We start from the raw sequence: 57,671 nt of genomic DNA, 5'->3' as shown, positions 1-57,671 counted from the left end.
GAAAATATGAAGGAGGATTGCGGCAGCCATGTTGATTAGCTATAGACCAAGACGTATTTTACGTATGTGGATCGTTTATTTTCTCTTAATATCTATGGCATTTGCGGAAAGCGTTATCCAAATCCGGCCGGTGCACGGAGAAGAAGCGTTGTTTACCGACACGGCTTCCTCATACGCGAAGATGGAAATTGACTATTTGGCCAAAGCGGGGATTTTATCCGGCTATGAAGACGGTACGTTCGCGCCGAAGAAACCGTTAACGCGCGGGGAAATGGCAAAGGTACTGGCCATCCTGCTCGATTTGCCGGAAAAACCCGGCGCGGCGGAGCGCTTTACCGATATAGAACAGGATAGCTGGTATCGCGGTTATGCGGGAGCGCTTTTCGAGGCAGGCATTACAACAGGGACTTCCGATTCCACCTTTTCACCAAACGCTTATGTGACGAGAGAAGAGTTGATTGTCTTTTTTATCCGTGCTTTCGGCTGGGAGGAAGCAGCTTTAACATCGCTCGTTAAGGAAGCTTCATGGGCGGATGGAGGGCTTATTGCCGACTGGGCGAAGCCATCTATCGATCTTGCTTGCCGCATCGGATTTGTGGGCGGTATCGAGAATGCCGACGGTTCTTTGAGTTTTAACCCGAAGGGGAATGCGGAACGTCAGGCGTTGGCGAGGCTATCCTATCAATTTGTAACAAACCATAGCCGATTTATGGAGCAAATGGAACGGATCGAATCGGAGCAAAAGGCCGGAAAGAGCTCGACGCCAAGCGGCGTCACTGTCACGCCGAGTCCGACGCCGAGCGGCGACCCGTCCACGCCGAGCCCAACGCCGAGCGGCAGTCCGTCCACGTCGAGTCCGACGCCGAGCAGGGGCCCGTCCACGCCGAGCCCGACGCCAAGCGGTAGCCCGGCTACCTCGAACCCGACGCCGAGCAGCGGCACTGCCACGCCGAGCCCAACGCCGAGCGGCAGTCCGTCCACGACGAGCCCGACGCCGAGCGGGGGCCCGTCTACACCTAGCCCGACGAGCGCTCTGGAAATTGTTCGGAATAACGAGCCGAATGCTGTGATCGTCATTGCCGAAGGTGCGGATGCCAGAACGGTTGACGCCGCCGACACGCTCGCTGAATATGTGATGAAGGCAACCGGCGCCGCTTTGCCGATCGCGTTCGATAACCAGTTGAGCAGCATAAACGGTCAACAGGAGTATGTGCGTATTTTTGTCGGAGAAAGCAGCTTGCAGACGGATTACGTTCTCGATGATTTGCTTGCGGGTATGGATGGGGAAGGGTTCATTATTTATCCTTATGCCGATGAGATTGCCATTACAGGACCGACTTCCTTGGGGACGCAATTCGGTGTATACGACTTTCTTGAGCGCTTTGTCGGCGTTCGCTGGCTGATGCCGGGACCGGACGGCGAAGATGTGCCGCAGCATGCAAGCTTGCTTGTCCCCCGGCAAGAGATAAGGGAGGAGCCGGCGTTTATTTCCCGGCAATTTTTCGAGTACCACACCCCCGACTGGGATGACTGGCAAGAACGTAATCGGATCCATGAGCGAATTCAATTTCATCATAACATGAACAATTTGTTCGACCCTGCGGTTTACTGGGCCGATAATCCGGATTTTTACCCTGGAGGAACGGTCCCGGAATCTTGGTACGATTGGCAGCCTTGTTTCTCCAATCCCGACACGATTACTGCGGCGGTTGCATCCATTAACGCTTATTTTGACGCTAACCCGCTTAGCGAATCCTATTCGCTCGGCATCAACGACAGCTCGAATTTCTGCGAGGCGCGGCCGGATCATCCTTTGTATACCGGAGCCACGAACTCGATCGGCCAGCCCGATATGTCAAATATTTATTATCCTTGGGTGAATGCGGTAGTAGAAGGCGTGCTGGCGGAGCATCCGGACAAGTATTTCGGTTTGCTAGCTTATGGAAGCGTCTATGACGTTCCGACGAATCTGCAATTAAACGATCATGTGATCCCTTATATTACGGACGATCGTATGTCTTGGGGCGATCCCGCAACGGAGACGATCGGCAAGCAGCACACGGAGGCGTGGAAATTAAAAGCCGCCAAGCTGGGCTGGTACGATTATTTATACGGATCTCCGTATGCTTTGCCCCGCGTGTATAACGAGAGGATGGCCGAAAACTATCGGTACGCGCTGGATAACCACGTCGTCGCTCAGGTTGCCGAGTTGTTTCCCAATTTCGGTGAGGGACCCAAGCCGTGGCTGTCTGCAAGGCTGCAATGGAACCCTGAGCAGGATGAGGAGCAGCTGCTGAACGAATGGTACGATCGCGCCGTCGGAGCGGAGGCCGCTACCTATTTGAAGCAATATTACGAGATATGGGAGCAATTTTGGTCTGAGCGTATTTTTCAAACCGACTGGTTCAATAGACAGAGAGGCAACTTCCTAAGATTCGATCTGGCCGATTATTTGGAAGCCGTCACGGACGACGATTTAACGGAAAGCAGAAGCTTGATGGAGCTTGTCGTCAAAAAAGCCGGAACCGCAGCGCAGAAGAAACGCGCCGAACTGTTGATGAAGACGTTCGAATATTACGAAGCGTCGGCTCTAAGCTATGCCAAGCAAGGAGCGGTAGCCGCGCCGGCGGATTCAGCCGAAGCGCTTTCCATGCTGGAGCGGACGATTGTCAGTCTGGAATCAGCAGAATTCCGCTTGAATTATCTGCAAGAATATAATGGAGATCCGGTTCTCGGCCAATCGATCGGGCTTTCGAATCAGTGGTTCGGCTTGACGAGCGGCAAGTTCGCCGCGTTGACGGACTGGATTGCCCAAGAGCCGGACGGCGGGGCTGTCCGCAGCAAATTAATCGAGCTGACAGGAACCCATGCAAGCCAGTGGATCCGCGACTACGCGCGGTTCTTGTACGCAGCAGGAACGAACGAGCGGCAGCTCGTATCCAACCCGTCGTTTGAATATGCGTCGAACGGCAGCGAGAAAGCGGCGCCTCCTTGGGTATATTGGGGGACGGCGGAGCGATCCGCCGATGTGGCGAGGACAGGGCAGTACAGCCTGAAAGCGAGCGATTTGAACCCGGGAGGAGTGTTTCAGAATTTAGTATTAGGCCCGGGAAAATATGGCGTCATTTCACACTTTTATAGTCCTCCGGGCACGCAGACGAGCAGTTGGGGACGAGTTGGCGTCACTTATTATGACAGCAACGGAACGGCACTCGAAAGCAGGTACTCCGAAGGGCCGCGGATAGAAAATTATGCGGGAAGCTGGGCGGCGATCGAAATGATCGTCGAGGTCCCTTCGCAAGTGAACGGAATCGCTGTAGATCATGCAAGTGTCGGCCCGTTATTCTGGCAATTGCAGCCGCAAACGGCCGTATACATTGATGATGTGGCGGTTTACAAGCTTGATACTCCTATTCGGACAGACAAAGTCGTTTCGGTTCAAGCCGAACAAGGTCAAGTGAAAGCCGTGCTTTCGGGAATATCGGGGGCTTCCGTTTCAGCGGACGATTTTGAAATCCGCCTGTCCCTGGATCAGCGATTGGAAACGATGGTTACAGCGAGCGCCTATACCTGGGATGCAGGCAATCTGACCGTCACTTTCACGGTGCCTGAGCTGGAAGGCATGAATCATCTTCAAAGCGCGGTATACATGGTTTCTTATCAAAATACCGCATTTGCGCAGGCTGCGCCGATGATCGTGCCGGCTTTGCAGGCAGGACCGCAGCTGCTTGTCAACGGATCGTTCGAGGCCGGAGCTGACGGCGCTCCGGGCTTGGCTCCTCCATGGAGCTACGGCAATGAGATGGCGCGCACGGATGCGGCTTTCCGGACGGGAGCAAACAGTTTATCGTTGACCGGCGCCAATCCGGTGGGGCCTAGCCAAGCCGCCGACATCGCACCGGGGAAATATGTCGCGAGGTACTCTTTTTACACGCCTGAAGGAACGAATACGGGGAGCTGGACTAGGGCAGGCATCTCCATCCTGGATGCGCAAGGGAATGCGATATCCAGCCAGTACTCCGATGCGGTGTATGTAGGCGAAAATGCGGGCGGCTGGAAGCTTGTAGAATTCGTTTTCGATATTATGCCGGAATATAACGGGGCTGCGCCAAGAAGTTTGCGCATTACACCTACGTTCTGGGCAATCGGGGATGGAGTAACCGTTTATTTGGACGATGTCGAGTTGAACAGGTTGAGCCAGTTGGTCCCGCAAGTGGAATCTGTCTTTATCGAGGATGGAACGGTTAAGGCGAAGATGACAAAAGCGCCGGCTGCGATACCTGGGGCGAATGACTTTTTGGTCCATCGCTCCATTGATCAAAACCCTGAGGCGGCCGTCGCTCCGAACAGCTATTCCTGGGATGCGGCGAGTTTGACGGCGTCATTCGTCATACCAGAAGCAGAACGAGCGTTAACCGTGCAAACCGTCGTATACAGCGTCTCCTATCAAAATTCGGCTTTTGTACAGTCTGCCCCGATGATCGTGCCGGCTTTACAGGCTGGGCCTCAGCTGTTAATCAACGGATCGTTTGAAAGCGGAGCGGACGGCGCTCCGGGTTCGGCGCCCCCATGGAGCTATGGAGCTGAGATGGAACGTACGGCTGCGGCCTTCCGGACAGGTTCAGCTAGTTTATCCTTGACGGGAGACAATCCTGTGGGACCAAGTCAAACTGTCGACGTAACGCCGGGGAAATATGCCGCACGATACTATTTTTACACGCCTGCAGGAACGACAACCGGGAGCTGGACACGGGCAGGCATCGTTTTTCTGGATGCGCAGGGCAATGCTTTATCGTGGCAATACTCCGATGGGGTGTATGTCGGGGAAAATGCAGGCGGCTGGAAGCAGGTGCAGTTCGTTTTCGACATTTTGCCGGACTATAACGGAGTTGCTCCGAGCAGCGTGCGCATTACGCCTACCTTCTGGGCAATCGGGAATGAGGTAACGGTTTATATGGACGATGTCGAGCTTGCCAAGTACGAGTGAGACATCTAAAAAGCGGGTCGACGGATGGTTTCCGTCGGCTCGTTTTTGTGTATAGAGGCGGGGATCGATAGGTAATCGAGAAACCTATTGCTATTGAGCTCCCTCGGTGTTGTCCGAATACGCCCACTTGGAGCAAGGAATCGAGGTTCCCCTTACGCTGTAGTCCGAAATTCCCTGCTTGGAAAAGGGTTTCACCGGTGTGCCGAGCCAAATAGCCGTTGTAAACAGGTTTTTTCGGACTGCAGGCGCCGTAGGGTACCCGGATTCGATTCTAAATGGGTCAAATCGGACTGCAGCTTCCGCGCGCGGCGTTTCGCTGCATAAAGACGAGTTGTCGTCCGCATCCGCTTCCTGCGCGGTGTGAAAAGTTTGGAGGCAGCCGGCGGCTTCATAGAGAAATTCGGAAAAGACGCTGCGTAGACATTTTTGCGAAAAATGCCTAAGTACGGGTTGCGCCTTCATCTTACCCTGCAGCCAGCTGCGGCATGAACGTTTATCCTCATAAGATAACTAATGTATAGGAAGTGATTATTCCCGTGCAAGAGGCATGAAAAAAAGATATAATGATCTATATGTGATTACGTGCGGCTATAGGCCGTATTGCAACTTGAAGGCGTTTTCGACAGGGGGAAACCAATGCTATGAATAGAAGGTCATTTATTAAAATGCTGCTTTCCATGCTGGCTGCCGGAACAGCCGCATTTTACGGCGTATTTAAGTGGTTCGGACCCGGAAGCGAGCAGCATCAGACGGTAGGGCCGCCGACAGGAGAGCCGTCCGCATCGCCGTCGCCTTCAGCTTCTCCGTCGCCGGAGCCGAAGGGAGAAGCGAATGATACCGAGCCGAAGTTGTCGTTCATGATTTTAAGCGATTTGCATATCAACAGCGGCATTTCGGAGCCGAGCGACAAGCTGCGCAAAGCGCTCGACGACGTCCAAAGCTTCGAGCCCAAGATCGAGACGCTGCTTATTACAGGCGACGTTACGGACGCAGGCACCGATGCGGATTATCGCGAATACAACAAGGTAATGAAGTCGTATAAAAATTTGCCGCCGGTTCACGCCAACATGGGCAATCACGATTATTACACGATCTGGATCGACAAGGACGGGCAGTGGAATAAGGACGCGATGCCGAACGGCAAGACGGACGAGCAGACTCGCCAAACGTTCATGAAGCAATTCGGTATCGACAAGGTATACCATGACTTTACCGTAAACGGCTACCACTTCATCATGCTATCGCAAGAGACGTACGTGCAGGAGAAGCCGGAGGTCGGCGAAGGCGCCTGGTATTCCGACGAACAGATGAACTGGTTCAGGGAGCAGCTGGCGAAGCACAAGGACGACTCGAAGCCTGTGTTCGTCATGATTCATCAACCGCTGCCGGCTATCGGCCAGGACGGCGGCAGCCACCGATTGATCCGCGCCAAGGAGTTCCGCGAAATTTTGAAGCCGTATAAGAACGTATTCGTATTCTCGGGTCATCAGCATCAGGACTTCCGCAACGGAAACCCTCACTATGTGGAGGAGACGTTCCACTGGTTTATGAACGCATCGGTCGGGCGGACGCTAAACCGCAGCTACCAGCAGGAGAAGAAAGCGACCTCGCAGGGGCTGTTCGTGCAGGTGCATGGCGACAAAGTCGTGCTGCGCGGCCGCGAGTTTATGGACGGCTCGTTCATTAAAGAAGCGGATTGGACGGTAAAGCTAAAATCTGCTAAAGTATAGGCGAAAAGGGACGGCATGCGAAAAAGGTGTAGAGGTAAGTGCGTAAAAGGAGCTTATACGGCTTCGGAGCGGATTATTGGCTTCCAGCCTTCCATTGAACTCTCGTTCCGGGATCGGATTTTAAGGTTGAACGAGAGTTCAAAAGGCGGCCCGTAAACTTTCCAGCGAATAATCCGCCCTTCGCCGAATCGCTCTTGAACAGCAACTACCGACTTCACCTTTTTCGCATGCCGATAAGAAAGGAATAAAAGGATGACCACTAAGTTAAACCAAGAGCTGCAAACCGAAGTCGCCAAACGGCGGACGTTTGCGATCATCTCTCACCCGGATGCGGGTAAAACGACGCTGACCGAGAAGCTGCTGCTGTTCGGCGGCGCGATCCGGCTGGCAGGTTCGGTTAAAGCAAGGAAAGCGAGCAAGCATGCCACCTCCGACTGGATGGAAATCGAGAAGCAAAGAGGGATCTCGGTTACATCGAGCGTCATGCAATTCGATTATGAAGGACATCGCATCAATATTTTGGATACCCCGGGTCACCAGGACTTTTCCGAGGATACGTACCGGACGCTCACGGCCGCGGATAGCGCGGTTATGCTTATAGACTCGGCCAAAGGCGTCGAGGCGCAAACGAAGAAACTGTTTCAGGTTTGCCGCAAGCGTGGCATTCCGATTTTTACGTTCATCAACAAGATGGACCGCGAGGGACAAAGCCCTTACGACCTGCTGGAAGAGCTCGAGCAGGTGCTTGGCATCCGTTCGTACCCGATGAACTGGCCGATCGGCTCGGGACGCGACTTCCGCGGCGTGTACGACAGGGAGAAAACACGGCTTGAGCTGTTCAAGGGCGAGGAGCATACGCATATTAGCGTACGCGACGTAAGCGGCCCCGAGGATCCGCTCGTGAAGGAAATTGCCGGCGAGTTCCTCCACCAGAAGCTGTGCGAGGACTTGGAGCTGCTTGACGTGGCTGGCGATCCGTTCGATATGGAGAAGGTGCTTAACGGCGAGTTGACGCCGGTTTTTTTCGGCAGCGGGATCAATAACTTCGGGGTACAGACGTTCCTCGACAACTTCCTGGAGCTGGCGCCGATTCCGGAGCCGCGTAACAGTACTTCTGGGAGCATCGAACCGACGGAGGAAAACTTCTCGGGCTTCGTGTTCAAAATTCAAGCGAACATGAATCCGGCACACCGGGACCGCATCGCGTTTCTGCGCATCGTTTCGGGCAAATTCGAGCGCGGCATGAGCGTGCGCCATGTACGTGCGGGCAAAGAGATCAAGCTGGCGCAGCCGCAGCAGTTTCTGGCTCAGGACCGCGACATTGTCGACACGGCGTACCCCGGCGACATTATCGGCTTGTTTGACCCGGGCATTTTCCGGATCGGCGACTCGCTCAGCCAGAAGGGCGACATCATGTTCGACGAGCTGCCGACATTCTCGCCGGAGTTATTTTCCAAAGTAACCGTCAAAAACGCGCTCAAGCATAAGCAGTATCAGAAAGGCATCGATCAGCTGACCGAGGAAGGCACCGTCCAGGTGTTTACGACGATCGGCTTCGAGGATACGATTCTCGGCGTCGTCGGTCAGCTCCAGTTCGAGGTGCTCGAGTACCGGATGAAAGCCGAATACGGCGTCGACATTCAACTGCAGCGAATGAGCTTCCAGTTCGCCCGCTGGATCGTCGGCGACAATATCGATGCCGGCAAATTCCGCATCAACTCGCAGCTCGTCAAAGACAAGAAGGGCAACTTCGTCGCCCTGTTCGAGAACGAGTATGCGCTTCGCACCGCGATGGACAAATTGCCGGACGTCAAATTTTTGGAGACGGCGCCTTAAGCGGCGCTGTCTTTTTTTCGAGGCGCATCTTCATTGGCCTAAATTTCATACACTCATGTAAAGACGGCAGTTTTATAACTATGCCGTCTTTTGTTTTTGGCTATGTTAAATTCTAATGTTGATATTTGACCATAAGAAAACCGCCTTGGTGAAAAGGCGGTTTATTAAGCTTTCGTCCCCCATTAGTGGAATGAGCGGTATAGCTTAATTTATTAAAACTTACGTTTATGATAGGGGATACCATCACCATCTTCACAATAGGATTTGAGACTATAAAGGAAAATAGCCCAGTTGTAGTTACAGGAGCGATAAAATGGCGTTACTTCTTTCCAGTTCATATGACGCAAAGTAATAAAAGATTTCCCGTTCTTCTCTTGAATATCAAAGGAAATAATCGTACCAATCCATTCCGGATCTGAATCTATACACTGCCAAACGACTTTTTGATTAGTGATCAATTCCTCTATTCTCATCTTAGTTATGTCATTGCTGCCAAATCGAAATTCATTAATAAAGCCAATCTGATTATTAATAATGAGTTCATTGGTCCATATTTCCGACAGTCCTTCAGCGGTGGTTAAAGTTTCATACACCTTCGACGCTGGAACATGTACGGTTTGCAAGTGCTCGATATTTGCCATGCCTTACTCCCTTCTAACTGCAATAATTCATGTTTGATGCTTATGATAACATATGATGAATATAATAGTTTCTTGTGGATTGCTATGTTGCAGTTTACGGCGTACTTCCCAAGTCGTACAAAATCTTGAGAAGCCAAGACCAATTTTTCGGTCTTGGCTTTATGTCTGTTATATTTCAGGCATACAAGTAAAGAGCCCATTATAGTGCCATCCGGAATAATTGACAAAGGATCTGCGCATGAAAGTAACCTTGACATCCCCTCAGCTGCTCTGCGGCGGACAAAGAAAAAAACGTTTACAGCCATGTTCGGCGGAGGGTAAGATTACCCTATATATGCCCGTCCCGCTAAGGGTGTCATTGGAGGAACTATGCGAAAAGATTGGTTTTACCGGCTTTTATTTTCGTATCTACCCATCGTTTTTATGATTGGCTTGAGCCTGCTGCTGCTTTCCTATTTAACATTAAACGAGATGTCCAAGCGGTCGGCGGTCAAGGCGAGCGATTATCTTGCGCAAACGGTGATTCAGGCAATTGATGAAGCCCTGCAAGTCATCGACGATTCGATGTATCGCGAAATTGAATCCAATGAAACGATACATCAATTTTTTCAACCGCTGCCCCCTGTGCAAAGACAACACTCGGATTACCAAACGGTTGCCGCCCTCAAGAAAATTATGACCGAAAATGAGTTGATCGATTCGGTTTATCTGTATAGGGTGAGCGATCAAATGGTATTGACCCAGTCCACATTAATTGGAATAGACGGTTTCGGAGATAAGGAATTTATTGGACGGATGATCGGAACACTGAAGCCGTTCGTTTGGGAAGGGCGCAGATCGTACAGCGAACATCCAAGTGAGGAAAGGAAAAACGTGATCAGTCTGGCCAAATTTGTGAACCTTACAAATCGAAGTCTGCTGGTTGTAAATGTGAGCCCGGAACGACTGAATAAGCTTATTCAACGAATGTCCAAGTCCGAATTAAATTTCATCGAGCTGGTCAACAGTGACAACAGCGTGATCGCTTCCAATTATTTGGCTGAACATGCTTCAACAAACGGTTCTCCCGGCACCCCGCAATCGGGAAAATTATTATCGAAAGCAACCTCCGAATATACCGGCTGGTCGGTTCGAAGCGGGGTTTACAAAAACGGCATCTTGGAGTGGGTTTCCTCTTTGTTTTATCTATGGGTTGCCTTCGGTTTCATCGTTATAGCCCTCGCGGTTATCTGGCTTGTTTATGTCACGAGACGGAACTACCGGCCGATTCAAACGATTGCCAACCGGATCGCGGACTATTCCAGGCAGAAGAGGCAGGAGCTCAAGCAGGACAACGGAACGGACGAGTTCAATTACATCGCATCGGCGATCGAAGAATTGTTGGATCGTTCCAGCGTGCTGCAGGAAGAGAACGATGAGAATCTTGTCTACCGGAAACGGCAAACCTTCCTTAATTTGCTGGACGGACATACGATCGGACGAGGGAAAAGCTGGACAGACGAAATGGAGCGGTTCGGCATGAGCGCTTCGGTCGGCGCTATCCTCGTTGCCGTCGTGGAAATCGATCGTTTCACGGATTTTACGAACCGGTATAACCGCGGGGACCAGCAGCTCCTTAAGTTCGTTCTGAGCAGCGTAAACCGGGAGCTCGCCGATTCGGAAAAAATTCAGGCTTGGTCCGAGTGGCTTAATCCGCGGCAGATGGCTATACTTTACGTGATGGAAAACCCGGCGGGAGCCGAGACGGAAATAAGGCTTTTATGCGAGAAGCTTCGGGCGTGGGTGGAGCATAATCAATCGTTCACGATTACGATCGGCATTGGGGCCTGCGAGAAAGGGATGGAATACGTTCAGAAGTCTTACGCGAGCGCTGTTAACGCATTGACGTATAAGTCCTCCCTCGGCACGAATCGTCTGATAGGATCTGACAATTTGGAGTCCGTTCCGCAAGTTGAAATGTTCAAGCAGTTGCAAAATATACGAGCTATCTGCCAGGCATTCCGTTTCGGCGAAGGCGTTTGGGAAAATCATTTTCGCGGATTGATCGGCAATTTCAGAGGGCAGCTGTTCTCTCTGGAGGATTTGCGCAGCATGCTGAACTATCTTGTTTTTCATCTGCACAAGGAAATCATCGAATTGCCTGCGGAATTTCAGGAAATTTGGAATGACGACATTCATGGTCGCTTAATCGCAGCTGTGAGCCGGATTGAAACGCTCGACGAAAGCTGCGTGGAATTCGAACAAGTACTACGGGAAGCCTTCGAGCAAATGCAGGAGCTGCGGGAAGGCAAAAACAATCATCAAATCATTTTGAAGGTCAAGCAGTACATCAGCGAGCATGTTGCAGACCCGGATATGTCCCTTAATCATCTAAGTGATGAATTCGGATTAAAGCCGGGTTATTTGAGCCGATTGTTTAAAGAAGAGTTCGGTGAGAATTTTACCGAATATGTCGCCCGGGAGCGGATGAACAAGGCAATGGCAATTCTGAAGGGGAATTCCTCTGTGACGGTTCAGGATATTGCGACAGCCGTCGGCTACACGAATTCATTAACGTTTATTCGCACATTCAAGAAGTATACGGGCACAACTCCTGGAAATTATCGGAAGGAATTGTCCCAGTAGGAATTTGACGATGCATACAAAAACGTCTATTCGCAAAAAGTTGAACTGTCGAGTCCGGATCGCGCGATCGCCAAGGCGGAAGTCTTGAGCCCAGTCGTACCGGGCTTTTTTACGTGCGATTAGAATTTTGATTATGGTTATAAAACCGTCAATTTACAGAGGTTTTTTCGATGTGATAGTTTTGTTGACGACAGCCATGCCGGCAAGGCAAAGCTGTCAGTACAAAAAAACAGGAGGGGTTAAAATGGCAATAAAACGACCGCGATGGAAAGCTTCAAAAACGTTCTCGATTTGTTTACTGACCGCTTTAGCTGTGACGGCTTGCAGCAGCTCGGGGAATGGCGGAAGCGGAAGTTCTCCGTCCTCAAGTCCGGCGGCGGTTAAGGAAAGCGGATCCGCTGCTTCCGAGAAGCCGAATGACGCCGTATATGCGGAGAACGGATTACCCAAGGATCAAAAGGTAACCTTGAAGGTCGGTTTTTTCGAAGGCGGCATGGGGCGCGAGTGGTTCGATTATGCGATGGATTCGTTTAAGAAGAAGTTTCCGAACGTCAGCTTCGAAGTCGTTTATTCCCCGGAGATTGCAGGTATCACGAGTACGAAAATTTCCGCCAACAATAAAGACGATATGTTCGATATGTTCTCGGGCGGCCTGCCCGGCGGTAATGATGCGATCAACGCTTTGGTCACATCGGGCAAGCTGGAATCGCAGGAGGATCTATGGGACCGCAAGGCGTATGACAACGGAGGCAAAACGCTTAAAGAATTGGCGTATCCAGGTTATTTCGAGGGCGCTCCACGCATTATGGGCAAAACCTATGCGCTGCCGAACGCAGGATATGGAACAGGTTTGTTCTACAACAAAAAGCTGTTTGCCCAAAACGGCTGGAACGAGAATCCGAATACATGGGACGAATTCGTCAAGCTAGGTGAAGATATCAAGGCGAAAAATATCATTCCGATTTCTTATCCGGGCGTATATCCCGAGTATCTCCATAACGCATTCGGAGCATGGAAATACTTCGAAATGGCCGAGATTAACGGTAATCTGAAGAGCTTCGACGATGCGTTTCGGAATTACAAGCTGCCGTATTATTCATCTCCGGAAGCGAAAGCGGTCTGGGAGCGTATTTATGAACTCGGTAAGAAAGGGTTTTTCCCGAAAGGAGTTGCAGGGCTGAATCATACGCAATCACAGATGCAGGTTCTTCAGGGAAAGGCTGCCATGGTTGCCACGGGAGTGTGGGTTGGAAACGAGATGAAGGATTCGACGCCGGACGGCTTCGAGTGGGGCTTCATGGTCGTGCCTATGGGTAATAAGCCGGATTCGACGAAGTGGCTGCGGTTTTTCGCTGCAAACGGGTTTTACATTTGGTCGGAAAAGCCGGATTTGAACAAGAAATGGGCTAAAGAGTTCAACGTTTGGATGTGGAGCATGGACGTACAGCAGTTGATCTCGGAGAAGGGCGGAGCGATGCCTGTGCGCAATGACTTCCTGACGGATCCCAAACGTGCTGATAAATTACAGGACGCTGTGAAAAACATGCTTGCATACATGGATAAAAATAAGGTACAAGGCGAGACAGAAGCCCACAACTTCGTTCTGACGGATCCGGCTGCCGCTCAAGCGGGCAAAGTCATTCAAGAAATGATAACGGAGGTTACCGAGGGTAAGCTAGATCCGGTTCCGCTGCTGGATAAAGCCGACGGTTTTATGAAAAAAGCGATAGAAGCGCAGAAGAAGTAGATTCGGTATGTATAGAAGCAGTCCGGGCGCGGGAGCGGGCAAAAACTCCGGCACCCGGACATAAGGAGGAGTTGCAGCTTTGAATGAGCGAATGGGAGAAGGACGCCTTCCCGATAAGCCGCTCAAAGCGTGGCTGCAGCGGTCGCAGACGCAAAAGCATATTTTTCTGTTGATTGCTATTGTCCCCGCTCTAGGCGGATACTTGATGTTTACGCTGTATCCCAATTTCGTATCCATTTATTATTCCATGTTGAACTGGGACGGCATTTCTCCGCCCGAGTTCGTCGGTTTCGATAATTATATCAAACTGTTCCAAGACAGCTACGTGTGGCGGGCTTTGTCTCACAATGCCGTTCTGATGCTTTGCGTGCCGGCATCGGTCATTATGATATCCTTACTGCTTGCTTATTTATTAACCAATAAATCGTATAAAGGCACGGGCTTCATGAAGGTGGTGTTCTTCTTCCCTAACGTGCTGTCCAGCGTAGTCATAGCGCTATTGTGGTCTTTTATCTACGACGGAAGCTTCGGCTTGCTCAATTCGCTGCTGCGCGTTATCGGCATCGAAACCGGGAATTATTATTGGCTGGGCAATACGGATACCGCGCTATGGGCAATTATCCCTCCTGCTGTTTGGGCCGGCGTTGGTCTATACATCGTCATCTTCTCGAATGCAATGGCGACTATACCCAAATCGCTGTACGAAGCTGCCATTTTGGAAGGTGCTAACCATATGACGCGGTTGTTTCTGATCACGATTCCGTTAATTATGCCGATTATTCGGGTCAGCGTATTGTTTCTTGCACTAGCTTCGCTTAAAGGGTTTGAGAATGTGCTGGTCTTGACGAACGGAGGACCGGCCGGCTCGACGGACGTCATCGGGCTTTATATGTTCAATCTGGCATTCGGCAAGGAATATCACAATTATGGGTATGCATCTGCGATAGGAATGTTTTTGTTTGTCATCCTTGTCCTCGTCAAGCTTGTAACGGATAAGTTTTTCGCCAACCGCTCGGCTGAATATTGAACCGCGGGGCATGCAACGAGATGAGTGCCTGAAAGGGGTATTGGAATTGTCTGAACGCAGAACGGCCGTCGACCTGATCTGGTGGTTGATCCTAATCGGTTTCTCCATATCGATCTTGTTTCCGTTAATATGGATTCTCTACCAGTCGCTCAAGACGAACCGTGAATTTTTTCAAGATGTGTGGCAGCTTCCTGAGGTATGGAAGTGGCTGAATTATGCAAAAGCATGGGACAAATTCCATGTGGGGACGGCTGTATTAAACACGGTTTATTATGTGGGGCTAAGCCTGATCATTAGCTTAACTCTGACGTCATTGAATGCCTACGCCTTGACCCGGATCCAGTTTAAAGGCAGGAAGCTAATCTGGGGAGTCATCATGCTGTCTCTGTTTCTCCCCGGTCTTACCGCGTTGATTCCTCAGTACGTGCTGATGCGGGAGCTGAATCTGACCAACAGTTTGACGGGGCTTGTCATTCTGGACAGCTTCGGTGAAAGCGCATTCTATTTATTGCTGCTTGGGGGATTTATGCAATCGCTGCCGAAAGAGCTGGAGGAGGGGGCGTTTATGGACGGGGCTTCCCTTTACCGCGTATTTCTGCAAATCATAGTTCCGTTATCCATGCCGGGTATCGTAACGGTAGCCATCTTCAAATTTTTGGAGCTGTATAATAATTTCCTTGGTCCTTTTATTTATTTGAGCGACCAAAGCAAGTACACCATGGCCGTTAATATGTACCATGCTAACAGCACGATGCAGTATTCCGCCGATTGGGTGACGCTGTTTGCAGGCGTACTGATCACGATGGCTCCCTCCGTGCTTTGCTATATCTGGTTCCAGCGCTCGATTATGGAGGGGGCGACGCTTGGAGCGGTCAAAGGCTAACTGAGGAGACGATTTTCCGGCTGATAGTACTCGAATTATAGGAGGGTATGACTGTGATGCTTATAGGCACACGAAAGACTAAAAGCATATGGGCGAGGCTTCTGGTAATCGTTCTGTTCGCTTCCGTCTTGCAGCTGAATGGATGGGGGCATGTGAAAGCCGTTTACGGCAAAGCCGAGTTAAGCGATATCGATGCGTCCTATGCCAAAAGCGAGATCGAAGAGCTTGTCGAAGCCGGAATCATCTCCGGCTATGAAGACGGCAGCTTCGCTCCGGCGAATCCGATTACGCGAGCGGAGCTGGCCAAGATCATTGCCGCCATGCTTGGTCTGGAGCCAAAGCCGGCGAATGCCGCACATTTCACCGATGTGGCGGAAGACAGCTGGTATATAGGCTACATCGGGGCGCTAGTCGACGCGGGGATTACGCAGGGGACTTCGGAATCGGCGTTCTCGCCTGACGGGTATGTGACTCGAGAAGAAATGATCGTTTTCTTCATCCGCGCTTTCGGTTTAGAGCAGAAAGCGCTTCAGTGGAAATCCGATGTCAAATGGTCCGATGCGGAGCGGATTTCCAAGTGGGCGAAAGCGTTTGCCGATTTCGGCTATCGGATCGGATTCGTACGAGGTATCGCCAATCCGGACGGTTCGCTTCGTTTCGATCCGGGAGAACGCGCCGAACGGCAGGCGGTGGCCCGGCTTGCTTTTGAGTTCATAGCGAATCAGAACGCGTACCTGAAGCAAGCTGAAGCCATAGCTGCCGTGAAGCCGTCGGCTTCACCTTCGTCTACTCCTGCGCCGGGCCTGTTATCGGAACCTACTACTGTGCCTTCGCCGGCTTCGACGCCAACTTCGACGCCGACGGTTGCCCCGACACCGACCGTGACGCCTGAGACAACGGCTAGCCCTTCGTCGAGCCCGACACCGGAACCGACGGCGACACCGTCTGCATCGCCGCTCGACATCGTCCATAACGGTCAGGCCAATGCGTCGATTGTCGTAGCCTCGGATGCGGACGATCGAATCCTTGCAGCTGCCAATACGTTAGCCGAATATGTGCAGAAATCCACCGGAGCGTTATTGTCCATTGTCACCGAAGAGCAACTTTCCGGAAGTAACGGACAGCTTCAGGACCAAGTACAGATTCATATCGGCTCAAGCGGCTCGCAGCCGGACTCACATCTCGACGGACTGCTGCAAGATGTGGAAGGGGACGGGTTCGTTATTCATTTTCACGATAACGGAATCGTAATAGCCGGTTCTTCCGTCTGGGGAACACAATACGGCGTGTTCGACTTTTTGGAGCGGTATGTAGGCGTTCGCTGGCTAATGCCGGGGCCGGACGGAGAAGATGTGCCGCAGCAATCGGATATTCGTATCCCGCAGCGGGAGATCAGGGAGGAGCCGGCATTCGCTTCGCGCGTGTTCAGCCCGATTCATACTCCCGTAACGCCTGAAAGACCTTATCCGCTGCAGAGCGTATGGGCGGAGAGAAACCGCATGCATTTGCAAATCGAATTTCATCATAATCTGGCGCTTTTGTTCCCGCCCTCCAAATATCGAAACAGTCATCCGGAATTTTATCCGAATGGAGTTGTGCCGGAAGACAACGCGGATGTCGGCTGGCAGCCCTGCTTTACAGAGCCGGGTACGGTTACCGAAGCGATCTACAATATCGTTCAATACTTCAACGAAAAACCGGACAAAACCTCTTATTCGCTAGGCATTAATGATGGAAACGGGTTCTGCGAAGCTAATCCTTCCCATCCGAATTATCCGGACAAACTCAATTCGGTCGGGCTCGTGGATATGTCTAATATTTACTACAGCTGGGTAAACCAGGTGGTTGCTGGCGTGCTTCAAGTACATCCGGATAAATGGTTCGGCCTGCTCGCCTACGAGAACGTAACGGACCCGCCTGAGGGCATGAAGCTAAATCCCCGAGTCGTCCCGTTAATAACGAAAGACCGGATGGCCTGGGCAGACCCGGATATTCGCGAAGCCGGACAATCTCAGATGGAGGCATGGAGCCTCGTGGCGGATCATTTGGGCTGGTACGACTACAATTATGGCGCTCCCTATACGCTGCCCCGCATGTATACGAGTCTGATGGCGGAAAATTACCGGTTTGCAAAGGATCACGGGGTAATCGCCCATTATTCGGAATTATATCCGAACTGGGGGGAGGGACCGAAGGCGTGGATCTCGGCTAAGCTGCAGTGGAACCCGGACTTGAACGAACATGAATTGCTGCAGGAATGGGCCGACAGGGCTGTAGGGGCAGCCGCAGCTCCGGATTTGATCGCCTACTACCGGCATTGGGAGCAATTCTGGACCGATAGGGTTCAGCAATCCCCTTGGTTTCAAGTCAATAAAATGTTGACCTATTTCTATTTCGATACGGCTTCCTATCTGAAATTGGTGACGGAAGCCGAAATAGCCGAGAGCAGAAGTCTGCTTCAATCCGTTGCAGCCAAAGCGGTGACGGATCAGCAGAAAGCGCGCGCCAACATGCTTCTTCGAGCGTTCGAATACTATGAGGCATCGGCGCTCAGCTATCCGAAGGATGTCTTGCCTCCTGCTGACGCCCAGGCAGCGCTCAATATGTTGGAGGATGTCGTTCAACATGCAAACGATAAGCTGGTGGCGGCGGAACGCCGGTATGCTTTGGTTGACGAGTTTAAGAACGATCCCATATTGGTGCATCAGATTGATCCGCGCTCGTTCGACCTTAGATGGTCAGGTTGGAATCCGCATTTGTTCTGGCGCTTGTCCGAATACGTCAGGCAGCATGAGCCTGCCGGCGGGACGGTAACGGCACGGCTGAGCGAACTGACGCAGACCGGCGAAACGGCCAAGATGCGCGAATACGGCAAGCTGCTTCTGACAAGCAGCGAAGGAACATTTCCGGTTAACGACAATCCGTCCTTCGAATTCGGTACGGGGACCGACGCCTTGTCATGGGTGTACTGGATCAGGGCCAGCGGCAGCATCAAACGGACTACGGAGCTGGCGCATTCCGGTCAGTCAAGCCTCGTCATAAGCGGTTTGGATCGCGGCGGTCCGGCGGAAATGATCGCGGTCAAGCCGGGTCTGTTTGCGGCGAGGGCTTACTACTACACTCCTCCGGGCTCGCAAACGGACGGGTCCATTCAGTTCGGGATCAATATGATCGATGCGGACGGAAACGTCTTGTCCGCTCAGAAATTCGACGTAGAGGCATTGAAGAATACAATGGGCGCATGGGCATCGCTTTATCAGCTGCTGGATGTACCGACGGAGATTAACGGCAAGGAAGTCAAGACGCTTCAGATTGTTCTGATCGTCAATAATTTGACGGACGGCACCAAGCTTTATATCGATGATGTAGAGACGTATCAAGCGCCTGACGGATTAAATTTTGAGAACACCTTCTGGAGCCGCGTGGACTTGTTAACAGGTAACGATCCTAGAAGCGAAGCGATGAGACAGGAAATGGAGGCGGCTGCCCAAAATCCGGAGCCCAACGAAGAGCGGGATTTTGCGAGATTGCTTCTGGAAATCACCGGCGGTACGGCTATTTCATCCCCTGCTAACGACTCCTTCGAGTCCGGCACGAATACAACGCCGCCGTGGGCGTATTGGGTGCACAGTACCGGCAACATGCAGCGGGATACTTCTCAATCCTATTCGGGGCAGGCCAGTCTGAAGTTGAACGGCTTATATCGCGGCGGTCCGTTTCAGACTTTCGATGTGAAGCCGGGGGGGTTTGCGTCGCGTGTGCACTATAAGCCGGGATCGGGTTCGACTAGCGGCGGCACCGTACAGCTAAGCTTGAATTTGCTGGATGAGCAGGGCAACGTACTGTCCTCGCTACGCTCCGCGGTGCGTCCAATACTTGCGAATCCAGGGACTTGGTCGTCAGTCGATTGGGTCGGCACGATTCCGGACCAGGTGAACAATACTGCGGTTGTTCAAGGACAATTCGTAGTCGTTGTGGATAATTTGGGTGACGGCAACAGCCTGTATGTGGACGATGCCGTGTTTTATCAGCGCCTTGGCGGGTGGGACCTCCTGAACACGTTCTGGAAGCGGGTCGACTACTTGGCTCAATCCGGAGCGGGCAGCATGGAGATGCAGCAGAAGTTGACTTTGCTGGCTCAAAGCCCGGAGATCTCCGAAGAGCGCGACTATGCGCATCTGCTTCTGGAGATCGCCGGAGGAACGGCTCTCGCGCTTGCGGCTAACGACTCGTTCGAAGCGCAAACGGGAGCGACGCTTTCGACTTGGGCATTGTGGGTGCAATCTATCGGCGTACTACAACGGAGCACGACGGTGTTTCATACGGGGCAAGCCAGTTTGCGGATGAACGATTTGGATCGCGGAGGACCGTTTCAAGCGTTCGATGTGAATCATGGGGCCTTTGCGTCTCGTGTGTACTACTATGCGGAGCCAGGGTCAGCAAGCGGGGGAACCGTACAGTTAAGCTTGAATTTGCTGGATGCGCAGGGCAATGTATTATCCACGCTGCGCTCCGAGTCGTCTCCAATCACGGCGAATCCAGGTGCTTGGGCATCCGTCGATTGGACCGGCATGATTCCGGCTGAGGTGAACAATACTGCGGTTGTCCAAGGACAATTCGTAGTCGTCGTGGATAATTTGGGAGACGGCAACACCCTGTATGTGGACGATGCCGTGTTTTATCAGCGCCTTGGTGGATAGGATTTTCTGAACACGTTCTGAAAACGGGTCGACTACTTGGCTCAATCCGGAACGGGCAGCACGGAGATGCAGCGGAAGTTGACTTTGCTGGCCCAAAGCCCGGAGATCTCCGAAGAGCGCGACTATGCGAGTCTGCTTCTGGAGATCGCCGGAGGAACGGCTCTCGCGCTTGCGGCTAACGAGTCGTTCGAAGCGCAAACGGGAGCGACGCTTTCGTCTTGGGCCAGCCAATAAAATCATTCGCAGGCTGCAGACAAAATTTTAATGGAAGGAGTTCGTATGAGCACCTTAAGACCGTATAGCCTCTTATTGCCGGCATCTATTCCTGCGTTTGTCGGGCACGAGATGAACATTTATTTTGACAACCTGATACCAGGGGACGACGGAAATTATGAGTTCGAAGTCGTGTGCGAGATTGGACGCCATCAGAATGAGCGCTGGACAGTCGTTCCGGAAAAAGAGGGGCTGTATGCGTTAACGATTCATCTTTACAGCCTGGATGGCGAAAGGCTGGCATCGGCCGACTCGACCGTGACGGTAGCCAAGAGAACGACGGAGAATGGACCGATGCGCAAGGCCCTGTTTATTGGAGACAGCACGACAGCGGCGGGGGTGTTTACCGAAGAGCTGCTGCATTTGTTCGATGACGACCCGCTCAGGCTTACCCTAATTGGAACCCAGGGCACATCGCCCAATGTCCATGAGGGGAGAGCTGGATGGAAAGTCGAGTCGCATTTTTCAATGCATGAAAGCGCATTTGTTATTGAGGGGAATTTTGATTTTGCGAACTATATGCAGGTCAACGGGTTCAGCGGACTTAACCATGTGGGAATATTTTTGGGCATCAATGACGTGTGGCATTGCAAGGATGACTCGTCGATGCAACAGCTTATGGACAAAGAGATGCCTATGCTCGAAGAGATAGTCCGGCAAATCCGGCATTATGATGCCGGGATCGCGATCGGGATTATGTTGATCATCCCTCCTCCGCGAACCCAGGACGGTTTCGGAAACAGCTATGGCACGAAGCAGACAAGGCGACGCTATAAACGAAATGTCTGGATGTGGAACCAGGAGCTGGCCGGCCGTTTCGGCAACAGGCATGCGGAAAGCATTGAACTGATTCCGCTTCACGTGAATCTAGATACCGTCCATAACATGCCGGGCGTCTGGGAAGAGGCAAACAGCCGTAATTCTAAGCAAGTTTGGCGCCAGAACGATGACGTGCATCCGACTGTCGAAGGATACCGTCAAATTGCGGATACGATTTATTACTGGCTGCGGACGTTGTAGGCGATGGTCAGGAAATCCGTCGTCCATTCCCTGGAAGCCGGATCGTATGCGGTTTTCCCACGGTTCCGGAATAACCGACGAAGAGGCGTACATCGCCATGGTCTAAACAATTAGGTTTTTAACACGGACGGGTGATGTTGTCGTCAGGTACCATAACGGGCAGCTACCCGTCCGTACCATTTAGAATCGATAGGAGCTGGGAGGCAAAATGAGTTTACGTGCGGGAGCGGCGAAACGTGAAATTACGACTGGCGAGCCGAATGTTGTCATTAACGATCCTTTGTTTGCCAAAGCGCTGGTCCTCGACGACGGCGGCACGAGGGTCGTCATCATTGCCATGGACGTACTGGCGATCGGCGGCCTTGGCGACGTCAAGGATGATTTCATGCCAAAGCTGCGAAGCAGGATTGAAGATGAGCTGAACATACCGGGCTCGAATGTGCTTGTGAATGCGTCGCATACGCATCCGCAAGGCAGGCTGCTTTGCGACGATGCCGAGCAAGTCGAACGGACGCTCGCGGCGGTTCGGGAAGCCATGCGGAATATGACGGAGGTGACGGCCGGGTCCGGCTATGGGTATGAAGACCGGTTAACGTTCAACCGAAATTTAAAAATGAAAGACAACAGCCATTGGACGGTACGTTACGCTTTTCCTTGTCCGCAGGATAGCGAAGTCTCGGGCGTCGGGCCGATTGACCCGGAAATAGGCGTCATCCGGATCGACCGATTGGACGGTACGACATTGGCGGTCGTTTATAACTTCGCTTGCCATCTGCTGGTCGGGGTTCCCGAACGCGGGGTGACGGCTAATTTTCCGGGCTTTGCCTCCAAGGTCATTGAAGAGAATTTGGGGAACGGCGCGATGGCTTTGTTCCTGCAAGGAGCCGGCGGGGATATTCTGGAATTGTTTTTTAAAGACGTCCACCGCCCGAGAAATTGCGAGCCGATGGGAACGATGCTTGGCCTCAGCGCCTTGAAGGCGGTTAGAGCCATCAAGACGAAGGATGCCCGTCTAAACGTCCTGTCTGAGAAGATCCGGCTTCAGCGGAAAACGGATATTCCCGACCGGATCCAGACTCGATTGCGCGATCAGGCCGAGCTGCTGGCTTCGCTTAGAAGCACCAGCCTGAATTTCAAGACGTTCCTGCCCTTGTATTTGAAATATGCCCTCAATCCTGAGTACCCGTCGGATTATTCGTATCGCTATTTGCAGGAGCAGCAAATCGGTTCGAAGGAGCTGGTTACGATGGACGCGCACAATCGGGGCAACATCGATCAATATGTAAGGAATATCGAAACGATGGAAAAGCTGATCCGCATCCAGGAAGACGTAGATACCTTGAGGTACCATCTTGCATTAAATGAAGAGGCGGGGGAACCGACGGCGGAAGCGGAGGTGCAGGGCATCAAGATCGGCGGCTGCGCGATCATTACGGCTCCAGCCGAATTGCTTGTCGAAATCGGACTCGGCTTAAAGAAAGCTTCGCCGCATGAGCATACGCTGGTATCCGCCTTCTCCAACGGTTATCTTCACTACGCGGCTCCGGTTTATCATTACGACAAGGGCGGCTATGAAGTCACCGAGTGCATGCTTGGACCGGAATGGCAGCAGACATACGAAGAGAAGGCGCATGAGATTTTGCGAAAGCTAAAAGGTGAATGATGGGATGAGCAAATCGTGGAAGGCCAAATGGATCATGGATCGGGCTTTCGCAGGCTTGGATCCTATCGAGCTTTATCGCAAGGAAACGGCTTCTCCCGTTCCTCACAAGCATAGAGCCGAACTGAAAAACCACCATATGCTGGTCAGAAAAACATTCACGGTGACGGGCGACGCTTCGGACGCCTATCTGGACATTACGGGTGACGACTATTACAAAGTTTATATCAACGGGTGCTTCGTCGGGCAAGGCCCTGCCCAGTCCCCCTTTTTTCAGTACAATTATAACCGCTACTCCGTTTCCTCCTTTCTTCAGGAGGGCGTTAATGTCATCGCGGTGCATATTTATTACCACGGCTTGATCAGTCACGCTTACAACAGCGGGGACTACCGCCAAGGTCTCTTTGCCGAGCTTTCCATTCAGGGCCAAGTCGCCGCAGCGACAGATGCCACTTGGAAATATGCGATTACTAAGGAATACGGAGACGGACATGTTGTCGGCTACGATACGCAGTTTATGGAAAATATCGATCAGAGGGTCCATATGGCAGGTTGGTTGGAGGCCGGTTTTGACGACCGCGGTTGGCAGCCGGCCTTCGAGCATTCGGAGGATGATCACCGAGTCGTGCTGCAACCAACGCCGCCCGTTTCCGTCTATGAAGCGGAGCCGTTTGCAATCGTGTCCATTGAGAATGGGTACTTACTCGACTTTGGCCGGGAACTGACAGGTCAGCTCAGTCTATCGGCCAAGGGCGGCGCGGGTCAGAAGTTAGAGGTTCGATACGGGGAAGAGCTGACGGATAGCGGCCGGGTCCGTTATGAGATGCGGTGTAACTGTCTCTATCAGGAATGGTGGACGTTGTCTGGTGGCGAGGACGCGTTCGAAGGATTCGATTACAAAGCCTTCCGCTATGCGGAGGTGCTGACGGAGCAAGGCGTAGAGGTCGATCCCGGAAGCGTGAAAGCCATCATCAGGCATTACCCGTGGCAAAATCAGGCTTGCGTGTTTGAGTCCTCCAGTCCTCTGCTGAATGCGATTTGGAGCATATGCCGGGATGGAGTGAAATACGGTTCGCAGGAACATTATGTGGATTGTCCGTCGAGGGAAAAGGGGCAATACCTGGGCGACAACACTGTTATTACGCATGCGCATGCTTATTTGGCCGGCGATTTGCGGCTTTTTCGCAAGTCCCTTCAAGATTTTGCGCTACTGGCAAGGCGAGTATGTCCGGGAATGATGGCAGTCGCTTCCGGCAGCTACATGCAGGAAATAGCTGACTTTTCTTTCCAGTGGCCGCTGCAGTTGCTGCAATATTACAAGCAAAGCGGCGATTTGGAGTTCGTCCGGGAAATGTATCCGGTTGCCGAAGCTATGCTGAAGCATTTCGAAACGTATCGCCGGGACGACGCTCTGCTTGCGAACGTATGGGACAAATGGAATTTGATCGACTGGCCGGAAACGATGCGCGACGGTTACGATTACGGCCCTGACCGCCCGGAACGATGCCATAACGTCATTAACGCTTTTTACTACGGCGCAATGAAGGCGACGGCGGAAATCGGGGAGCTGTTGACGGGGAGCGCATCCGGCCGGCTGCAAGCGGATTTGGCGGTTGTCAGACAGGCGTTTCTAAACCGGTTTTATAACAAAGAAACGAAGCTATTCGTCGATTCCGAGCAATCGGATCATGATTCGCTGCATGCGAATGCGCTGCCTCTGCTATTCGGTTTGGCACCGGACGAGGCACGGCGGCCGATTGCAGCGCTTATACGCGCCAAGCGTTTGAGCTGCGGCGTATATATGGCGTATTTTGTGCTGAACGCTCTCGCCGAAGCGGGAGAATATAGTCTCCTTTACGAGTTGATCACTTCGGATGACCTCCATTCCTGGTCGACAATGGTGAAGGAAGGAGCGACGACCTGCTTCGAGACGTGGTCCAAGGAATTAAAGCCCAACGCCAGCTTGTGTCACCCTTGGGCAAGCTCGCCGATTCCGGTTCTGATCGAACATCTGATCGGGCTTAAGCCCGCGATTCCCGGCTGGAAGCAAGTTTCCTTCAACCCTCGCCTGCCTCCGGAGCTTCGCGAAGTGAAGCTCGCCTTCGATACGGTCGCAGGGCGATTTGTCTTTTCCGCTATTAACGGGCATTACGAGCTCATCGTACCGGAAGGCGTTGCGGTCATATAGAAGTCAGGGCATATTCGTTATACAAAAAGGAGTACGCGAATGGACCATTCATTGTATCGTTTGTTTAAGGAGCCTCCTTCCGAATATCGGGGCAAGCCTTTTTGGGCTTGGAACGGAGAACTGGAGCGGGACGAGCTGCTCAGGCAAATCCACGTTTTTAAGGAGATGGGATTTGGCGGTTTTTTCATGCATTCCCGAACGGGTTTGGTTACTGAATATTTAGGCGAGGAATGGTTCGAGCTGGTGCGCGAGTGCGCTGAAGAAGCGGAGAAGCTGGGGATGGAGGCTTGGCTGTATGACGAGGATCGCTGGCCGAGCGGTTCCGCCGGAGGCTTGGTCGCGAAGGAGCCGCGCTATCGGATGAAGTTTATTCGAATGCAGACGGAAGCGCCGGAGTCGTTTCAATGGAATGAGTCGGTAATCGCGGCATTTACTTGCAAGCTGGACGGTTTCGCTTATTTTGATTGTAAAAGACTTGCTATCGGAGAACGGCCTGAAACGGCAGGCGATCAGACCGTACTTTTTTTCTCGATTGAGGAAATGGCTAAAGATAGCTTTTATAACGGATATACTTACACGGATACGTTGAATCTTGAAGCGACCGAAAAATTTCTTGCATTGACTCATGAGAAATACAAGCAGGCCTGCGGATCTATGTTTGGGCGCGGCATCAAGGGCATTTTCATCGATGAACCGCATCGGGGAGCCGTCATGGACGGATTCGGCATCGGAAATGACAATCCGGAATGGCATGTTCCGTGGACTTACACGCTGTTCGAGCAGTTTGAAGAAGCGTTCGGCTACGATTTGGTTTCCCGGCTGCCGGAGCTGTTCTTGTGGCCGGAAGGAAAACGGATTTCCCAAGTAAAATGGCACTATGTGGAGCTCCTGCAAAGGATGTTCCTAGAAAATTTCGCTAAACCCATCGATGAATGGTGCCGAAGTAACGGACTTATTTTGACAGGCCACGTGCTGCACGAGGATAACTTGACATCCCAGGCAGCAATGAACGGTTCCGTGATGCGTTACTATGAACATATGGAATACCCGGGCGTGGATGTGCTGTCGGAGAGCAACGCGAATTATTGGATCGTAAAGCAGTTATCTTCTGCGGCTAGGCAGCTTGGCAGAACCTGGTTGCTATCCGAGCTGTATGGATGTACGGGGTGGCAGATGCCCCTCGAAGCACACAAAGCGGTTGGAGCCTGGCAGGCGTTATTCGGAATTAATCTGCGCTGTCCGCATCTTGCATGGTACACGATGGAGGGCCAATCGAAGCGGGATTATCCGGCCAGTCTTTCGCATCATTCCGCTTGGTGGCGGGAATACGAGCATGTTGAATCGTACTTTTCCCGTCTTGGCGTCATCATGACGCATGGGAAGCCGAGCTGCGACATTCTGGTGCTCAATCCGGTGGAGAGCGTATGGTGCCGGGTTTATCCGGGCTGGTCCAGAGGGCTGATCGTCCAGTCTCCGGAAGTACAAAAGCTCGAAGACATGTATCGCGATACGTTCCACTGGCTGGCGGGAGCTCAGCTTGATTTCGACTACGGGGACGAAGAAATGATGGGCAGATTGTGTCGCGTGGCTCATGATGAGTCGAACAGGCCGGTTCTGCAATTCGGCGTGGCTTCCTATAAAGCCGTGGTGGTTGCCGGTATGACGACGATCCGTTCAACAACGATTGCCTTGCTCGAAGCATTCCGGCAAGTTGGGGGACATGTTATTTTTGCGGGTGAGCCTCCCTCCTATGTAGATGCTTTGGAGAGCCAGGTTTGTTTGGAGTTGGCTGCCGGATGTGTACGGATCCCGCATGCCAAAGAACCGCTCGTTGCGTCGTGCTCCCAGGTAGTCGAACATCGGGTTGCTGTTGAACATACCGAGTCTTCTCAGCCGATAGAAGATATTTATTGCCAGATCCGGCAAGACGATGACACGTTATATGTCGTATTGTTGAATATGAATCGGGAGCGTAATTACCAGGACGTTAGCATCACCGTCAATGTTCTTGGCGAAGTGGAAGAATGGGACTGCGTCAATGGGGAAAGACGGGCGGTACGATTCGATACGACAAACGGGGCGATTCGAATACTCTCGGACTTTGCGCCTGCCGAAGAGCATGTGTATGCGATATCGCCGACTTACCAGAATGAGCTGTCCGTTCCCGATAAATACGAAGATCGAAGCGTGGTGCAGTTGAACGGTCCTTATGCCTACTCGCTGGCGGAACCGAATGTATGCGTGCTTGACATGGCTTCATATCGAATTGATGACGGCGAATGGCAGGGGGAATTGGAGATTCTAAAGCTGGATCGGGCGCTGCGGGACAGGTTCGGCATTGCTTACCGCGGGGGGAATATGGTTCAGCCTTGGTATGCGGATAAGTATCTTGAGCGGACCGTGATACCGCTGTGCAAGCTTGAGTTGATGTTTTCTTTTTCCGTCGCCGAGATGGAGCCAGGCCAGATACATTTGGTATTGGAGCGGCCTGAACGATTCAAAGTATCGATAAACGATCGTGTTCTGCCAATACCGGAGCATCCGGATTGGTGGGTGGATTTGAGCATGAAGAAGGTTCCGATTCCGGCGGAGGAGCTCAGGTTGGGCGATAATTTTATTACTCTAGAGACGGAATTCCATCCTGGGATCAATTTGGAAGCGATCTATCTTATCGGACCGTTCGGCGTTTATTTGGATGGAAGCCGGAAAATGCTCGAAAAGCTGCCCGAGAAGCTGGAGGCCGGGTGTATTACGCAGCAGGGACTTGCATTTTACAGCGGAGCGCTGACATACCTATTAGAGCCGGATACGGTGCCTGCACCTTCTCCTGCTTCCCAAGAAACAGGGGCGATTTATTCTCTGTCGTTTCCTGCGTATGCTGCGGCATGCATGAAGGTAAAATCCGCCATTCGCCATTCGCCAAGCCTTATCGCCTGGCAGCCGAATGAAGCCGATGTGACTGAAGAATGTGAAACCGGTACGGCGATCGAGGTTGAGGTAGTGTTGACGAGAAGAAATACATTCGGTCCGCTTCACGAGGTGCCTCTGTACACGATTGAATATGGGCCATACAGCTTTGTGACGGAGGGAGAATTTTTTAGCGCAAATTACATGCTTGTTCCTGCGGGCTTGCTCCATCCCCCTCGGATCATACTGCGACAACCGGTTAAAAAGCATGTATCCCTAGCGGACACGGACACCGCTAAAGAACTATAAGAAAGAGTGAAATGAATTCTAATCTTGTACCCATCTCAAAGAGGTATAAAGATGACGAGGAAGTTCCAAGGTTTAGACGGCGGTTAGTTTAACTGAGCCGTCTTTTTTCATGATTATTAAGGTTACTACGCGGTTTCGAGTTCATCTTGGAAAGAGGATGATAAGTATTAATCCAGCTTGAGGAAGGCATAAGGCTTATGTATGGCAGAAACAAACAATCAAATCCTGGCGACGATCGTCTTTGCATATTCCGAAGGAGACATGCCCGTCGTCTTTTTGAAATCCTTGGAAAAATAGTGGACGCTGTTGTATCCGAGCAAATCGGCGATCTCCGTATAATTGTATTTCTCCTCGCGTATATACGTCTTCGCTTTGTCGATCCGCTTCATTTTAATGTATTCGGTAACGCCGCAGCCGATTTCCTTCTTGAAAATGTAGTATAGCTGTGTCCTGCTGATGGAAAATGCATCGACGATGTTGTCTAAGGAAAGGTTGGCCTGAAGATGGACGTCTATGTGCGCCACTACGCGTGAGGCGATTTCCTTCTCCTGCTTTTCCTTTTGTGTCGATGTCAGCTTACCGGTCGGAAGGTGTGATTCGCTTTCTCTGATCATGCTGATGAGCAAAATTTCCATATAGTTTTTTACCATATGCTCGCAGCCGAATAGCGCATTTTTTCTTCTCGCGATCGATTCCTTCTGCTTCTCGAGCGGGGAAGGATCGAAGGTGTTCCGTCCTTCTTTGATCATCTGCGTCAAAAAGTTCCTTTTGCCGTCGTCGACCTGAAAGCATTTGTTTTTCAGACGTACCAAGAAAGAGGAGCGGCAATCGAAGGAAACGATCAGCAGATTCGGGGGATTTTTCGGATTCGCTCTTCCTCTGCGAAGCTGATGCGGAGGCAAAAACAAAATGTCTCCCTGCCGCATATGGAATTCCGACTGCTCCGTGATCAGTTCGATCTCCCCTTTGTCCACGTACAGAAACTGCCAAAATGAGTAGTTCAGTCCAACGTCTTCAACGTAATCTTTCGGCAGCTCTTTGTAGTGAAAGCTTACGATTTTATCGACGACGACGGTCTCCCGCAACTTCAACATTCTCAGTTCCAATGAAGAAGTCTCCCTTCCGCTCCGATTCAACGTTTACTAATAAGTATGTATTCTTCGCTTTCAGCGGTTTCCCTTCTGATCGAATGAACAAAAAAGCCGATTCAAATTGCAAAGAAACCCGAATTGGAACCGGATATACTTGAATTCAGATTGAATAAAACGCTTTCAAACACAATCATCGATTGGAGGTGGTATCCGACCCAAAAGAAATAGACGCATCGTTTTGTAAGGGAAATTTCCTATCGTACAGACTTTAAGACTGCAGGATAAAACGTATAGGCAAAGGAGGACTTATATTGATACGAAGAAGCAGATCGACATCGAAATGGGCCATCGTTTTTCTCGTCATGCAGCTGGTTCTTGTCTCTTTTCCGCTCGCAGAAGTGCGCGCCGAAGGAAAAGAACAGGCTATCCCGGCAAACGAGAGTGTTCCAAACCTGATCGCAAACCCCGGCTTCGAAGACGATTTCGCCGGCTGGGACGTTTCTTGGCCGGACACGGTGGCCAAAATTACGGACGAGGCGGATAGCGGCAGTAAAGCGATCAAAATCAATGCGAGCAGTCAGGAGCAGACCGTGCCGATTGTTTCGGGGAAAAGCTACAAAATGACCTTTTGGGCGAAAAGGGTCGGACCCGAGGAGCTGAATTTGGTCGGCATCAACTTTTGGGATGTCCCGGGCCTCGGCCTGCAGGGGGCCCGTGTAACGGTCGATTCGGGCGAATACAAGCAATATGAAATATTTTTCACCGCTCCGGTCGGTTTTTCCCATTCAACGGTTGTTATCTATAAAGATCCCGGCACCGGTTGGGTTTACGTGGATGACATAACATTGCACGAGCTGCCGAATTTGGCGGCGAACCCCGGCTTCGAAGACGGCTTTGCAGGCTGGGATTTGTCGTGGCCGGACACCGTTGAAAGCATTACAAGCGACGCCGCGAGCGGAAGCAAAGCGCTGAAAGTAAATGCGAGCAGTCGGGAGCAGACGGTAAACATCGTGACGGGCCAAAGCTATAAGATGACATTCCGAGCGAAAAGAGTCGGCCCCCCGGAGTTGAACCTTGTCGGCATCAATTTCTGGGACGTGCCGGGAATCGGCTTGCAGGGGACTCGCGTAACGGTCGATTCCACTGATTACAAAGCGTACACGGTTAATTTCACTGCGCCGCCAGGCTTTTCGAAAGCGACCATCGTCGTTTATAAAGACCCCGGCACCGGTTCGGTTCATGTGGATGATTTTGTCCTGACGGAATGGAGCGCTCAGAACGAGGAACCGAAGCCTAAACGAAGCGATCGAACGATTTTGCAGGAACAGTCGAAAACGCAGCCGTATTTGATGCTGATGCAGCAGCCGGACGCCAACACGACGACTCCTGAAAAAGTGAAGGACAACATCGAATATATCGAATCGCTGCCGTTCGACGGTATGATGATCACCCCGACCTTCTCGCCCAAGCTGATGACGCGCGAGCCGATTTCATACGAGACGATCTATGACGAGCTGAAAGTATTAAAAGGATTGTTTAAGCGGATGGATAAAAACTACTTGGCGTTTGTGTCGAACCGGCCCGCCGATCCGAACGATCCGACAGGAACGGGCGAAACCGTTGACGACGAAGGATGGACGAACGTCGGAAAATCGGGCGATCTGTTCGACGACGAAGGGTGGTCCATTGTCGAGCAAAACGTAAGAAATTATGCCCGCGCCGCTAAAGAAGTGGGAATTACGCGTATTCTTTACGACAATGAGGAATACTTCCGTAAGTTTTCCTCCTACCCTCAAGACTCCTACTATAAAGAGAAATCATTAAAAGAATATCAGGACAAAGCTAGCGAACGCGGAAGGCAGATCATGAACGCCATCGTCAGTGAAATACCCGACGCGACGGTTATGGTGCTTCACGGTCCATATCTGTCGGATCGGAATAAGCCGGACTGGTTTACAAAAAATGTTGTCGGAACCGTAAACTTGATGGGACCGTATTTCATCGGCATGCTGCAGGCGGTTAAAAATGCCGGAGAGAAAGCGAAGCTCGTCGACGGCGGCGAATTGTATTTGACGCGATCGGAAGGGGATTTTGAAGACGCCTACCAGTTCCGCAAATACGAGTTGGCAGATTCTTACCGCAGCAACGATTTTATCCCGGAAGAATTGAGAGAAGATTACGCGGATAGCGTAAGCATGGCTTTCGGCGTTTACAATATGCCATGGCAGAAGAACTATCCGATGACTCCGCAAATTATGAGAACTACGCTCGAAAACGCGCTCCGTTCCGCCGAGGAGATGGTCTGGTACTATACCGAACCGCCGGGCGGACATTGGTTGATTCCCGGGAGCATGAGCCAGGAATGGTTCGACGCCGTCATCGGAGCGAGACAAGCGGTCGCGGACGTAAAGACCGGAACGAACCGGATATACAACGGCGGATTCGAGTATGACGATGTCAACTGGGATCTCTCCGGCAGCGCCGAGATTATGCACAATATCGGGTCGACTTTGACGGCGTTTTCCGATGCGAACGCGCTCGTCATCGGCAAGGAGCCGGGAGCGGCGAAGCAGACGCTGACCACCGGGTTGAAGCAGGGAAGCACGTATATGCTGAGCGCGTGGGGGAAAGCGTTGGCGAAAGGCGACCGGGTTCAAGTCGGAATTGTCTTGAAGGATGAACGGGGCAATGTCGTGAGCGAACAGTCGTTTCAGCTTGAAGCGGCGGATTACGGCAAAGGGGACGTCTCCTTCGTCGTACCGTCCGGCTACAGCAGCGCGGAGGTTTACGCGAAGAGGGAAGAAGGCAACGATTATTTTTTCATCGACGACATCATTTTGCGCGAAGTAGAGGCAAGCAGCAACGCCGATTTGAGCGGACTGGCCTTATCGAGCGGCACAATAAGTCCCGCATTCGCATCCGGGACAACGGCCTACACGTCCAGTGTGGCTAATGATGTAGTGAGCCTTACTGTAACGGGGAGTGTGTACCAGAGTAACGCCACGATGACGGTGAACGGAATTCCAACAGAAAGCGGTCAAGCCAGCGGAGCCATTAATTTGAACGTGGGCAATAACCTCATTACTATTGTAGTGACAGCTCGGAATGGCACAATGAAGACTTATGAAATTACAGTGACTCGCGCAGGATCCAGCGGCAGTAGTGGTGGTAGTTACGCTGGTTCAACATCCTCAAGCGACAATACCGTTACCGCCATAGATGGCAAACTAACACTTCCTGCAGGTAAAAAAGGAAAAGTTAGTTTGGGAGATACGGTTACGATCGTTATTCCTGCCGATGCAGCAGACAAAGAATTGAAAATAACAATAGACAAATTAGCGGACATTCAAAAACTGCTAACGAATCAAGACGTTCTAGCCAGTCCGGTCTTTGAAATTTTGAAAAACTTCCCGGACCATTTCAATAAACCGGTGACCCTAACCTTTACTTTTGATCCAAACAAAGTGAAGAGCAATCAACGGGCAGCTGTATACTATTATGACGAAGCGAAGAAGGTATGGGTGGAAATCGCGGGCGGCAAGGTGAACGGCTCCACCATTACTGTTGAGGTTAATCACTTCACCAAATTTGCGGTATTCGTTGTAGGTGAAGCACCTGCGATAGACACGAAACCGGATCGTACGTTTACCGATATTTCTGGACACTGGGCTGAGGCGAACATCCAGTTAGCGGTAAGCAGCGGAATCGTCAGCGGTTACCCGGATGGAACGTTCAAGCCTGGGAAAAACGTGACGCGTGCGGAATTCGTGGTGATGCTGATGAATGCGCTTAAGCCGCAAGGAGAAGGAGCGGCACTTGCGTTCACGGATACAGCGAAGATTGGAGCTTGGGCACAGCAAGCGGTTGCGCAAGCGGTGCAAGCAGGTATTATCCAAGGATATGAGGACGGCAGCTTCCGTCCGGATGCAGGAATAACACGTGCTGAGATGGCGGTCATCCTTGCCAATGCGTTGGGTCAGCATGGCGAATCGTATGCTGCAACAGGCTTTGAGGATGATAAGAACATTCCAGTATGGGCAAAAGACGGCGTTGCTTTCGTGAAGCAAGCAGGCATCGTGCAAGGCAAAGGTGATAACGAGTTCGCGCCTCAAGACCAAGCGACAAGAGCCGAGGCTGTAACGGTACTGCTGAACATGTTGACATACAAGAGCAAGTAAAGTACAAAACATCCTATTTTGAACCAAACGAAGCAGCCCCGCAGCAACGTTGACCTCTAGAATTGGAACCGTAAGCATAAACGAAACGGCGAATGAAAGCATTATCAACATGGAGCGCTCTGTTGCCGTAATTCGGGCGATGAGCCATCCATACATACCATGCAAGGAGGAACCTGTATGTCGGAGGAAAAAAATAAAAAGCGAATCATCAGCAGACGGAAGCTGCTTGCTTCGATCGGCGCCGCCGGCGTGGCGCTCGCTACCCGCGGGCTCATTCAAGCCAATACCGTTCATGCCGATAACGAATCGGTAAGCGAAACGGTGTACGGCGCCGGGACAGAGAAAAAGAAACCGCCCGAAAAAGAGCCCTTTGCCTTCGATTGGCATAACATCAAAGACTACGGCGCCCGTGGCAACGGAAGTGCGGACGATTTTCCGGCGCTGTCGCAGTTGATATCCGCACGTCTGTCGGCTCAAAGCGGAACGGTTTATTTGCCGCGGGGAACGTACCGGATCGGGACTAATCTGACGATTCCCGCCAATGCACATCTCGTTTTTGACAACGGTGCGCTGTTAGCTCCGGATGCAGGCGTTACCGTAACGATCGCAGCAACTATCTCCGCCGGAACGTACCGCATTTTTGCCGGAAGCGGCTCGGTTCGTCAGCGGTTTCGGTAAGATCGATTCACATCGCGAAAGGAGCGGTTTGAAATGGAATATAACGTAGTGCATTACGGAGCGACGGGGGACGGGACGACCGACGATACGGCCGCGATCCAGTCGGCCATCGACTCCGCGCTTGCGGCGGGAGGGGGCATCGTCTTCTTCCCCGCGGGGGGGACGTATATCGTCTCACAGCTGAACGTGTCGCAAGGATTGATTATCAAAGGGTACGGTGCCACTATAAAACGGCCGGCCAATCAAACGAAATGGACGAGGACGTTCACGACGACGGTAGCGGGTTACTTGTACGACGGTTCGGTCGACTCGAAGCCGTTAATTTTCCAGGGACTGACGATCGACGGCAACCGGCAAAATCAAGGGGCTTACGCGAATTATGAGCTCGAGCAAGCGCATCTCATCTTTCTGATGGGAAATGCCGCGAACAGTGGCAAGCTGCGGGCCGTCATCGAGGATTGCTATTTTAAAGATTGCGTCGCCGACGCGATCAGCGTCTACAATAACGTATCCGTCCAAATATCCAATTGCACCGCCGTAGACTGCTTTCGCGGAGGGGTTGTCGTTACCGGCGGGTATTCCGATGTGCATGTGAACAATTTCAAAGCGCATGGAGCGGTTCACGCGACAGGCATCGACGTCGAGCTCGACGGGCCGGGCTACGGAAATACGTTGAAAACGGACATAACGATGAACAATCTTTATTTGCCCGACGGCGACTTCGATGTGGCAGTGCTGCAAGGCTCGACTTTTACCGGCTCGAACATCATCGTCAACAAACCGCCGTTCAATTTGTACGCCGAAAATTCGACGGTGAAAATCATGAATTCGGTCTTTCACGTCGGCGTGCTCGACGATTACTTGGACCGGATCGTCAGCCCGTATGACGTGACGTTTCAAAACTGCACGTTTTATGCCCACAAACCGGCAGGCACAACGGGGAACCGTTCGATTTCCTGCATCCATCTGTTCCAGTTCGGAAACGCGAATCAGACGCTGCGCTTCCTTGATTGCGATTTTAAAGTGGACGGCTCCGTCGGAGCGGCCGACACGGTTTACGCCATTTATTTCGAAGGGGATCAGTTGGCCAAAAACAACCGGGTCATCGTTGAAGGGGGCAGTATTTCCAACCGGTTCAATTACGGGCTGTACTGGAAATACGGCGGCCGGGCGATCGTCCGGAATACTTACGTGGAAGCGTCGACCTGCTTCTATTTCGGGGTTACTTCGGGAGGATACGACTACGACGTTACGCTCGACGGAACGATCTCCAAAAACTATACGAAACTGCTGGATATCGCCGCGGGCAACAGCTCCTGCAAGCTGACGACGAAAAACATCGTTTTGACCGAAAGCGAAAATACGCTCAGCCTCGGAAGCGGAGCGACTTCCGTCAGCTATGGCGGCGGAAGGCTTATCCAAGGGGGCAGTTCTCCCGCATCCCGGTCGGTGCCGGGGCTGCCGCACGATGTGTTCCGGTTGAATACTGCCGTTCCGGGAGCCGACTACGAATGGGTATGCACAACCGGGAGCGGAACCGCGGCGACGTGGAAGCGCAGGACGACGTTAGGGTCATAGCCTCAAATTGGCAGCCCGTGTAGGAGGCTGCCGGTGTGTATGCCAGTGCATCGAAACGTACGACATTAATTATACCCGCTTCATCCTGGTGAAACCGGGATGGGCGGGTTTTTCTTTAAGACTAGTAGTCTTTCAACGCTTAAACTAGGAATTGATAACCTGGTTACGAAAGAAAAACACGGAACTCGTAATGGTTATGCACGAACCGCGCGATTAGTGGAGAAAATCTTATTGTTCATGAGGCTGTCCTCACTATTCCACCGGTAAAATGCTCGTTCCCGCCTGTTAATGAGGCAAACAACACTATCAATTTCGTTTGCCTCACTATTCGTTGCGTTTGCCTCATTATGCCACCAGAACACGGGTTTTCGGTTAGAAATAGTGAGGTTTGCCTCACTGATAGCAAACTATGCCTCATTATGATGATCACGATCAGTTGCACGATCAGATGCCTTACATCTCTAAACTCTATAGGATAAGAGTTGAAATGCTACTAGCGATTGCCTTCGCCAAGTATAAAGAACTCTATTTATGTTCGTCGGCGTTTGGACGTAATTGGCGGAATTCCGGGGGAAACGCAAGCCACAAGCATCAAGCAGGTAAGGCGACAATAACGGCCGGCCTGAGCGGACTCCATTAATTTTCACCGCAAACCATTCACAAAGCAGCGAAATCGCAGTATAATCTCTATAAACCCAAGTGGAAAGGTCGGATAAATATGAATACTCCCGCACAATCGATTCCACGGCCGCTCATTCGAACGAATCAATGGGTGATTGTCATATCCGTACTGCTGACCTGGTTAACGGGTTATTATTGGATTCTTGCGATTCCGTTGCTTTCGGGCATTTCCGGCGTCTGCTTCGATTTCAATCCGGTCATGCGGTTTGCCAAGCTTTTTCTGCGCAAGCATCCGTCGGCGTATATACCTGAGGATAAAGATCAGCAGCAGTTCAATCAGCTGATGGCGATCGGCTTCCTAACGCTTGCTTTAGTCAGCTATTTGCTGGATTGGACAACAGCTGCCTATGTATTTACGATAATGGTCGCAATAGCGGCATTTGTCGCTATATTGGGCTTTTGCGTCGGCTGCTTTATCCAATATCAATGGAAAATGTTCAGAGCAAGAAGACAACAATAATGAAATGCCGGATGTCAGGCTTTTGGCGATTGTTTCTCATAAGTAGGGCGACGGTTCGAATAATAGATGTAAGGGATGGCTGCGGCCATCCCTTTTGCGTTTATTAGTATATCGTGGAAGCGGCTCCTGTCTAAAAAAACGGCGTAGCCGTTTATCCTTACGCTGCCATTTAGACTCCTCGAAATGCTGTAGTCCGAAACAGCCCGCTTGGAGTAAGGAATCGAGGTTCGCCTACGCTGGAATCCGATTTTGCCGGCTTGGAGAAAGGATTCACCGGTGTGCCAAGCAAAATACACCCTGCAAGTAGGCGTTTTCGGACTACAGGCGGGGTAAGGAAGCCGTACTCGATTCCAAGTGGGCAAAATCGAAATGCAGCACATGCAAGCAACGAGCAAAGATGGGCAAGCGAGTATGAATACCGGTTAGAGGAGCGGTAAATGTCAAAGACGTGACAGGAAGCACCGAAGACGAACAAGAGGTAATGGGTATGGGAGCTTGTAAAGGAGCTTCGCTATGGGCCGCCTTTGAAATCGTGTTTCTACCTCGTAATAAGTTCAAAGAAACACGATTTCAAGAGTTGAAAGCCTATACCCATTGCCTCGCCAACGAACAAACGTATATCGAACGCTAAAGCCGCCGCAAGGCGGTTTTCTCAAAATCTCAGAACGTATATCTCCGCTGATTGTTCGGATTTCCCGGTAAACGCGCCAGTCCTTTAAAAGACGGCGTAGCCGTTTATCCTTAATGCGTCTGCTCCTTGCCTACTCCTTCACCGACCCTACCACCATGCCTTTGACGAAATATTTTTGCAGGAACGGATACACCATCAGAATCGGCAGGGCTCCGATAAAGATTTGCGCCGCTTTTACGGTGTTGTTGGAGATGTTCTCGAGTTCGCGTCCAAGTGAGGAGAGCTGCGTCGAATCGATCTGAATAAGTATCGTTTGCAGAAAGGTAGCCAGCGGGTAATCGTCGATGCTCTTCAAATAAATGAGCCCGTCGAACCAGGCGTTCCAGTGCCCGACCATTTTGAATAAAGAGAGGGTTGCAATGGCGGGCAACGATAAGGGAATATAAATATGAGTAAGGATTTTCATCTGTCCCGCCCCGTCGATCAAAGCGGCTTCCTCCAGCGCCTTCGGGATGTTGCGGAAGAAGTTGAGCAGCAGGACGAGCAGCCACACATCGATCGCGCCCGGCAAAATCAACGCCCACATCGAATACATGAGCCCGAGCTTTTGAATCGCGATGTAGGTCGGCACGAGCCCGCCGCTGAACAGCAAGGTCAGGACGAAAAACCAGGAGTACCAAGTCCGGCTTTTGAAAGCCAGAGAATCTTTGGATAGCGGATAAGCGGCAAGAAAAATGATGATCATGGTGACGACGGTGCCTAACACCGTTCTCTGCACGGATACCCATAGGGAGTGAAGAAAATTAGGGTTGCTCAGCGTTTTCTTGTATGCATCCAGCGTGAAGTCGATCGGAATTAGGCCGACTAGGTTCGCATTGGCCGGCGCGCGGCCGCTGAAGGATACGGCGAGCGTATGGATCAAGGGAAGCAGGCAAAGAAAGGCGATGAGGGCTAGAAATATATAGTTGAATACGGTGAACAAGCGATAGGATAATGTCTTGTGGTACAAGGTAAACCCTCCTCAGAAGATCCGGTAGTTGGCGACTTTGAGCGCGACCCGGTAAACGGCCAGTATAAGAATGCAGCTTACGACGGATTTGAACAGGCCGATCGCGGTTGCGAAGCTGAGCTTCTGGCTTAGAATGCCGACCCGGTACACGTAGGTATCGATAATATCTCCCTTATCGTATACAAGCGGATTATACAGGTTGTAAACCTGATCGAAGCCTGCGCTGAGAATGCTGCTTAACGATAAGGTAGCGCACACCGTCATAATCGGAACAAGTCCCGGGAGGGTGATATGCATCGTTTGCTTCCATCTGGAGGCGCCGTCGACTTCCGCAGCTTCGTAAAGCTCGGGGTTGATGCTCGCCAACGAAGCGAGATAAATGATCGTGCTGAACCCGAACTCCTTCCACACTTCGCTCGTGACCAAGGTGAAGCGGAACCAGTCGCCGTTTCCGAGGAAAAAGACGGGCTCGAGTCCGAACCAGTTTTGCAGCACCCGATTGACGAGACCGCCTTCCGGTGACAGGAGATCGACGAGAATGGCCGACAGGATGACCCAGGAGAGAAAATGCGGCAAGTAAACGAACGTCTGCACGATGCGTTTAAATACCATTTTGCGTACTTCGTTCAATAAAAGGGCGAATGCGACGGGAACGGCGACCATGAAGCCGATCTTAAGCGAAGCGATCAGCAGCGTGTTCCAGATGACCTGAATGCTGTCGACCCGTTCGAACATCGCCTTGAAGTGTTTCAAGCCGACCCATTCGGAGCCGGTGAAGCCGAGATAAGGCTTGTATTCCTGAAAAGCGATCACGGCGCCGAGCATCGGCAAATAGTGAAAGAGAACCGCCATAATGACCGCGGGCAGCAGCATGAAATGAAAGACCCAGGTTTTGCGCATTTTTCTGAACGGATTTCTACGAACCGGCTGAATCGAGGCCGCCGGAGGCGTGCTGGAATTCATCGTTATACACCTCTTTGCAGGTTTATTGAGCAGTCGCCACTCATTCTAGCATAGGCCCTGAGCGGTCTATATACCGTTTTCTTAACACCCCATTATGTTTTGTTAAGGCTTTATGAAGAGGCTCCAGCAATGTTAAAAAAAACACATGCCGTGTTGAGATTGTGTTATTTTCCTGCCTGGACGATTCCTATACGATTTGGTTGTAAGCTATAATCCTAACTAACTGGTACAGGGGGAAGCAGGCGTGCGTTTAAAAATGAAGCAAGTGTTGCTGGCAGCGCTGACCGTTACGATGGCCGGCGCATCGATCGGCTGTTCGTCCGGAAGCGGCGAGGAGAAGAAGGAAGAGGGCAAGAGCGGAATTCAACTGGTTAACGGAAAATTCGACCCGCCCGTAACGATTACAACCGTCAGAGGTCTGCCGGCTGCGGCCACCTTCAAGAACGGCGAAACGATCGACGACAACGTGCATTCGCGCTGGGTGAAGGAAAAGCTCGGCATCGAAATCAAAAACCTATGGTCCGTCGTTAATACGAATAATGCCTACGACACGAAGCTGAAGCTGGCGCTTTCCGCCAACGAGCCTATGCCGGATGTCGTGACCGCCACCGGGGAAATGGCGCGGCTGCTCATCGAATCCGGACGCTTCCAGGACGCGGGCGTCCTGTTCGACAAGTATGCAAGCGAAACCTGGAAAAAAGCGATGAGCGAGGATCCGACCGTTTGGTACGAATTTTCCAAAGACGGCAAGCGCTACGGCATTCCGCAGCTGGATTACGATTACAACAATGATCCGGTTATGTGGCTTCGCGCGGATTGGCTGAAGACGCTGAACCTGAACCCGCCGAATACGATCGCCGAATACGAGCAGGTGCTGGACGCGTTTACGAATAAAGACCCGGACGGCGACGGGCAAAAAAATACGTTCGGTCTTTCCGTCGGCTTCAAAAAATCGTACGGCAATCACTTCGGCGTAAGCTGGCTGTTCGGCTCGTACGGCTCGATTCCGGGAAGCTGGGCGAAGCAGGCGGACGGCACGCTCGCTTACGGCTCCGTTCAGCCGGGAGTCAAGGAAGGCTTGGCCAAGCTGAAGAGCTGGGTGGCCAAAGGCTACATTCCGCAAGAAGCGCCGGTATGGGATGAAGCGAAGGCGGGCTCCTTCGTATCCGCGGGGAAAGCGGGCAGCTTCACCGGGCCTTACTGGTCCGAAGCTTGGCCGATGGGCGACCTGACCAAAAACAATCCGAAGGCCGAGCTGACGACGGCTACGCTTCCTGCCGGAGAGAACGGCAAAGTGACCCACTTTGCTACGCATCCTTATGCAGGCGCTGTTTTCATCAATAAAGAAATGAAAAATCCGGAAATTTTCTTTACGTACGCCAACTATTTATTCGATAACTTTGCCGATCCGAAGGCGGGGAGCGAGTACGAGAACGGCTGGCACAAGGGTTATGACTGGGATATGGTGGACGGCAAGGTCACGAACGACCTGGCGAAAATTCCGGGCGGCGGCGTTCGCGTTTTCTTCTACAGCCTGTTGAACCAAGGCCCGCGCATCCCTTCGCAAAATATTAAAGCGCTGGTCAACCTCGGAAAAAACGGCAAGCCGGAAACGCCTTACGAGCGGTATTGGTCGCAGCTGGCGCCGGCGATCGAGATTCAATCGTCCGGAAACGTTTGGAATCAGCGCGAAAATCGCCGGATGAACGAATTTACAGGCGGATCGACGCCGACGATGACGGACAAGGGAGACTACTTGAACAAACTGGAAATGGAAACGTTCAGTAAAATCGTATTCGGCAACGAATCGGTCGATGCGTTCGATAAATTCGTTGAAACCTGGAAGTCGCAGGGCGGCGATGCCATTACCAAAGAAGTGAACGAGTGGTACAAGAGCGTGGCGAAATAGTAACGAACCGGTTCAAGAAAGGGGCTTTCCCGACAGGGAAGTCCCCTTCCTGTCTTCGTTGCTCCTCCTCCTTCCGCAGGATTGACGCCCCTCGTTAAGCGGACCGCAAGAGAGACAATCACGAATGCGAGGGAGAGTTGAGCGGGGATGGACCGAAAAGCGACGATATTTACCAAAATCGTCAGTATGATCATCGGCATTTTGCTGCCGGTCGTGCTGCTGTTCGCGTTGTCGAACCATACGGCGGTTCAGGTTATTGAAAATGAAATGCGAAGGAATAATTTGAGCCAGCTCCAGTTTCTGCATCAGCAGATGGAGGAGAAGGTAAATCAAATTTCCATCAACGCCATTACGATATCCAACGACGCCGCTATTCGGGAGCTGGAATTTCAGCATCAGGACGGGTATTCCTTCGACCGGCAAAAGCTGCTGCGCATGATATTGGACAACATTACGCTGCATTCCGGAATTAGCGGCTGGAATACGGATATAACCGTGTTTTCGCGTATGACGAAGGAAATCGTCTCGACGTCCAATTCTTCCGTTTATTACACCGAGGAGCAGCTCGTGAAGGAGATCGCCAAAGGGTGGAGGTTTACGAAGGCCGAGAACAGCAAGGTGCTTGCGCCGGAGTTCGTCTGGTATTCGGTTCATCCGATTACGGCTTTCGCCAATCCGGCGGATGCGAGGCTGATCGTCCGAACCTCGTTCGCGCCTTCCTACTTGCAGGACATGCTGGATCAGTACAAAGCGGACGGGCAAGGCGATCCTTTTCTGTACCATCCGCAATTCGGCGTCATCGCCAACCGGACGATCAACCAGGCGAGCTCGGACGATTTGATCCGCAAGCTGGACGGCGAGGAGCTGAAGGCTTCGTCGATCCATTTTTCCGCCGAAATGAGCGGCAGAGAATATTTGGCGAGTTATATGGAGCTGAGCAGCCTGGGCTGGTATTTGGTCGATTCCGTCCCGAAGGAGGATATTTTGTCGCCCGTCACCAAGACGCGTAATTTGTTTTACGGCTCCACAGTGCTTTTGCTGGTGCTAAGCCTGCTGGCTTCGTATACGCTGTACCGTACGGTGCAAGCTCCTATTCTGGCGATCGTCAGGCACGTGCAAAAAATCAAACGGGGCGACTACGGCGCGCGGTTGAAGCTGCAGGGCGGAACGGAGTTCGTCTTCCTGATCGAGCGGTTTAACGAGATGACCGAACAAATCCAGGATTTGCTGGAAAAAGTCGTCGCGGAGCAGATCCGCTCCCGCGAAGCCGTGCTTAAACAGCTGCAATCGCAGATCAATCCGCACTTTCTGTACAATTGCTTGTTCTTCATGAAGAACATGGCGCGAATGGGCGACGAGGAAGCCATTGTGGCGATGGCGCTGAATCTTGGCGATTATTTTCGCTACACGACCCGGTTGAGCAACCAATCGGCTACGCTCGCGGAGGAGCTTTCCGTCATCGTCAATTACTTGGAGATTCAAAATTTGCGCATGCGCAGAATCGAATATGAAATCGACATGCCGGAGCCGATGAAAGAGCTCGTCATTCCGCGGCTTTTGCTGCAGCCGCTGGTCGAGAATGCAATCCTGCACGGGATCGAGCCGAAGGAAGGCAAAGGAACCGTAAGGATTACGGGAGTCGTACAGGACGGCGAATACCGTCTGTTTATCGAGGATAACGGCATTGGGATCGACGACGACAAGCTGGAGGAATTGCAGAGGGCCGTGAACCGCGGCGAGAACGAGATGGAGAACGGCGGCGGTTATGGTAGCGGCAGCAGCGGAAGGAACGGCAGCGATAATAGCGGCGGTAACGGAAACGGCAGCGGCAATAGCAACATCAGCGGGAATCGTGGCGGATCGAGCTTCGGACTATGGAATGTCAATCAGCGGATCAAGCTTACGTTCGGCAAAGGTTCGGGTTTGTTTTTCGCGCACGGCTCGGAAGGCGGGTTAAGCGTTATGATTATTTTGCGGCTGGGGGAGGAAAATTCGCATGTTTCAATTGCTGATCGTGGATGACGAGCCTTCGGTTGTCGATACGCTAGCCCATACGTTTCCATGGCCGGAGCTCGGCATCGAAGAGGTGCTGTGCGCTTATTCGGGACGTCAGGCGCTGGAGCTTGTCAAAAGACATGTCATCGACATCGTCATTACGGATATCCGCATGCCGGGTATGGACGGCATTCAGCTGATCGAGCAGATCCGCAAGTTTTCGACAAGCACGCAAATCGTCATCCTGACCGGCTATGAGGAATTCGGCTATGCAAAACGGGCGCTCCAGCTCGATGCGGCGGATTATTTGCTTAAACCGGTCAGTGACGAGAGCCTGACGGAAACGATCCGGAAGCTGACGCGGAAACTGACGGTGCAGGGGGAGGAAGCCGCTTTGCATCAGCGGGCCGCCCAGCTGCTTCGCGAGCATCAGCCCGCGCTGAAATCGGAGCTGCTGGCGAAGCTGCTCGAAGGCGGCAGCTGCGGCGATGCGGAAAGCTTGCCGCTGATCGACATACCGTTCGCTTCGGGCGAACAGGTTACGCTCGTATTGGTGCGGTTGGAAGGGCAGTTCGCCCAATACAACCGGCGGGACCGTTTATTGATCGAGTATTCGATCGTTAATATGGCGGAGGAGACGTTCGGCTCTTTTTATCAGCTATGGACCTGCAGGGACAGGCATGATTACATCGTGCTGACGCTTTGTCCGAAGGAGATATCCGAAGACGGGGATGATGACGCTTTGCTTCCGCGCTTGTGCAGCCAATTGCAGAGCCATGTTGCGCGCTTCCTGCATGGAGATGTATCGATCGTGGTCGGCAATCCCGTCGCATTTCCCGCAGGGCTGGCCGCCGGCTACCAATCCGTAGTCAAAACGATGCGCAGACGAATCGGCAAAGATGTGGGCTTGCTGATGACCGTGAACGATATTATCGAGAACCAGTCGGTTCCGATTTTAAAAACGCTGCATGAACCGCCGTCCCTGTTGCACCTCTTCGAAGCGGGAAGATGGGAGGAGGTCGGCAGCAAGCTGGGCGCGGTTTTCGACGAGCTCGACCAGGTGTGGAACGATTCGCCGGAGCTGCTGGCGGAGCTGTATCACGCCGTCGCATTCGCCTGCTACCATTATGCGCATACGAATGGGGAAACGCTGAGCCAGTTGTTCGACCGAATCGGCGAAACAGACGGCATGCCGGAGCATGCGAAGCTGCTCTCGGTCAACCGGATGCGGGAATGGACGTTCAGGCTGTGCCTCAAGCTTTCCCAGGAAAATACGGAGGATATCCGGAGCTCCCGGGCGTCGGTGATCAATCAGGTTAAAGACTATATTCATACGCATTTGGCCGATAACGTATCGCTGTACGCACTGTCCGACCAGGTCAATCTTCATCCCGTTTATTTGTCCAAAATATTCAAGCTGGAAACCGGCGAAGGCATCAAGGAATACTCGCACCGGCTGCGGATGGAGAAGGCCGTTCATCTGATCAAAAACAGCGATTTGAAAATATACGAAATTACGAAGGAAGTCGGCTATTTGAACACGCCGTACCTGATCAAGGTGTTCAAGAAGGAATTTGGCGTAACGCCGCAGGAATACCGCGACAGGCATATCGCCTTCCAGGCGGACAAATGATTTTTACTCTTGGGGGAGGACTACGAAAATGACTGACATACGCATACATGTGAAGGAACAGCTCGGCAAAATAAAGGCGCTGCACGGCGTAAACAACGGGCCGGTTTGCTACGGCTCGCTGATCGACGTTACGGATTATTACCGCGAGGCGGAGATTCCGCTTGTCCGCATCCACGATCCGAACTGGCCGCATGCCTGGGAAGTCGATATTCATACGATTTTTCCCGATTTCAGCAAGGATCCGGCCGATCCGGCAAGTTACGACTTCTCGCGTACCGACGAGTATTTGCAGACGATTCTCGATGCCGGAGCCAGAATCGTTTACCGGCTTGGCGAAAGCATCGAGCATACGAAGAAGAAGTATTATGTCCATCCGCCGGCGGACTATGGCAAATGGGCGCAAATTTGCGTGAACATCATCCGGCATTATAACGACGGCTGGGCGGACGGGTTTCATCACGGCATCGATTATTGGGAAGTGTGGAACGAGCCCGATTTGGACGAACGCATGTGGTCCGGGACGCCGCTCCAATTGTATGAATTGTACGAAGCGACCGTTAAGGCGATCAAAGCTTACAATCCCGCCCTCAAAGTCGGAGGGTATGCGGCGGCGCGGCCGAAGCTGCCTTTCCTGACCGGCTTTCTGGATTTCTGTCAGGAGCGGGAGCTGCCGATCGACTTCTTCACTTGGCATACGTACACCGGCGACCCGCACAAAATCGTCGAGCATGCGTTTCACGTGCGGAATGAGCTGGACCGGCACGGTTATACGGAGACGGAAAGCCATCTGAATGAATGGAACTATTTGGAGTCGGATTTCACGAAAATTTGGACCCGCGGCAACGAATACGTGCGCAAAAGCAATTTCGATAAGCAAAAAAGCGCATTCGGTGCGGCTTTCACCGGCACGGTGCTCACCCTGCTTCAGGATTGTCCCGTTGACGAAGCCAATTACTACGACGGGCAGCCGACGGCGTTGTTCTGCGGCCTATTCGACTACCACGGCGTCCCGCAAAAAACGTATTACACGTTCAAGGCGTTTCAGCGGATGACGAAGCATGCCGACCGCGTACGGTCCGACGTGAGCGAAAAAGCGCCGAACGTGTACAGCTTGGCCGGTTTAAACAGCGATGGGGGCGGGGCTGCGCTGATCACAAGCTTCGGCGGGAATGCGCGCCTGCACAGCATCGCGCTGGAGGGGCTCGACGGGCCTTGCCGCCTGAAAGCCTACACCGTGGATGACGATCACCGGCTCGATCTCCGGGAGGAACGGATCGTCGAAGGCGATGCCGTCTTCGAGCGGTTCCTGCCCGCCGCCAGCGTCACGCTGCTGGAGTGGACGCCGGTGAAGTAATAAAAAGCCTGCAGCAAGCGGATGTCCGCGGCTGCAGGCTTTTTGATTTTGTATAGGAAATTACTACAGCGCATGTAAGCGGCGAGCGATAGGGAAAGGCCTGCGTCAAAGATTGAAACCGGCAAGGGTCTTCTTGTTACCTGCGTAAAAGAAGGGGGACTCTCTAATGTTTGGATGGGGCACCGTTTCGATATTACGAACGCACGGTGTTATAGGGACGCAAATCATCCAACCACGAATTGACTTTTGCCTATAAAAACAGCTTATACTTTGTATATACCATTTTTAGTAGGAGGCTCAACCATGGTTAAAATTCATAAGTGGAGTAATAGTTTGAGCATTCGATTTCCGAAGTCCCTTGCCTTGAAGGTCGGTCTTATAGAAGGCTCCGAGGTCGATCTCGACGTAGAAAACGGTCACCTTGTCATTAAGGCAAGGTCCGCAAAGCTGGATGAGCTCCTTGCGCAAGTCACGCCAGAAAATCTATATAATGAGGTAGTCACTGGCGAGCCGCAAGGACGGGAGTCATGATGATTCCGTATGTGCTGGATCGCGGTGACTTGGTTGGGTTGCAATTCAACCGGCAAGCTGCCTCTCCGATCAGGTGAAGAGTCTCGACAGGCATCATTCATTTGGAAAGTACCGGACGAGACGCTGGCTGAGGTAGTTTCAAAAATGAAACTACTGATTTGCCAAGCATACCTACTACTTACAACAGGAATAATATGGTATACTCCATATAACATGATAGAATGGCTTGCAAGGGCGGCTGGCTAATCCCCTGAAAGGGGGTGATGCCTGTGGAGACATACCAAGCATTGACGCTGATGATTTCATTCGCGACCTTGGTTGTGTTGATCCTCAGTTTCCATAAAAGGAAATAGACCGCCCTTGGGATAAGTGCGCGGTCTATTTCTGATCCTCGTCTTAAGCCACCGCCCTTAAAAGCGGCTATTGTGTCCGGAGTGCAGACGTTCCAGCGCCTGCACTCCTATTTAGTTTATGGCTATAAACAATAAGTTTATACTTCTTGCCTTTATCATACCGTACAAAAAAGGTATTGACAATACAAATGTATATATTTGTATTGACATCTACGCACAATTCCTAGGCTTCCTCAGCCATCTGCGGAATCGGTCCGGTTGTTGTTATACGCACAATGAGTCTCCCCCTTGTGTTGCGATTTTCTTGTCACCAAGCCTCACCTCCCAACTGATTCCTCCTCCTACCATCCGGATCCTCAAAGCGAAATAACACGTTTTCAACATTCCATACGCCATTCTAAAGGTTAAAAAAACGCAATATCCAAGTTAAAAACCTGTTATTTCAATCCCTCCGGCCGGACTTTATACTGAGGCTGCAATCTGGAAGCCCCGCACTTTTTGCTAGGATCACATGCTCAAAAAGCAGGCTTATCGGCATCAAAGAAAAGGGAGAAGGAGGAGCGGATAACAGCGTTTTATCAGAAAGTATATCGAAAAAGCGGCTCTAGCTAATCTTTGGTAAACGGGCTTATCCTTTAAAGACGAGCAGCCGTTTATCCTTGGAAATGGTGCAGCCGGCCGGCAAGCGATCAAAACAAGGAGGCCAATCGAATGTGCAAACGACTGTCCAAGACGGGAGCGGCTGCAGGCGCAGCCATCCTGTTTATTCTGTTGTTGGGCCTATTATCCGAACGTCAGGCGGAAGCCGTCACGGCTAGCGTATATGGCGTATCGCGGCAGGATCCGGGCTTTACTTACGGGCCTGCAGCCCGAGATTGGGTGGATACGGCGGATTACTACTTTTTGGAGAACGACCATGTGAAGTTTACGGTCGGCACGGTTAGGCTGAGCACCATGAGCACGACCGACTACAGCCCGAATGCGTCCGGCAACGACAAATGGGGCTCTTTGACCAAAGGCAGCATGATGGATGCGGCCCCGAAGCCCGGCATGCGCGACAATTTGGATTATACGGAGTTTGTTTTAAGAGAGGATCTTCATAGGACGTGGTGGTACCCGACCGAAAAGCTCGAGATGGAGACGATCGGCTTCGAAGGCGATGCGATCAAGGCAAGCGGGGACTGGGACAGGAACAATGCGATCAAATCGTCGGTCCGCTACTCGGCTGTGGAAAATACGCCGCTGATCAAAATGGAGCTTAAGCTGACCAATCAAAGCGCCGCCGGCTTTAGCGGTTACTTGGGGTATTTTATCGACTCGGACGAAGCGGGCGAGCAGCACAGCTATGTGCCGGGTTGGGGATGGCGGACTGCACAGGCCAATCAATGGATCGAGTCCGGCTGGAATCGAAATTACATTTTTAACGGCGTCAAGGACAAGTTCACCGGCCGAACGGCCCATGCGGTCATCTGGCCCCAGCAAAACCAGCCTGCTGCGCTTGTGCCGGAAGGCTACATCCAAGGGGTGTGGTTTGAAGCCGATATGGCCGTTGGGGAGAGCAAAACGCTCGTCTTTTATCACCTTCCGCATATTGCAGGTCCCGCGGATGCGCCATATGAGGCCGCCGAGTTTTGGGCGAATATGATTTGGCAGGGAAGCGACCTTTCCCAAGCGGGCATGGTCACCGGCACAGTAACCGATCACGAGGGAGCGGCCATTCCGAATGCCGAGATCCGGGCGAAAGACGCTGCGGGCAGGACAGTCGCGAGAGCGGTGACGGACGGCGCAGGCTTTTATCAGCTATACACGCTGCAGGGCTCTAATTATACGATCGAAGCCGTGAAAAGCGGCTACTGGCCGATGGCAAGAAGCGCGAATTTGGCCGATTCGGACAGGGCGGAAACGAACTTGAGTCTGCTTCTCTCGACAATGACGCCGGAGCTTCCGGATGCGGTTGACGCCATAGCCCGAATAGGCCGCGGCGAGCCCGGGTTTACCTACGCCCCTGCTTCGAGAGACTGGGTGGAGGGGAAAGACTATTACCTATTGGAAAATGACGAGGTTAAGCTGACCGTCGGAACCGACCGGCTCGCTACCCCGCATCCGACGGACTACAGCGATAATATTTCGGGCAATAACAAATGGGGAACGCTGACGCCCGGCCATATGATGGACGCGGCGCCCAAGTTCAACAATCGGGAAAATCTCGACTATACTGAGTTCGTGCTTAGTCCGAACGTAGGCCGGACTTGGTGGTATCCGTACGAGAAGCTCAGCTTGCCGGATATTCAGGTGAAGGAGCGGGCGATCGTTTCCAGCGGGGCCTGGGAAACCGACCCGAATGTCAAAGCCCAGGTCACATACTCAATCGTAGAAAATTCGCCGCTGATCAAAATGAAAATCAAGCTCACCAACGAGGGAGCCGCCGCTTTTTCCGGTAATTTGGCGTACATCATCGATCCGGAAGAAACGCTGGAGCAGATGAGCTACGTGCCCGGCTGGGGCTGGAGAGGCGGCCAGACTAGCGAATATATAACGTCCGGCTGGAATAAAAACTACATTTTTAACGGCATCCAGGACAAATACACCGGCAATACGGCCCATGCGATTATTTGGCCGGACAACCAGCAGCCGAGCGCGCTTATTCCCGAAGGTTACATAACGGGCGCCTGGTTTGAGGTATCGCTCGCTCCGAACGGTACGAAAGAGCTCGTCATCTACCAACTTCCGCATAATCCGTCTTCGGCTTACGAGTCGTACCAAGCGGCCGAGTTTTGGGCGGATGCGGTCAAGAACGGCGTCGATCCTTCGACGATTGGAAAAATCACCGGAACCGTAACGGACGCCGCCGGCCTGCCTGCCCAAGGGGTAGATATCGTATTCGAAACGCAATCCGGCGGCAAATACGCTGCGGCAACGACGGACAGCCGGGGGATGTACAGCGTTTATACGGTAACAGGAAATGTATACGGCCTTCGCGCGACGAACGGAACGGAGTTATACGTGCTGACGGATGCCGCGTGGCTTGCGGGTAAGCATGCCCAAGCCGATTTTACGATGCCCGCGCCGGACAGAGAAACGGTCGCCGGGGTGACAAGAGGGGATCCGGGTTTTATTTATGAAGGAACCTCCCGCGACTGGTGGCCGAAAAACGACTATTACTACATCGAAAGCCCCGAGCTGAAGTTCACTGTCGGGACGGTAAGAACGGCGGGCATGGATCCCGTCAATTGGACGAATGACGCTTCCGGGAACAACAAGTGGGGAACGCTGACGCCGGGCCATATGATGGACGCGGTTCCCAAGCTGAACGGCATCGAAAATATGGACTTTACGGAGTTCGTTCTTAGCGACGATCTAGGCGTCACGCCGGAGGACGAAGCGAACGGCAAACATATGGAATGGTCCTGGTTCCATCCGCTGACTAAACTTGAACTGCCGGACATCAGCCTCGACGGCCGCAGTATAGTTGCAAACGGTGACTGGGATCGCGACGAGCGGATGAAATCGTCCGTGCGTTACTCCATCGTTGAAGGCACGCCTTTGATTCGGATGGAGATTACGCTGAACAATCAAACTGGCGCCGATTTCAACGGCAGCTTCGGTTACATTGTAGACCCGGACCAGCCTGGCGAGCAGCATAGCTACGTGCCGGGACGAAACTGGGTGTTTAATCAGGAGAAAGAGCCGATTAAAGACGGCTGGACGGACAACTACCTGTTCAGCGGCATCAGCAATTCGTTTACGGGCAAAACGGCGCATGCCGTCATTTGGCCGCAGGAGCAGCAGCCGAGTATTCTTATTCATGAGGGCGTTTTTGTCGGGGCATGGTTCGAAGCGTCGATCCCGAACAACGGGAGCAAGCAATTCGTCGTTTATCATATGCCGCATATTGCCGGTCCTGCCGACAAGCCTTATGCGGTAGCGGAGTATTGGGCAAAGTTTATCAGAGAGCATGGGAATGCCGAGGATTACGGCAGCATTTCCGGTACGGTGAAGGATGAGGCGGGGGTGCCGCTTGCTTTTACGGAGGTTGTGAGCAAGGACGGCGGCGGGAATGTGTACGCGAGGGCTGTGACGACTGCGGACGGACGCTACCAGATTTTTGCGGAAAAGGGCGTATACGAGGTCAGTCCGGTCAATGACGCTTATTTCGCGCAGAACCTGACCGTCGAAATCGGGGACGAGCGAAGAGTACGGGCCGATTTTCAGCTGCAAAAGGTTGCCGATGTCGCAGTGGCTTTGCCGTCCGGCATTACTGCCGGCACGCCGTTCGAATTTACGGTAACCGTGCATAATGCGACGTACGAGGCTTTGAATCAAGTTGAAGTCGATGTGATACCTCCGTATTTTGTACAGCTTTTGGGGGACGGGAAGGTCGTCATTCCAGTTGTCGATGCGATGGCGCAAGCGGAGATCAAGGTCAAAGCGGTCGCGCTGGAAGGCGGAAGATCGGCTATCCAAACGCACGTGTCTAACGATTTGTTCAGCCTGACGAGAAAAACGAGCTTTGACGTGACGGGCGAAGGTTTTTACGCCGGCGACAGCCATTCTCACACGAAGCATTCGGACGGGGTTCACACGATCGCGGAAAACTCGGAACGCGTTTATAACAAAAGGCTGCTGTCATGGGTTTGGAGCACCGAGCATAACAAAGACTCTCACAAGCCGGATGCGGAAGCCGTTTCGCAGAGCTATGGCGGCCGTTTTCTTAGCCTGGCGGGCACGGAAGTGACCACACCTGTCGGCCATGCGCTAGTGTATGGAATGGACAGCTTGCCGAGATTCGATATCGACAACTCAGGCTCCGGCTACAGCTGGCAGGACAGCATCGACGACATAACGGGACAGGGCGGACTTGTGTATATTGCGCATCCGTTTGAGCAGACTTTTTTGTTCCAGAATCCGTATCAATGGAGAGGTTTTACGGGCGTCGAGGTATGGAACGGAACTTGGCATGCGCTGGATAACGGCGTGAACGAGAAGGCGTTCAAATTTTGGGATGAAATCAACATTCGCGGCGATGCCAAATATTACGGGATTGCCAACACCGACGCCCATACGCGGGATAAAGTCGGCGACACGTACAGCAAGGGATGGATGCCGAGCCTGACAAAAGCGAATGTGCTCGAGCTGCTTGGAACAGGCGGATTTTACGGGACGAACGGTCCGGAAATCCGATTCGGCATCGGCGGAATCGAGATGGGCGGCACGTTGAAGCTGGAGGAGGACGGCATGGCGCCGTTCCGTATCGAAGCGTACGATCCGAACTCCAGTCTAACCCGCGTTCGCGTCATTAAGTATCCGGTAACGGGAAATATCGCGGACTACGCGCAAAGACAAATCGTGTTCGACGAGGATTTAACGGGACAAGGACTGCGTTCGTTTGTTCAAACGATTTCTTTGCCGGTAGCGGATAAAGAGTTTTATCGTCTGGAGGTTTTCAGCGAGAAAGCCAATGAGAACAGCACAGGGATTGGACCGCTTACAGGTACGGGATTCGCTTTCTCCAATCCGGTATGGGTGGAGACGGCCGACAATACGAATGCGGCGGCTATCGAAGGCCTCGTCTACAGCAGAGGCGGTCAGGTTGAGGTCTCTAGCCGCTTCGGCGTCGATCGGCTGACTGTGCAAGCGGAGACGTTCGATCCGGAGAAGCTGATCGTAACGGTAAGCGGAGGTGCGGCTGTAACGTCGAAGCACTATGCCGAGCTGATCGTCGGCCCTCCCGCCCTTGGAATGCTTAAGTTGACCGTAACCGCGAAGGACGGCTCGACCCGGGAATACGAGTATTTAGTTTATACCGGTCCGGATGGCGAAGACGGCAATGGTAATGGTAGCGGAAACGGTAATGGTAACGGAAACGGTAATGGAAATGGTAATGGTAACGGTAATGGTAATGGTAACGGCAATGGTAATGGTAAAGGTAATGGACACGGTAATGGCAAAGAAAAATAGCAATGGCCCAAACCAGCATCAATAGAGCGGGGACAGCGGTTGTATTTCTGAGACTGCTGCGGATATCGGGATTGATCTAGTATTGTAATAAAGCCTGAGCGGCACTCTGCTGAAAAAGGAGTGCCGTTCAGGCTTTTTTGACTTATGAAATCTAAAACCAGGGATTGATGAAGACCTGGTTACGAAAGCAAACACGGATATCGTAATAGTTATTCACGGATCGTGCTATTAGTGGAGAAAACCTTATTATTAGTGAGGCTGGCCTCATTGTTCCACCCGTAAAATGCTCGTTTTCGTCCGTTAGTGAGGCAAACGAAACTATCAATTTCCTTTGCCTCACTAATAGTTTCGTCTGCCTCATTAACACGCTTGAACATGGGTTTTGGCGCGAAATAGTGAGGCTAGCCTCACGAATAGTTGTGCTTGCCTCATTAACTTGCTTGAACACGGATTTGTGGGGCGAAATAGTCAGGCTCGCCTCACTAATAGTTTCGTCTGCCTCATTAACACGCTTGAACAAGGGTTTTTGGCGAGAATTAGTGAGGCCAGCCTCATGAACAGTTTCGATTGCCTCATTAACACGTTTAAACACGAGTTTTTGCCGCGAATTAGCAAGGCTAGCCTAACTAAAAGTACCCTTTGCCAATTAGCTCTCCAGAACATGGGTTTTCGGTGAAGGATAGTGTGACTTGTCTTATTAGCAGTAGCCTCTTATTTACTTTTTCTCGAGGACATAAGTCATCAACCGCCATGGAGCATGCATCTAAAGCTCTGAAGGATGGTGACGACAGTTGCACGATCAAATGCCCTACACTCTTTATGAAATCTATCGTACGTAAGAGACATGAGAAATGTTGTATTCTACCAAACATGCTTTTATACTTTTATTTAGTGTTGGTTTTGCGTAGTGGGGCTTTCGGAAGGCTGACTATAGAAGTTTAGAGATTTCGGCGCAATGCGGGAAGAATCAGGACGATAAGTGCCGTAACAGTTTACAGAAAAGGCTGGTGAAAATCTTGTACATCGTATCGAATAAAATGATTCCGGTTTCTGACGCCGAACTGGACGATATTCAGCGAGAGACGGGCGTGCGTTTTCCCCCGTCGTATCGAGCGCTTCTGACCCGGTACGGTCAGGGGACTTATTGCGGCTGGGTGAATGTAACCGGTCCGGATCCGGACGTATTGCAGCCTTTTGCCGATTATGATTTTTGGCTGCACGATGAGGATTCTCCCATAACACAGGAGCAAATCAAGGAATGCGTCAGTATCGGGACTTCGATAGATGGCGATTTTCTGGCTGTTCATCCTCAAACGGACGGCATGCTTTGGCTTCCGAGACATGACCAGATCATAACGCTAAAACCGTGCGGGGAAGACCTGTTTATCCATACTTTGGATCGCATTTACTCGGAAGCGTATAAACAAACCTATACCGCATCGCCGTATTTCGAGCCGTGGAATGATACGAGAGTGCATGCTTTCTTCCGGTTTGTTCCCCAGGAGAGCGGCTTGTCGATGACGGAGCTGGCAAGTCTGTGCAAAGCTCGCTTTCTGCCGGACCTGATCGTTGAGGACGAATATTCCTGCAAAATTTTTGTTCAGGCTTTGGGAGGATACTTGCGTTTCAATTATGCCATCGGCACGGAAATCGCCGTTTTTTATGAGAAGGATCGTTCGGAGCTGTATGATGATATTGCTAGGTTTCTTCAGCAGCATAGCTGCAAACTATGGCCTCAAGCAGGCTAACATGACAAGGTTAGCCGATCAGCCGATGACGTACAGTCGGGGGCGGGCCGGTCCATCTGGGTTTATTGCGATGCTTGGCACACGAAAGCAGGGGGCTGCATGCTGCATATCGACGTTTGGTTCGCTTGGGGCTAATTTGGCGAAATATCCGCATCGCGCGACTCCACGGCGTGTGGTGATCGGTCACAAATACGTACTAGTGAGCACTACGGAGGAGGAGAACGAATCATGAGCGAACAGAGCAAAGGCAGCGGACGCAGGACGATTTACAAAAACGGCGACTTCTATACGCCGGAGGGAATTGTCCGGAGCGGATGGATGCAGGTTGACGGCAGCGGCAGGATTAAAGCCATCGGAGCCGAAGGGACGGCCGAACCTGAGCGTGCGTTCGGGGACGATGAGCTTGTCGTCGATCTAAAAGGACGCAGCGTGCTGCCGGGGCTTATCGACGTTCATGTGCACGGCGGAGGCGGCTTCAGCATGATGGACGCCGACCGCGAGAGCTTGGACGGGATGAGCCGCTTTCATGCGTTGCACGGTACGACGTCGTTTTTGGCTACGACGGTGACGGATACGGATGAACGCATCCGGCAGGCGCTGCGCAACGCGGCATCGGCGGTGCAGGAGGGTAGCGTTACGGGAGCGGAGCTGCTCGGCGTGCATCTGGAAGGGCCGTTTCTCAACGCCAAACGGGCCGGTGCGCAAGATCAAAGCACAATACGGCTGCCTGATCTTGCCGCGCTTGAGCAATATGTAAACGACTCTGCCGGTTTGATCAAGCTCGTCACGCTCGCTCCGGAAATGGAGGGCGGGATGGAAGCCGTACAATGGCTTGCTGCGCGCGGAATCACCGTGTCGATCGGCCATTCCGACGCCACCTTCGAAGAAGCTGCAGAGGCGGTGCACCGAGGCGCGAGCCATACGACGCATCATTTTAACGGCATGCGGCCGCTTCACCATCGCGAGCCCGGGCTCGCGGGAGCCGGTATGATGCTGCCCGAGCTGACGACGGAGCTGATCGCGGACGGCATTCATGTGCATCCGGCATTGGTGAAGCTGCTTTTTGATACGAAAGGCGCACGAGGCCTGTGTATGATTACGGATGCGGTATTTTGCGCCGGATTGCCGGACGGCGAGTACGAGCATGCAACGATGAAGGACGGCAAAGTTTATTTGCCGGACAGCGATTCGCTCGCCGGAAGCTCGCTTACCAGCATTCGGGCGCTGCAAAATATGGTCGCTTTCACCGGTTATCCGGTAGAGACGATTCTCCCGTCTTTTACCGAAACCCCGGCAAGACAATGCGGAGCGCTGGAGCGCAAAGGAACGCTCGAGCCCGGGAAGGACGCCGATTTTATCGTGGTTGACGATCGGCTGGAGCTGCTGGCAACCTACGTAAGAGGCGGGAAAGTGTACGAGAGATAGTTGAATATGTTGTAAGGGACTGCCGCTCGGCATACGATAAGCAGAAACGAAGCTATCCGGACACGGTCGATTAAGAGATTTGCGCAGCGGACAGTAAGCTATCATAACATTTCATAAGGAATGGCCCGCTTAATGTGGACCATTCTTTTTTTGTATGTACAGACAGTTTAATCGCTTTACGTCGGCTAATGGAATCAGGAATCCCGGAGCGGCTCCGGATCTGCGGTAAAAATATTCCCCTTGCCGTAAAAATAGTTCATTCATAGACGTAGAAGCCGAAATTATAATGAAAAGATGTCAGGCCGGCATAACGACCGAAAACTTCAATGGAATATTTAAGCGGTACTATGAAGCTTTTCATTATGAAAACGTTCACCTTGGATTGGAAGAGGATTCGGTATATGGCGACCGGTTATGAAACCATCATGTCATGAGGGGGATATATGATGCGATTTAGACAAGTTCACCTGGATTTCCATACCTCGGAGGCTATCCCCGATATAGCTGCCGACTTCAATAAAGAACAATTTCAAGCGATGTTGCAAAAGGGCCATGTGGATTCGATCACAATATTTGCGAAGTGTCATCATGGCTGGGCGTATTTTCCTTCCGAGCTGAACGACATGCATCCGCATCTAGATTTCGATCTGCTGGCGGCGCAAATCGAGGCGGCCCGCGAAATCGACGTGAAAACGCCGATCTACGTCTCCGTCGGCTTCGACGAGAAGCTGGCGCGCCGCCATCCCGAGTGGCTGATGCGCGACGAGGACGACCGGACGAACTGGGTGCAAGGCTTTATGAAGGCGGGCTGGCATCAATTTTGTCTAAACAGTCCTTATCTCGAAAAGATCGTCATTCCGCAGGTCGAGGAGGTTGTCCGCAACTATGACGGCGACGGCATCTTCCTCGATATCGTAGGCGTAAGAACGTGTTATTGCCATACTTGCGTGAACCGGCTGCTTG

General features: G+C 52.1%; 31 protein-coding genes (1 of these 31 only partly in view). 27 read left to right on the top strand and 4 right to left on the bottom strand.

The genetic code is table 11. The annotated features are described in order from the left end of the window. The first annotated feature begins 28 nt into the window (after positions 1 to 28). From DQG23_RS21745 to DQG23_RS21730, 3 genes are all read left to right on the top strand, one after another. On the top strand, positions 29 to 4,987 hold the full coding sequence (locus DQG23_RS21745) for a DUF4838 domain-containing protein (protein WP_113032988.1): 4,959 nt from the start codon (positions 29 to 31) through the stop codon (positions 4,985 to 4,987). A 641-nt stretch (positions 4,988 to 5,628) separates the two neighbouring features. Then, positions 5,629 to 6,717 carry a metallophosphoesterase family protein gene (locus DQG23_RS21735; protein WP_113032986.1) on the top strand — a complete coding sequence of 363 codons (1,089 nt, stop codon included), beginning with the start codon at positions 5,629 to 5,631 and terminating at the stop codon, positions 6,715 to 6,717. A gap of 252 nt (positions 6,718 to 6,969) precedes the next feature. After that, positions 6,970 to 8,553: a peptide chain release factor 3 gene (locus tag DQG23_RS21730; protein WP_113032985.1), complete on the top strand. Its 1,584-nt coding sequence runs from the start codon at positions 6,970 to 6,972 to the stop codon at positions 8,551 to 8,553. A 212-nt stretch (positions 8,554 to 8,765) separates the two neighbouring features. Here the strand turns inward: DQG23_RS21730 and DQG23_RS21725 are convergent, their stop codons facing one another. Continuing rightward, positions 8,766 to 9,194, bottom strand: a complete 429-nt coding sequence (locus tag DQG23_RS21725; protein WP_113032984.1) for an SRPBCC family protein — start codon at positions 9,192 to 9,194, stop codon at positions 8,766 to 8,768. A 369-nt stretch (positions 9,195 to 9,563) separates the two neighbouring features. On the opposite strand from DQG23_RS21725, the gene DQG23_RS21720 reads away from it, so the two are divergent. From DQG23_RS21720 to DQG23_RS21675, 10 genes are all read left to right on the top strand, one after another. Further along, on the top strand, positions 9,564 to 11,819 hold the full coding sequence (locus DQG23_RS21720; protein ID WP_113032983.1) for a helix-turn-helix domain-containing protein: 2,256 nt from the start codon (positions 9,564 to 9,566) through the stop codon (positions 11,817 to 11,819). A 244-nt stretch (positions 11,820 to 12,063) separates the two neighbouring features. Beyond that, positions 12,064 to 13,566 carry a type 2 periplasmic-binding domain-containing protein gene (locus tag DQG23_RS21715; RefSeq protein ID WP_158560628.1) on the top strand — a complete coding sequence of 501 codons (1,503 nt, stop codon included), beginning with the start codon at positions 12,064 to 12,066 and terminating at the stop codon, positions 13,564 to 13,566. A 79-nt stretch (positions 13,567 to 13,645) separates the two neighbouring features. After that, the gene (locus DQG23_RS21710; protein ID WP_238177969.1) at positions 13,646 to 14,593 is read left to right on the top strand and encodes a carbohydrate ABC transporter permease; all 948 of its coding nucleotides are present in this window, start codon (positions 13,646 to 13,648) and stop codon (positions 14,591 to 14,593) included. A 46-nt stretch (positions 14,594 to 14,639) separates the two neighbouring features. Next, entirely contained in the window at positions 14,640 to 15,476 is an 837-nt protein-coding gene (locus DQG23_RS21705; RefSeq protein ID WP_113032981.1) for a carbohydrate ABC transporter permease, read from the top strand. Positions 15,477 to 15,532: 56 nt separating this feature from the next. Continuing rightward, positions 15,533 to 20,176, top strand: coding sequence for a DUF4838 domain-containing protein (locus DQG23_RS21700; protein ID WP_238177978.1), 4,644 nt, complete (start codon positions 15,533 to 15,535; stop codon positions 20,174 to 20,176). Between the two features lie 36 nt (positions 20,177 to 20,212). After that, entirely contained in the window at positions 20,213 to 20,410 is a 198-nt protein-coding gene (locus DQG23_RS21695; protein WP_113032979.1) for a hypothetical protein, read from the top strand. 45 nt (positions 20,411 to 20,455) lie between these two features. Continuing rightward, positions 20,456 to 21,469, top strand: a complete 1,014-nt coding sequence (locus DQG23_RS21690) for an SGNH/GDSL hydrolase family protein (RefSeq protein ID WP_158560626.1) — start codon at positions 20,456 to 20,458, stop codon at positions 21,467 to 21,469. A gap of 208 nt (positions 21,470 to 21,677) precedes the next feature. Then, positions 21,678 to 23,132, top strand: coding sequence for a hypothetical protein (locus tag DQG23_RS21685; protein ID WP_113032977.1), 1,455 nt, complete (start codon positions 21,678 to 21,680; stop codon positions 23,130 to 23,132). Between the two features lie 4 nt (positions 23,133 to 23,136). Beyond that, entirely contained in the window at positions 23,137 to 25,317 is a 2,181-nt protein-coding gene (locus DQG23_RS21680; RefSeq protein ID WP_113032976.1) for a family 78 glycoside hydrolase catalytic domain, read from the top strand. A 39-nt stretch (positions 25,318 to 25,356) separates the two neighbouring features. Then, a complete protein-coding gene (locus DQG23_RS21675; RefSeq protein ID WP_113032975.1) occupies positions 25,357 to 28,533 on the top strand; it encodes a hypothetical protein in 3,177 nt (1,058 codons plus the stop codon). Between the two features lie 218 nt (positions 28,534 to 28,751). Here the strand turns inward: DQG23_RS21675 and DQG23_RS21670 are convergent, their stop codons facing one another. Beyond that, positions 28,752 to 29,639, bottom strand: a complete 888-nt coding sequence (locus DQG23_RS21670) for a helix-turn-helix domain-containing protein (RefSeq protein WP_113032974.1) — start codon at positions 29,637 to 29,639, stop codon at positions 28,752 to 28,754. A 296-nt stretch (positions 29,640 to 29,935) separates the two neighbouring features. Here DQG23_RS21670 and DQG23_RS21665 point away from each other — a divergent pair, with 296 nt between their 5' ends. From DQG23_RS21665 to DQG23_RS21650, 4 genes are all read left to right on the top strand, one after another. After that, a complete protein-coding gene (locus DQG23_RS21665; RefSeq protein ID WP_113032973.1) occupies positions 29,936 to 33,802 on the top strand; it encodes an S-layer homology domain-containing protein in 3,867 nt (1,288 codons plus the stop codon). Positions 33,803 to 33,979: 177 nt separating this feature from the next. Further along, positions 33,980 to 34,480 (top strand): glycosyl hydrolase family 28-related protein, encoded by a 501-nt coding sequence (locus DQG23_RS21660; protein ID WP_158560625.1) that lies wholly within the window; start codon positions 33,980 to 33,982, stop codon positions 34,478 to 34,480. Between the two features lie 33 nt (positions 34,481 to 34,513). Further along, a complete protein-coding gene (locus DQG23_RS21655; RefSeq protein ID WP_113032971.1) occupies positions 34,514 to 36,058 on the top strand; it encodes a glycosyl hydrolase family 28-related protein in 1,545 nt (514 codons plus the stop codon). 718 nt (positions 36,059 to 36,776) lie between these two features. Beyond that, complete coding sequence (locus tag DQG23_RS21650; RefSeq protein WP_113032970.1) at positions 36,777 to 37,199, top strand: DUF4395 domain-containing protein; 423 nt, start codon at positions 36,777 to 36,779, stop codon at positions 37,197 to 37,199. Between the two features lie 761 nt (positions 37,200 to 37,960). Here DQG23_RS21650 and DQG23_RS21645 read toward each other — a convergent pair. After that, positions 37,961 to 38,839, bottom strand: coding sequence for a carbohydrate ABC transporter permease (locus tag DQG23_RS21645; protein WP_113032969.1), 879 nt, complete (start codon positions 38,837 to 38,839; stop codon positions 37,961 to 37,963). A 12-nt stretch (positions 38,840 to 38,851) separates the two neighbouring features. Further along, positions 38,852 to 39,802 carry an ABC transporter permease gene (locus tag DQG23_RS21640; RefSeq protein ID WP_113032968.1) on the bottom strand — a complete coding sequence of 317 codons (951 nt, stop codon included), beginning with the start codon at positions 39,800 to 39,802 and terminating at the stop codon, positions 38,852 to 38,854. Positions 39,803 to 40,046: 244 nt separating this feature from the next. Here DQG23_RS21640 and DQG23_RS21635 point away from each other — a divergent pair, with 244 nt between their 5' ends. From DQG23_RS21635 to DQG23_RS21595, 10 genes are all read left to right on the top strand, one after another. Continuing rightward, on the top strand, positions 40,047 to 41,711 hold the full coding sequence (locus tag DQG23_RS21635) for a type 2 periplasmic-binding domain-containing protein (RefSeq protein WP_113032967.1): 1,665 nt from the start codon (positions 40,047 to 40,049) through the stop codon (positions 41,709 to 41,711). A gap of 147 nt (positions 41,712 to 41,858) precedes the next feature. Then, on the top strand, positions 41,859 to 43,733 hold the full coding sequence (locus tag DQG23_RS21630; protein ID WP_113032966.1) for a sensor histidine kinase: 1,875 nt from the start codon (positions 41,859 to 41,861) through the stop codon (positions 43,731 to 43,733). Then, positions 43,708 to 45,339: a response regulator gene (locus DQG23_RS21625; protein ID WP_113032965.1), complete on the top strand. Its 1,632-nt coding sequence runs from the start codon at positions 43,708 to 43,710 to the stop codon at positions 45,337 to 45,339. The genes DQG23_RS21630 and DQG23_RS21625 overlap by 26 nt, the downstream gene beginning before the upstream one ends. Positions 45,340 to 45,367: 28 nt before the next feature. After that, positions 45,368 to 46,693, top strand: a complete 1,326-nt coding sequence (locus DQG23_RS21620) for a GH39 family glycosyl hydrolase (RefSeq protein WP_113032964.1) — start codon at positions 45,368 to 45,370, stop codon at positions 46,691 to 46,693. Positions 46,694 to 46,996: 303 nt separating this feature from the next. Further along, positions 46,997 to 47,224 carry an AbrB/MazE/SpoVT family DNA-binding domain-containing protein gene (locus DQG23_RS21615; RefSeq protein ID WP_113032963.1) on the top strand — a complete coding sequence of 76 codons (228 nt, stop codon included), beginning with the start codon at positions 46,997 to 46,999 and terminating at the stop codon, positions 47,222 to 47,224. Between the two features lie 263 nt (positions 47,225 to 47,487). Continuing rightward, the gene (locus tag DQG23_RS43800) at positions 47,488 to 47,577 is read left to right on the top strand and encodes a putative holin-like toxin (RefSeq protein WP_420330250.1); all 90 of its coding nucleotides are present in this window, start codon (positions 47,488 to 47,490) and stop codon (positions 47,575 to 47,577) included. Positions 47,578 to 48,288: 711 nt separating this feature from the next. Beyond that, positions 48,289 to 53,535, top strand: coding sequence for a CehA/McbA family metallohydrolase (locus tag DQG23_RS21610; protein ID WP_113032962.1), 5,247 nt, complete (start codon positions 48,289 to 48,291; stop codon positions 53,533 to 53,535). 1,016 nt (positions 53,536 to 54,551) lie between these two features. After that, entirely contained in the window at positions 54,552 to 55,283 is a 732-nt protein-coding gene (locus DQG23_RS21605) for an SMI1/KNR4 family protein (protein ID WP_113032961.1), read from the top strand. A gap of 228 nt (positions 55,284 to 55,511) precedes the next feature. Further along, entirely contained in the window at positions 55,512 to 56,708 is a 1,197-nt protein-coding gene (gene nagA, locus DQG23_RS21600) for an N-acetylglucosamine-6-phosphate deacetylase (RefSeq protein ID WP_113032960.1), read from the top strand. Between the two features lie 446 nt (positions 56,709 to 57,154). Next, positions 57,155 to 57,671: the 5' end (the start) of an alpha-amylase family protein gene (locus DQG23_RS21595; protein ID WP_113032959.1), read on the top strand. Its footprint extends 1,466 nt past the window's final position; only the first 517 of its 1,983 coding nucleotides appear in the window; the start codon lies at positions 57,155 to 57,157; its stop codon lies off the right edge, out of view.

It is taken from the genome of Paenibacillus contaminans (assembly GCF_003285015.1).
In the GTDB taxonomy this organism is placed as follows: Bacteria; Bacillota; Bacilli; order Paenibacillales; family NBRC-103111; genus Paenibacillus_V; species Paenibacillus_V contaminans.
The sequence above is the reverse complement of the archived record's forward strand: the minus strand, read 5'-3'. Positions and strand labels throughout refer to the sequence as shown.

Bases quoted from the DNA above. Each gene is read 5' to 3' on its own strand.
- DQG23_RS21745 (WP_113032988.1), top strand. From the start codon at position 29: ATGTTGATTAGCTATAGACCAAGACGTATTTTACGTATGTGGATCGTT.
- DQG23_RS21735 (WP_113032986.1), top strand. From the start codon at position 5,629: ATGAATAGAAGGTCATTTATTAAAATGCTGCTTTCCATGCTGGCTGCC.
- DQG23_RS21730 (WP_113032985.1), top strand. From the start codon at position 6,970: ATGACCACTAAGTTAAACCAAGAGCTGCAAACCGAAGTCGCCAAACGG.
- DQG23_RS21725 (WP_113032984.1), bottom strand. From the start codon at position 9,194: ATGGCAAATATCGAGCACTTGCAAACCGTACATGTTCCAGCGTCGAAG.
- DQG23_RS21720 (WP_113032983.1), top strand. From the start codon at position 9,564: ATGCGAAAAGATTGGTTTTACCGGCTTTTATTTTCGTATCTACCCATC.
- DQG23_RS21715 (WP_158560628.1), top strand. From the start codon at position 12,064: ATGGCAATAAAACGACCGCGATGGAAAGCTTCAAAAACGTTCTCGATT.
- DQG23_RS21700 (WP_238177978.1), top strand. From the start codon at position 15,533: ATGCTTATAGGCACACGAAAGACTAAAAGCATATGGGCGAGGCTTCTG.
- DQG23_RS21690 (WP_158560626.1), top strand. From the start codon at position 20,456: ATGAGCACCTTAAGACCGTATAGCCTCTTATTGCCGGCATCTATTCCT.
- DQG23_RS21685 (WP_113032977.1), top strand. From the start codon at position 21,678: ATGAGTTTACGTGCGGGAGCGGCGAAACGTGAAATTACGACTGGCGAG.
- DQG23_RS21680 (WP_113032976.1), top strand. From the start codon at position 23,137: ATGAGCAAATCGTGGAAGGCCAAATGGATCATGGATCGGGCTTTCGCA.
- DQG23_RS21675 (WP_113032975.1), top strand. From the start codon at position 25,357: ATGGACCATTCATTGTATCGTTTGTTTAAGGAGCCTCCTTCCGAATAT.
- DQG23_RS21660 (WP_158560625.1), top strand. From the start codon at position 33,980: ATGTCGGAGGAAAAAAATAAAAAGCGAATCATCAGCAGACGGAAGCTG.
- DQG23_RS21655 (WP_113032971.1), top strand. From the start codon at position 34,514: ATGGAATATAACGTAGTGCATTACGGAGCGACGGGGGACGGGACGACC.
- DQG23_RS21650 (WP_113032970.1), top strand. From the start codon at position 36,777: ATGAATACTCCCGCACAATCGATTCCACGGCCGCTCATTCGAACGAAT.
- DQG23_RS21640 (WP_113032968.1), bottom strand. From the start codon at position 39,802: ATGAATTCCAGCACGCCTCCGGCGGCCTCGATTCAGCCGGTTCGTAGA.
- DQG23_RS21630 (WP_113032966.1), top strand. From the start codon at position 41,859: ATGGACCGAAAAGCGACGATATTTACCAAAATCGTCAGTATGATCATC.
- DQG23_RS21625 (WP_113032965.1), top strand. From the start codon at position 43,708: ATGTTTCAATTGCTGATCGTGGATGACGAGCCTTCGGTTGTCGATACG.
- DQG23_RS21620 (WP_113032964.1), top strand. From the start codon at position 45,368: ATGACTGACATACGCATACATGTGAAGGAACAGCTCGGCAAAATAAAG.
- DQG23_RS21615 (WP_113032963.1), top strand. From the start codon at position 46,997: ATGGTTAAAATTCATAAGTGGAGTAATAGTTTGAGCATTCGATTTCCG.
- DQG23_RS43800 (WP_420330250.1), top strand. From the start codon at position 47,488: ATGCCTGTGGAGACATACCAAGCATTGACGCTGATGATTTCATTCGCG.
- DQG23_RS21610 (WP_113032962.1), top strand. From the start codon at position 48,289: ATGTGCAAACGACTGTCCAAGACGGGAGCGGCTGCAGGCGCAGCCATC.
- nagA (WP_113032960.1), top strand. From the start codon at position 55,512: ATGAGCGAACAGAGCAAAGGCAGCGGACGCAGGACGATTTACAAAAAC.